The organism is Nostoc sp. (genome assembly GCF_036916575.1).
Lineage (GTDB): Bacteria > Cyanobacteriota > Cyanobacteriia > Cyanobacteriales > Nostocaceae > Nostoc.
The window spans coordinates 1-57,671 of record NZ_JBALGC010000016.1 but is presented as its reverse complement, the minus strand read 5'-3'; the positions used below and the strand labels follow the sequence as shown (position 1 = coordinate 57,671).

Annotated in this window: 40 protein-coding genes and 3 pseudogenes (1 of these 43 running past the window's edge); 16 read left to right on the top strand and 27 right to left on the bottom strand. The window is 42.6% G+C overall.

Annotation, left to right across the window (positions count from 1 at the left end; translation table 11 throughout):
- On the bottom strand, positions 1-243 hold the start of the coding sequence (locus V7L29_RS05165; protein WP_334693976.1) for a 2OG-Fe(II) oxygenase. 543 nt of this gene lie to the left of the window's left edge; 243 of the gene's 786 nt are visible here — the first part of the coding sequence; the start codon lies at positions 241-243; the stop codon falls past the left edge of the window.
- 194 nt (positions 244-437) lie between these two features.
- Between V7L29_RS05165 and V7L29_RS05160 the strand changes: the two genes are divergently transcribed.
- The gene (locus tag V7L29_RS05160; RefSeq protein ID WP_334693977.1) at positions 438-1,631 is read left to right on the top strand and encodes a Coenzyme F420 hydrogenase/dehydrogenase, beta subunit C-terminal domain; all 1,194 of its coding nucleotides are present in this window, start codon (positions 438-440) and stop codon (positions 1,629-1,631) included.
- Between the two features lie 334 nt (positions 1,632-1,965).
- On the opposite strand, the gene V7L29_RS05155 is transcribed toward V7L29_RS05160, so the two are convergent.
- A complete protein-coding gene (locus tag V7L29_RS05155; RefSeq protein ID WP_334734748.1) occupies positions 1,966-3,921 on the bottom strand; it encodes an ABC transporter ATP-binding protein in 1,956 nt (651 codons plus the stop codon).
- Positions 3,922-3,977: 56 nt separating this feature from the next.
- Here V7L29_RS05155 and V7L29_RS05150 point away from each other — a divergent pair, with 56 nt between their 5' ends.
- The gene (locus V7L29_RS05150; RefSeq protein ID WP_334734747.1) at positions 3,978-4,235 is read left to right on the top strand and encodes a DUF5615 family PIN-like protein; all 258 of its coding nucleotides are present in this window, start codon (positions 3,978-3,980) and stop codon (positions 4,233-4,235) included.
- A gap of 250 nt (positions 4,236-4,485) precedes the next feature.
- The gene (locus V7L29_RS35410; protein ID WP_442944135.1) at positions 4,486-4,716 is read left to right on the top strand and encodes a transposase; all 231 of its coding nucleotides are present in this window, start codon (positions 4,486-4,488) and stop codon (positions 4,714-4,716) included.
- Positions 4,717-4,740: 24 nt separating this feature from the next.
- Here the strand turns inward: V7L29_RS35410 and V7L29_RS05145 are convergent, their stop codons facing one another.
- From V7L29_RS05145 to V7L29_RS05135, 3 genes are all read right to left on the bottom strand, one after another.
- Positions 4,741-4,863, bottom strand: coding sequence for a hypothetical protein (locus V7L29_RS05145; RefSeq protein ID WP_334734746.1), 123 nt, complete (start codon positions 4,861-4,863; stop codon positions 4,741-4,743).
- A gap of 114 nt (positions 4,864-4,977) precedes the next feature.
- The gene (locus V7L29_RS05140; protein ID WP_334734745.1) at positions 4,978-6,237 is read right to left on the bottom strand and encodes a calcium-binding protein; all 1,260 of its coding nucleotides are present in this window, start codon (positions 6,235-6,237) and stop codon (positions 4,978-4,980) included.
- A gap of 132 nt (positions 6,238-6,369) precedes the next feature.
- Positions 6,370-6,750: a DUF4214 domain-containing protein gene (locus V7L29_RS05135; RefSeq protein ID WP_334734744.1), complete on the bottom strand. Its 381-nt coding sequence runs from the start codon at positions 6,748-6,750 to the stop codon at positions 6,370-6,372.
- Positions 6,751-6,940: 190 nt separating this feature from the next.
- Between V7L29_RS05135 and V7L29_RS05130 the strand changes: the two genes are divergently transcribed.
- Positions 6,941-7,123 carry a hypothetical protein gene (locus V7L29_RS05130; RefSeq protein ID WP_334734743.1) on the top strand — a complete coding sequence of 61 codons (183 nt, stop codon included), beginning with the start codon at positions 6,941-6,943 and terminating at the stop codon, positions 7,121-7,123.
- 3 nt (positions 7,124-7,126) lie between these two features.
- On the opposite strand, the gene V7L29_RS05125 is transcribed toward V7L29_RS05130, so the two are convergent.
- The 5 genes from V7L29_RS05125 to lepB form a co-directional block, all read right to left on the bottom strand.
- Positions 7,127-8,506 (bottom strand): glycerophosphodiester phosphodiesterase, encoded by a 1,380-nt coding sequence (locus V7L29_RS05125; RefSeq protein ID WP_334734742.1) that lies wholly within the window; start codon positions 8,504-8,506, stop codon positions 7,127-7,129.
- 180 nt (positions 8,507-8,686) lie between these two features.
- Entirely contained in the window at positions 8,687-10,420 is a 1,734-nt protein-coding gene (locus V7L29_RS05120) for a R3H domain-containing nucleic acid-binding protein (protein ID WP_334734741.1), read from the bottom strand.
- Between the two features lie 85 nt (positions 10,421-10,505).
- Positions 10,506-11,675 (bottom strand): circadian clock protein LdpA, encoded by a 1,170-nt coding sequence (ldpA, locus tag V7L29_RS05115; protein WP_334734740.1) that lies wholly within the window; start codon positions 11,673-11,675, stop codon positions 10,506-10,508.
- Between the two features lie 546 nt (positions 11,676-12,221).
- The gene (locus V7L29_RS05110; RefSeq protein WP_334734788.1) at positions 12,222-13,013 is read right to left on the bottom strand and encodes an MOSC domain-containing protein; all 792 of its coding nucleotides are present in this window, start codon (positions 13,011-13,013) and stop codon (positions 12,222-12,224) included.
- Between the two features lie 189 nt (positions 13,014-13,202).
- Positions 13,203-13,844: a signal peptidase I gene (gene lepB, locus V7L29_RS05105; protein ID WP_334688140.1), complete on the bottom strand. Its 642-nt coding sequence runs from the start codon at positions 13,842-13,844 to the stop codon at positions 13,203-13,205.
- Between the two features lie 503 nt (positions 13,845-14,347).
- Here lepB and V7L29_RS05100 point away from each other — a divergent pair.
- Positions 14,348-15,667: a dihydroorotase gene (locus tag V7L29_RS05100; RefSeq protein WP_334734739.1), complete on the top strand. Its 1,320-nt coding sequence runs from the start codon at positions 14,348-14,350 to the stop codon at positions 15,665-15,667.
- A 458-nt stretch (positions 15,668-16,125) separates the two neighbouring features.
- A complete protein-coding gene (locus V7L29_RS05095; protein WP_334734738.1) occupies positions 16,126-17,301 on the top strand; it encodes a patatin-like phospholipase family protein in 1,176 nt (391 codons plus the stop codon).
- Positions 17,302-18,180: 879 nt separating this feature from the next.
- Here the strand turns inward: V7L29_RS05095 and tsaE are convergent.
- The 3 genes and pseudogenes from tsaE to V7L29_RS05085 form a co-directional block, all read right to left on the bottom strand.
- A complete protein-coding gene (gene tsaE / locus V7L29_RS05090; protein WP_334688146.1) occupies positions 18,181-18,648 on the bottom strand; it encodes a tRNA (adenosine(37)-N6)-threonylcarbamoyltransferase complex ATPase subunit type 1 TsaE in 468 nt (155 codons plus the stop codon).
- A gap of 31 nt (positions 18,649-18,679) precedes the next feature.
- Positions 18,680-18,966, bottom strand: a pseudogene (locus tag V7L29_RS35405) (IS1634 family transposase); the annotation flags it as partial.
- The gene (locus V7L29_RS05085; RefSeq protein ID WP_334688137.1) at positions 18,875-19,351 is read right to left on the bottom strand and encodes an alpha/beta fold hydrolase; all 477 of its coding nucleotides are present in this window, start codon (positions 19,349-19,351) and stop codon (positions 18,875-18,877) included. The gene V7L29_RS05085 and the pseudogene V7L29_RS35405, both read right to left, overlap by 92 nt.
- Positions 19,352-20,863: 1,512 nt before the next feature.
- Here V7L29_RS05085 and V7L29_RS05080 point away from each other — a divergent pair.
- Positions 20,864-24,196: a two-partner secretion domain-containing protein gene (locus V7L29_RS05080; RefSeq protein ID WP_334688135.1), complete on the top strand. Its 3,333-nt coding sequence runs from the start codon at positions 20,864-20,866 to the stop codon at positions 24,194-24,196.
- 165 nt (positions 24,197-24,361) lie between these two features.
- Here V7L29_RS05080 and modA read toward each other — a convergent pair whose 3' ends face one another.
- From modA to V7L29_RS05025, 11 genes and pseudogenes are all read right to left on the bottom strand, one after another.
- Positions 24,362-25,270 carry a molybdate ABC transporter substrate-binding protein gene (gene modA, locus V7L29_RS05075; protein WP_334688134.1) on the bottom strand — a complete coding sequence of 303 codons (909 nt, stop codon included), beginning with the start codon at positions 25,268-25,270 and terminating at the stop codon, positions 24,362-24,364.
- 948 nt (positions 25,271-26,218) lie between these two features.
- Positions 26,219-27,832: an iron uptake porin gene (locus tag V7L29_RS05070; protein WP_334734737.1), complete on the bottom strand. Its 1,614-nt coding sequence runs from the start codon at positions 27,830-27,832 to the stop codon at positions 26,219-26,221.
- 128 nt (positions 27,833-27,960) lie between these two features.
- Positions 27,961-28,839: pseudogene (locus V7L29_RS05065) on the bottom strand (Gfo/Idh/MocA family oxidoreductase).
- 465 nt (positions 28,840-29,304) lie between these two features.
- Complete coding sequence (locus tag V7L29_RS05060) at positions 29,305-30,705, bottom strand: sugar porter family MFS transporter (RefSeq protein WP_334688131.1); 1,401 nt, start codon at positions 30,703-30,705, stop codon at positions 29,305-29,307.
- A gap of 313 nt (positions 30,706-31,018) precedes the next feature.
- Complete coding sequence (locus V7L29_RS05055; RefSeq protein ID WP_334734736.1) at positions 31,019-32,017, bottom strand: ABC transporter permease subunit; 999 nt, start codon at positions 32,015-32,017, stop codon at positions 31,019-31,021.
- On the bottom strand, positions 32,014-33,567 hold the full coding sequence (locus V7L29_RS05050; protein ID WP_334734735.1) for a sugar ABC transporter ATP-binding protein: 1,554 nt from the start codon (positions 33,565-33,567) through the stop codon (positions 32,014-32,016). The genes V7L29_RS05055 and V7L29_RS05050 overlap by 4 nt, the downstream gene beginning before the upstream one ends.
- Before the next feature lie 717 nt (positions 33,568-34,284).
- The gene (locus V7L29_RS05045) at positions 34,285-35,337 is read right to left on the bottom strand and encodes an ABC transporter substrate-binding protein (protein WP_334734734.1); all 1,053 of its coding nucleotides are present in this window, start codon (positions 35,335-35,337) and stop codon (positions 34,285-34,287) included.
- Positions 35,338-35,474: 137 nt separating this feature from the next.
- Positions 35,475-36,488, bottom strand: coding sequence for an ABC transporter substrate-binding protein (locus V7L29_RS05040; RefSeq protein WP_334734733.1), 1,014 nt, complete (start codon positions 36,486-36,488; stop codon positions 35,475-35,477).
- A gap of 1,087 nt (positions 36,489-37,575) precedes the next feature.
- Entirely contained in the window at positions 37,576-38,472 is an 897-nt protein-coding gene (locus V7L29_RS05035) for an inositol oxygenase family protein (RefSeq protein ID WP_334734732.1), read from the bottom strand.
- A 543-nt stretch (positions 38,473-39,015) separates the two neighbouring features.
- Entirely contained in the window at positions 39,016-39,354 is a 339-nt protein-coding gene (locus tag V7L29_RS05030; protein WP_334734731.1) for a DUF1815 family protein, read from the bottom strand.
- Positions 39,355-39,491: 137 nt separating this feature from the next.
- Positions 39,492-39,977, bottom strand: coding sequence for a gluconokinase (locus V7L29_RS05025; protein WP_334688124.1), 486 nt, complete (start codon positions 39,975-39,977; stop codon positions 39,492-39,494).
- Between the two features lie 184 nt (positions 39,978-40,161).
- Here V7L29_RS05025 and V7L29_RS05020 point away from each other — a divergent pair, with 184 nt between their 5' ends.
- The 3 genes from V7L29_RS05020 (at position 40,162) to V7L29_RS05010 (ending at position 44,701) form a co-directional block, all read left to right on the top strand.
- Positions 40,162-41,190 carry a LacI family DNA-binding transcriptional regulator gene (locus tag V7L29_RS05020; RefSeq protein WP_334734730.1) on the top strand — a complete coding sequence of 343 codons (1,029 nt, stop codon included), beginning with the start codon at positions 40,162-40,164 and terminating at the stop codon, positions 41,188-41,190.
- Between the two features lie 201 nt (positions 41,191-41,391).
- On the top strand, positions 41,392-42,810 hold the full coding sequence (uxaC, locus tag V7L29_RS05015; protein ID WP_334734729.1) for a glucuronate isomerase: 1,419 nt from the start codon (positions 41,392-41,394) through the stop codon (positions 42,808-42,810).
- Between the two features lie 586 nt (positions 42,811-43,396).
- Positions 43,397-44,701: an MFS transporter gene (locus tag V7L29_RS05010; protein WP_334734728.1), complete on the top strand. Its 1,305-nt coding sequence runs from the start codon at positions 43,397-43,399 to the stop codon at positions 44,699-44,701.
- A gap of 362 nt (positions 44,702-45,063) precedes the next feature.
- On the opposite strand, the gene V7L29_RS05005 is transcribed toward V7L29_RS05010, so the two are convergent.
- Positions 45,064-46,317, bottom strand: coding sequence for a DUF4336 domain-containing protein (locus V7L29_RS05005; RefSeq protein WP_334734787.1), 1,254 nt, complete (start codon positions 46,315-46,317; stop codon positions 45,064-45,066).
- 294 nt (positions 46,318-46,611) lie between these two features.
- On the opposite strand from V7L29_RS05005, the gene V7L29_RS05000 reads away from it, so the two are divergent.
- The 6 genes and pseudogenes from V7L29_RS05000 to V7L29_RS04980 all read left to right on the top strand — a co-directional run bounded on the left by V7L29_RS05000 (position 46,612) and on the right by V7L29_RS04980 (position 55,679).
- A complete protein-coding gene (locus tag V7L29_RS05000) occupies positions 46,612-47,448 on the top strand; it encodes an SDR family oxidoreductase (protein WP_334734727.1) in 837 nt (278 codons plus the stop codon).
- 19 nt (positions 47,449-47,467) lie between these two features.
- On the top strand, positions 47,468-48,733 hold the full coding sequence (locus V7L29_RS04995; protein ID WP_334734726.1) for a lactate racemase domain-containing protein: 1,266 nt from the start codon (positions 47,468-47,470) through the stop codon (positions 48,731-48,733).
- Positions 48,734-48,945: 212 nt separating this feature from the next.
- On the top strand, positions 48,946-49,185 hold the full coding sequence (locus V7L29_RS04990) for a hypothetical protein (RefSeq protein WP_334734725.1): 240 nt from the start codon (positions 48,946-48,948) through the stop codon (positions 49,183-49,185).
- A 683-nt stretch (positions 49,186-49,868) separates the two neighbouring features.
- Positions 49,869-49,982: pseudogene (locus V7L29_RS35400) on the top strand (fasciclin domain-containing protein); the annotation flags it as partial.
- A 5-nt stretch (positions 49,983-49,987) separates the two neighbouring features.
- Positions 49,988-50,428, top strand: a complete 441-nt coding sequence (locus V7L29_RS04985) for a response regulator (protein WP_334734786.1) — start codon at positions 49,988-49,990, stop codon at positions 50,426-50,428.
- Between the two features lie 1,018 nt (positions 50,429-51,446).
- Positions 51,447-55,679 (top strand): chemotaxis protein CheB, encoded by a 4,233-nt coding sequence (locus V7L29_RS04980; RefSeq protein WP_334734724.1) that lies wholly within the window; start codon positions 51,447-51,449, stop codon positions 55,677-55,679.
- A gap of 151 nt (positions 55,680-55,830) precedes the next feature.
- On the opposite strand, the gene V7L29_RS04975 is transcribed toward V7L29_RS04980, so the two are convergent.
- Together V7L29_RS04975 and V7L29_RS35395 are read right to left on the bottom strand one after the other, a co-directional pair.
- Entirely contained in the window at positions 55,831-56,871 is a 1,041-nt protein-coding gene (locus V7L29_RS04975; protein WP_334734723.1) for a chemotaxis protein CheB, read from the bottom strand.
- Positions 56,872-57,512: 641 nt separating this feature from the next.
- Positions 57,513-57,659, bottom strand: a complete 147-nt coding sequence (locus tag V7L29_RS35395) for an NACHT C-terminal helical domain 2-containing protein (RefSeq protein ID WP_442944134.1) — start codon at positions 57,657-57,659, stop codon at positions 57,513-57,515.
- Positions 57,660-57,671 lie beyond the last annotated feature (12 nt).

The window sequence follows — 57,671 nt, the reverse complement described above, 5'->3', positions numbered from 1 at the left end:
GCGGTTGATAGCAGGTTGCAAAGATGGTAACAGCGCCAAGAACTTCTCGATCATGGAGTTAGGGAGAAAGTTCTCTACTACCAACAATTCATTCTGAGCTTGAAACTCAGCTTGAAGTTTTTGGTAATCAACATCTGCTATAGCTTTATAAATTTCAGTTTGGATCTCCATTGATAATTTGAATGCGATCGCATCTACCCAAATATGAAAGTTGTATTTTACCGTTTTTATAGACTCCTTCAATGGATTGCAACATTAGTATTTACTAAATTTGTACTCAGCTTCTTCTCGTGTCTGCCCGTAAGTCAGTACACCAGGAAAATCAATCACTTGTGCTTATTGCGTCCATCCTCCTCTTGTTCAATCTCTATCGTGAAGTTCATAGCCAGTAAAGGTATTGTAATAAAAGCAATTACTGGATAAAACAAAAAATTTATATGACCTCAGTTTCTCCTCACAAAAAAGCCAAAGCTCTCAAACCTACTAGCCGCCGCCCTGCGAAAGAACTCTGTAGTGAGTGCGGACTATGCGATACATACTATATTCACTATGTCAAGGAAGCCTGCGCTTTTATTAATCAGCAAATAGGTGAACTTGAAGAAGAAACGCACAGGCGATCGCGCCATCTCGACAACCCTGATGAACTCTACTTTGGTGTTCACCAAGACATGATGGCGGCGCAAAAACAGCAGCCCATTGAAGGCGCACAATGGACGGGTATTGTTAGTAGCATTGCCATTGAAATGCTCAATCACGGCATAGTTGAAGGTGTCGTCTGCGTGCAAAATACCAAAGAAGACCGTTTTCAACCCATGCCCGTCATCGCTCGAACTCCAGAAGAAATACTAGCAGCGCGGGTAAATAAACCAACACTTTCCCCTAACCTTTCCGTGTTGGAACAGATAGAAAAATCGGGGATGAAGCGGTTATTGGTAATTGGTGTTGGTTGCCAAATCCAGGCGCTACGAGCCGTGGAAAAACAACTTGGCTTAGAAAAGCTGTATGTTTTGGGTACGCCCTGCGTAGATAATGTTAACCGCGCCGGACTGCAAAAATTCTTAGAAACCACCAGCCGATCGCCTGATACAGTTGTGCATTACGAATTTATGCAAGACTTCCGAGTTCACTTCAAACATGAAGATGGCTCATCAGAAACAGTGCCTTTCTTTGGCTTGAAAACCAACCAACTTAAAGATGTCTTTGCCCCATCCTGTATGAGTTGCTTTGATTACGTCAACTCTTTAGCAGATTTAGTTGTTGGCTACATGGGCGCACCCTTCGGCTGGCAATGGATTGTAGTTAGAAATGACACAGGTAAGGAAATGCTGGATTTGGTGAAAGACCAGTTAGACACCCAACCAGTCATGTCTAAAGGCAACCGGAAGGAAGCTGTACAGCAAAGTATTCCCGCTTACGATAAAGGCGTTACCCTCCCCATGTGGGCAGCAAAACTGATGGGTGTGGTCATCGAAAAAATCGGCCCCAAGGGTTTAGAATATGCGCGGTTTTCCATTGATTCTCACTTTACTCGGAATTATTTGTATGTGAAGCGAAATCATCCAGAAAAATTAGAAGCCCACGTTCCAGAGTTTGCCAAGCGTATTGTTGGGCAATATAAGTTACCAGAATAAAAGAGAATCTGGGCATTGGGCACTTGTACTGAGCGACTTGTGCCGAGCAAAGCCGAGGTAAGGGACTTCCAACTAAAAAAATATCCTATCGCTGTGTAGGCAGGGGGGCAGGGAGCAGGGCGCAGGGGGAGAAAGAAAAATATTATCTGAGTAAATTGGATAATTTATTTTCTAGAAGTCCCTAAACCGTAAAGCCTGCGGCATAGATCCGCTTAGGGCGCAGCCCAAGGTAGAGAAGTATTGGGCATGGGGTATTGGAAGCTTTGAGGTTTCAAGGTGGATGAATCCAGTTCCAAAGTGGATGAATCTAGTTCTAACTCTCCCCATTCCCAACTCAGTTGTAACTACTAGCTTGACGAGTAAACATCAAGTGATACTGTCCGCCTAGTGCGATGAGTTCGTCATGAGTGCCTACCTCGATAATTTGACCGTGTTCTAGTACTACTACTCGGTCTGCTAGTTTTGCCAAGGCGAGGCGATGGCTGACTACAACGGCTATTCTCCCCTTCGCCAGGGTACGCAAAATGTTATAAATCTCATGTTCTGTTTTCGGGTCAAGGTTCGCTGTTGGCTCGTCAAAGATGAGTAGTTCGGCTGGAGACAGTCGCAACAAAGCACGAGCGATCGCTAATCTTTGCCATTGTCCCCCTGATAGATCAATACCGCCTTCTAGTTGTTTGCCTAAGAGAGTTTCCAAACCGTGATCAAGGTTTTGAATTACTCCAGCCAAACCAGCCTTAGTGATCGCTTCAGTGATAGCGTCGTCATCCTGCATTTTAGGTAAATCCCCAAAGGCAACATTCTCCCGCACGGTAGTCGGAAAACGAGCGTAATCTTGCATGACTACATCAATCCGCGATCGCAAATCTTCTAACCGGAGCGATCGCAAATCCTGGCCATTCCAAATAATCGCACCTTGGCTGGGGTCATAGAGGCGACACAATAGCTTTGCTAATGTGGTCTTGCCAGCACCATTCTCACCCACTAGTACAATCATCTCGTTGGGGTGAATCGTTAGGTTGATGTTTTTTAGGATTGGGCGTGGTTTACCGCTGTAGGCATCGCTATTGGGATAAGTAAAGGACAGATTTTTGATGTAAATACCTGTCTGTGATGCTTGATACTCAGTTGTATTTAGTCCTGATAAAGCTTGCCGATGATTCCCATTTCTTTGAAAGTTCCGATTGTTAACAGCCGATTCCCTGACTTCTTTCCATGCCTTTGTTACTGACTTTGATTGCAACTCTGAATGAGAACGGGATAATTGCGGCTCTAATTCCAAAAGTTGGAAAATGGGCGTTGTTGCCAGTGCAATATTATATAACTCTGACCCGCTAGATATCAGATTCTCTAAACTTCGACGCACTTCCAAAATTACCCCAGTGTAAAGTGCCAAATCTCCTAAAGTATGGGTTCGACCTAGCACTCCCTGAACTACATACATGTAGGGCAACGCCAAGCCTAACCCACTCAATAAAGACCAACTAATAACCGCTGTTGTCCCCCGACGGCGGATTTGTTCCATTGCTCTAAAAATGGTACGGTAAAGTCTGTGCCAGCGTTCTAGCAGTAAGGGTTGTAAGCTAAATAAGCGTAATTCCTTGGCGTATGTATCGCCAGTTAAAACCGTGTTGTATAAGTTCATTTCACGAAGAACACACGTTTGGGTTCTTTCTATCTTCCAAGTTTGCTTACGGTATTTCATCTCTACATACATAGCAGGGGTAACGCAGCTAAACAAAATTAGTGGTACCCACCAAGCAAGGGACACTGAAAGCAGTATGGTTGGAATGAAGATAAAAATTCCCTCTAACATCGTTAAAAGGCTGAAACAAAGGTCTGGAAGTAGTTGTACTCCCTTTTCGGTCAACTGTACCAAATTGAGCAAATCAGGTGTTTCAAACAGGGCAATATCTTCAAAAGTGGCAACCTTCTCAATCACTTGTCCTTGGACAAAGCCTAGAATGCGATCGCGCACGGAAGTATATACAAAGTCATTAATGCTAGCGATCGCATCACTCACCAAATTTATCAGCAGTGAACCTGCAATACTGGAGAGTAGCAGCGGTTGAGAAAGTATTAGGGCGATAGCATTCTGCGTTGTCCCGATGCTCAATAAGCGAGTAATTTCATCAATGATCACCTTGTTGAACCAAATGGCGATCGTTGGGCTTGAACCACTCAGTAATGTCAAAATTATCACGTAGCGTAGTTCCTTTGGAACTACCTGTATTACCGTTGCCACACTGCGGCGAAATGCTTGAAATGGAGAAATTTCAATTATTTGCATATAGTTTAAAGTAGCAAATAATCGCAAAATTTCCAGACTTTGTGATCTCAATTTCAATGAGTAGCAAATGCGATCGCACTGATATCAAGCTACTAGCAGATATGAACATTTCACCTCAGACTGTAGCTGCGTTGCAAGGGGAAGGATGGGATATTATTCGAGTCTCTGATGTTTTGCCTGCAACTACATCCGATTTGGAAATCTTAGAATTTGCCCGCAGGGAAGTATATACAAAGTTATTGATGTTAGCGATCGCATCACTCACCAAATTCGCCAGCAGTGAACCTGCAATACTGGAAAGTAGCAGCGGTTGAGTGATTACGGCTCGTGGCGTAAAACCCATAGTCAGCGTGCAGTAGCCACGAGGAGCATTCTGGCTGCATGGGGTAGTTGAACCATTGGCAGGATGCCATTTTTGTCAGGAATATCTTCATCTTAACAGTGAGAACTTTCAGAAATTCCTTAATGCCCTATCCCAAGAACTAGGTGATGATATGGCACTGATGCTTCAGGAATCAAGCATCCGCACATCAAGCTTTGGCGCTGTTTTGACCTAAAAATCTCATCCCGATTTTTCAACCTGCTCATAGCCCTCAACTCAATCCAATTGAACGATTATGGCAGTTTATTAAACACCAGTTCAAGGGTGAGAGTTTCTCTAATTTACACGAACTGCGCCAACGGGTTGAACACGAGTTAGCTCAAATGTCTTCTCTCGTAATCTCCTCTTTGAGAAGTTATGATTTTATACTTGAAGCTTTATTCTATGAAGCTTTATTCTATGCATTTTCATAGAGAATTGGTATTAGCCCTCTTTTGTCACTTTCGGCAGAGAATAATCTGTAACCCTTGCCCAGATAGGATTTTATCTATAGAGCTTTGTTTGGAGGTTTCTATTAGTTTGCGATCGCTAATCTTCTGACCAAATCTGAGTTTGCTCATTTCGCCTCGATTTTTATTTCCCCAGAGTGACAAAAGAGGGATTAGTACAGGAAAGCCAAAAAAAAGACTAACCATAAGAGGCCAGTCTTTTCTTTATGAAAACAAGAGAGATAACTAGGCGCTAAAGTTCGCGGCAGTCAGCGTGTGCAGACCTGTGAGTTCAATAACTAGATCAGTAGCATTTATAGCGGCAGTAGCATCATTACCAAAGACATAAGTAGTACCTGAGTACTGGAATACACCAAAGTGAGAAGCTGCAATTTGCGTAGCAGCAGCGGCAAGCGCATTGCCTAAGTTTGCAGGAGCAGCAGCATTTACGGCTGCCTGCACATTCGTTTGAGCAATAAGGTTGGCGGCAGCAAATCCAGTTATTTTGAGGATATCATCTACTCCCGTGAAATCACTAATAGTATCAAAACCGATAAGTGTAGTTATATTTGTTACACTAGAATCAGTGAATGCGTTATAAAAGAAGTTGTCAGCACCAGCACCGCCAGTTAATATGTCAGCACCATCACCGCCAAATAATATGTCATCACCAGCACTGGCACTTAATATATCAGCACCATCACCGCCACTTAATAGGTCAACACCACTACCGCCAGTTAATGTGTTAACACCAGCACCAGCTATCACGTTAATACCACCTGTGTTTGCGCTGGCATCAATCGTTGATACTGTCATCGGGGTAGTAGTACCTAAATCTAGTGTGCCGACACCAGTAATTTTCAGGGATGTCGTGGCCATTGGTAGTATTAATGCCCCAATTGAATTGCTCCCTAAACCATCAGCGTCAATGTTAAGGGTAGTGAGTGCAGTGTTGATAGTGCCTGTGTTTAAATCAGCTGTAGTCACTACCGCATCTTTGATGGACAAGTTTGCACTTGTGGTCGTAGAACCAAAATCAGCCGTGAGCAACGTGACAATTGTGGTAGGGGTGACACCTTCAACACCAAGGGTAATACCACTAAGTCCCTTGGCAGTAAAAGCGTTTAGATTGGCATTAGCAAGACCTTTAATGGTGACTTGTTGAAGACCTGTAGTTTTGCCAGTGAAGTCAATTACAGTATCAGTAGTAGGATTTAAAAGTTCTACTTTTTCAACATTTAATAGAGTTGGGACATCAGCAGTACCAGAAGCACCAATGTATTGGAAGGTATCAGTGCCTAGACCACCATCTATCTCGTCAGTGGCTTGGACTTGATTATCTACTGGTTTAACAGCGTTATTAATGCCTATGATCGTGTCATTATCCGCTGTAGCTGTTAAGTTGTCAACAATGGAGGTTGTCAGAGCAATTGCACCACTTGGGATTACAATGCCTGTATCTGCTGTCCCTTTTGATATGTTATTAGTGATAACTGGATTAATCAACGATTGACCTGCTGTAACTGATACTGTAGTCGCGTTAATCCTATCGAGGATATTTGTTGAATCTGCAAATATCTCTGAGGTGGGGGATTTAATATTATTACTGAGCAGTCCATTGGTAAATTGTGTGGCAATCTATACTTTATTTTGCAAAGCTATCTTGTCATCATTCAAAGCGCTTTGGGTTAATGTGAAGATAAAGGTCGGAGCTATACTCGATCCTTGAGTCTGCAACTGATTAACCCAATAGTCCAATCCTGCCTGCTCTGCGTTCTGACCGAAAGCATTTAAGTAAATTAAGTTGACGAATGCAGTCGGATCGGAGGTATTAGGAAAGGCCAAATAAGAATATTTATTTTTGGCCTCTTGTGTTTCACCAAAATCAGCGGCAATGGTTTCAAGAGATATGCCTTGATTGGCTTGGCCTAGCCAATAATTCAGACCAGAGGGATCAGGGGCACGATTGAGGTAGGTCACATAAAGCTGAGTAATTGAATTAATGTCTGCTGTAGTCATGGTTGTATTTCACTCTTAATTAATTAATGTCAAGACTGTTTTCAGTGCTCTGCTGCTTGTCCTAGAAACCCCCATTCCCTACAAGAGAATGGGGGTAGGAGGGTTAGGTTTGGGAGCTTTTGGTGTTAGCAATATAGCGGTTCCGACCTGGTGAGGAACATTTTCAAAGCTACTAAGCGGCGTTGCAAAAATGCGGGATGAATTAGCGGCTAAAACCATTGAAAACTCGTTCCAAATTAAGCGAAGTCATCCCATAATTCAGCAACGCCCTACTAAGCTTGTTAAACAAGATTTGGGTGTACCTCAGTTGCTTAAAAAACGCTATAATACTTTTCAAACATCATCTCAGTCATTTGCCGTAGTTGAGGTGTAAACGTTACTGTGGGTTAGTTGATTTTTGGAAGTTTCCATATTCTAATTCCTTAAGGTTCACGGGACGATGTATCGCTTCTTGCTTGGCAACGTATCCAAAATTAGCAAAGTCAGTAAAATAGCCATCTATTCCTAACTTAATAAACTGTTCATACTCACGAAGTGGTTGCCCGTGGTAGTCAGGGGACAGAAAATATGAATCGCTGCGGAAGGTGTAAGGATGGAGTAGCAAGCCAGCATTATGAGCATCACTAACTAAAGAAGTTGGCTTTCCGAGGAACTTATCAGCATCGCTAATTTGCCCATCTCCATTAATATCAATCGGTTGACCTTGCTTATTCAATCGTGCAGAGGCAGGCACAATTAGCCGTTTGTCAGGGCCAATTCCGGTTGCGTAAGTTTTAACTTGGGTCAACCCTTTAGGAGTGATCAGATCAGCGTAGGTTTGAGGAACCTTGTGGTAAATAAAGTCATAAGGAGCGCCACTGCTATCAATTAACTGAATCAGAGGAATATCGACTCCAGCAGCTGACATGATCTTATTTTTTAATTCTTTAAGATTAGAAACTTCAAAAGATTGAATAAAAATGCGATCGCGATTGGTGTAGCCGTTCGCAACCAACTGATTAATCAGAAGTTGTGAAGTATTGACATGGATCGGAGTGCCATCTAAATATTTACCAGCTTCAGCAAAATATGTTGGGTGCTTGGTTTCAGGATAGATACCAATTTTCCGACCAGTTTTTGCTTCGCTACGTTTGGCAAGGTTGATAACTTCATCAAAAGTAGGGATTTGGAATACACCATTATATTGAGTATTCTGAGGGCGAATCTTGGGGAGGCGCTCGATTGCCCGCAGTTTCTTAATCTCAGCTAAAGTAAAGTCTTCTGCAAACCAACCTGTAACACGATTCCCGTCAAGGACTTTGGTTGTTAAACGTTTAGCAAATTCTGAAACATCGGCAACGTTTGTTGTGGCTTCTTGGACAGTAGGTTTCCCATGAGCATTATAAACAATATTGCCATTGTTATCTGTTTTCACTGTTGCCAACAGAGGTTCGTGGCGAACAATCAGGACTCCATCTTTGGTTACTACCAAATCAGGTTCAATGTAGTCTGCACCAAATTCGATTCCTAAGTTGTGAGAACCAATCAGCTCGTGGCCAAAATCTCCCACCGTATGTTCTGGACGATAACCAGTTCCACCGCCGCGATGACCGATTACTATCGGAGGTTGTCCGTACAGAGTATTTAGCTTGGGAAGGTTTGGGTTGTGGCTGTCCAAGTCAGTAGCGTGAACAAAATTGATACTGCCTATAATTACTGAAACAGATAATGCTAGAAAAAAGCAGAGAAATAATACATAATCTTTGAGCCGAAGCATATTTTCAAACCTCGCAAATCTATAACTTTATAGTTTGAGAGTTCAAGGTTAAAATAGGATTTACCAGAGTTTAAACTCTGCAATCGGCTGTCTTCTGCGGGATAAGTCGTATTTCTTGATTCCTCTCTCCGCTATGCATAACGGCAGGCTAACGCCAACGGAGAGAGGTTGAGGGTGAGGTTATGCTGGATAAATCCGCAATCTTCTATTTGGTTCTTCGCCAAAACTATGCGACTTGAGGCGATAATGCTCTACCAACTCATGTTGCATTTTGCGGACTTGGGGAGAACGCGGCAATAACTCGACTGGCTGTCCTTTAGGAATCACAATTTGCTCAACAGCAAGTCTGGCTTCTTCAAGAGCATCCATTTCATCATCGCTACCACTGTGCAAAAACAGTTGCAATTCTAGGTCATCGGCCATCTCTGGGTCATCCATATTCAGCAACCGCCGCAAACCACGGGTAATTTGGGGAATGGTGCTGGATTTAATCATGTGGATGGGCACATGACGGGCTTTGGCCATTTGGCGTAATTTGGCGTGGTTTTTGACGTGCGATCGCAGTGCTAAAATTGCATCAGCACTATCTATATCTTTTGTCAATACTACAGGCAAAGTTAGTACGCTAATTACCTGTTCCAGTTGGTGGCGGCTAACGCCATAGGGGTAAACGTGCAGTGGCAAATCTTCGCCATTAGGCCCTGGCTGTCTGGTAGCAGCATCCAAATCAATGCTTTCAGAATAATTGAATGATTCATCCAGCAAACGATCAAATTCACTGCGTCCTGTCACCCGCTCTACAGGTAATTGCGGCAGTGCTACCATTTGTCCAGATGAACGCCAGCCATTAGACTGTCGCGCCGATGGGAAAGATTCCTCGACTGTCCCTAGCTGTCCACCGCGACCATTAACAACAGCTAACTGCCTTGTAACAGCGATTTTGCCGTGGTCATCAACGGTTCTCGTTTGTGGGGTAGGCTGACGTCCCCGTAGCAGATTATCTACTGTGTCAGCAACACTTTCGTGTACTGTCCAGCGTTGGCGTTCCAACATTTCTACAGCAATCTCGAAGGTAGGAGGGGCTTTACGCTCCAAAACAGTTTTTTGAGAGCCTCGGCGTCTGGCTTCGTCGTCTCCCAGTGTCACAGCTTGGATACCCCCAACTAAATCAGCCAGGGTGGGGTTTTTAATCAGATTTTCGATCTGATTACCGTGGGCAGTACCTACCAACTGTACACCTCGTTCCGCAATGGTACGAGCCGCTAAAGCTTCCAGTTCTGTGCCAATTTCATCAATGACGATGACTTCTGGCATATGATTTTCCACTGCCTCAATCATCACCTGATGCTGTTGTTCTGGATGAGCCACTTGCATCCGCCGAGCGCGACCAATGGCGGGATGGGCAACATCACCATCCCCAGCGATTTCGTTGGAGGTGTCAATAATCACTACTCGCTTATGCAGATCATCCGCTAAAACACGGGCAATTTCCCTTAAAGCAGTAGTTTTGCCCACGCCTGGACGCCCCAGCATGAGAATCGATTTACCAGTTTCTACCAAATCGCGGATCATGCCAATGGTTCCGAATACCGCTCGACCAACGCGACAGGTCAAGCCAATAATCTTGCCGGTGCGGTTGCGGATGGCGCTAATCCGATGCAAAGTTTGCTCAATTCCTGCCCGATTATCTCCGCCAAAGATTCCGACTCGTTGAATGCAATCATTTATCTGTTCTTGAGTAACGGGTACTTCGCTCAGATACTCCGCTTGATTGGGAAAGCGAGCCTCTGGGCGACGACCCAAATCCAAGACCACTTCTACTAAACTATCTCGTTTGGGATGACTCTCTAGTACTTGTCGCAGGTCTTGGGGCAAAATGTCTAATAACTTTTGGAGATCGTCTGTAATCGTCATGCTTTCTATGGTGACGTTTTTAGAGATAGCGAGGACACTTGCGTGCAGGAGAAGCCGCTTTGGGAAATTTTCAAAGAACCAGCGATTAGCGCTCCTGCTGTGACTTGATCTGGGAAACGAGAGAATGGGCAAGTCCTACAGCTTGCCAAAGTAATGTATCATCTTCTTCTAGGCAAATAGTCGCCTTCACATTAGTGTTACTTACCTCCTTATTCTCTAACTGTTCGAGAATCGGTGACAGCAGTACACGGGCGTAGCTACCGTAGGCGACTCCGGCGATGGAGGCAGAGGGGCACAAGGGTACAGGGGCAGAGGAGAAAAGTTCTTCTCTGTCCCCTGCTCCCTTGCTCCTCTGCTCCCCTGCCTTCTTAAGCAGTCCCATTGCTTTTAACTTAGCAACGGTATAGCTATTAGTGCCGCCTGCTAACTGCACATATCCCGGTAACTTAGCTGCCAAAACTTTTTGCCCTAATTTCACCGCGGCTATTGTAGTGCCATCGCCAATATCACCACTCATGGGACGACCGTCGGTTTGCCAGATTAAAGCACTCTTGAGTGGAGCAATCAGGTCATATACTGCTTTCAGGTAGTCAGTCATCCCCTCGCCATCGGGACAACTGATGGCTAGTAACTTTAGTTGATCGGCCCACGGTGAAATTGCCTGCCATAATTGCTCAAATTCTGCTAACCGCCCGACTTTTGTATGGATTTCTACGGCATCTACTCCCGTTGACATTACCAATGGCGCGATCGCTCCCGGCGTTGACATATATGAACTTGTATAAATTATATCATATGGACAAGCTGGTATACAACGACCGCAGCCATAACACTTTTGTGATAATACTCCCGAAAAGTCTTCTTTTATACTGTTAAACACGATTGCTTGTGCCGGACAAATCCGTTCACAGGGTCTAGGGCAGTCCGTAGGACACTTAGTAGAATTAAACTCTGCTTTGCGAAAATGGGGATCTTCTCCATCGTTCAAGCTGATCATCAAAAAGGGTGAGTTGCCTTTGTAGCCAAAGCCTCGCTTTTGGGCATCCCTAGCAAGAGTTCTAGCTACTTGTAGCGCTGCTTGCGCCGCTGCAATCACCGCTGGATCAGCTGCGACATCTATACAGTCAGCGCCCGCCAAAGTATAGGCTAACGTTAAACTTCTGACTGCCGGCAAATGCTGGAAGCTGGCTCCGCAGATAAGCTTGAACCAGTCACCTTGTTTGAGAGATTGTAAAGGGACGAACAGATCAGTCACATTTACTATTATGCGTTTATGCGACTAAAAATAGTAGTCTGTAATCAATAAAAAGTCCGGATTTCCTAATTAAGGGACTTCCAAGTAAAAAAATATCCAACTATTTTTTGTGCGTTGGGCTAGAAGCCGAGTCAGTTTATCGGATGAGTGAGACGCTTTGAAATTCTGATGCCTTCTGGTGCGTCCGCTATGCCTAAGCAGGGGTACGGCTCGGCGCTCATACTTCTCTCCATACCACAAGATTGGATAATTTATTTGTTGAAAATCCCTTACCGCAAACCTGGGTTAAATTTGATTACTTTTCCCAAAAGAGCATGCTGAAAGATTGCAAAGAGGAGCCAGGGCTATTGGCGTCTGCGATCGCAAAGTGGACGCACCAGAAGCACCTACATAGTTAGGACTTATGCAAAAACCCTCTCAAACTCTCATTCCTCCGTGACCTCTGCGTCCTCTGTGGTTCGTTTTCCGTTACTTGTGCGTAAGTCCTATAGTAAAAACAAAAAAATCCCAAAAAATTTACTTTGGATTTTTTATTTTAAATAAATGTTAATTTTGTTGTGTAAGTATGTCAACCTCATCGCCGATTTGTAAAATTTTTCCGGCTGACGATGGGGGTAATTGGGTATTGACACTCAATCTGTAAAAGTGATTAAAAGGCGATGAAGCAACCCAATTTGGCAGAGTTGCTTGGCGTTGGGTTGCAAAGATTTTTTGAAAGTTTGGGTAAGCTTCCCCTAAGTAAGAATTGCGCGTTGGGACTATACAACGCTGACATGGGTTAACCCCAAAAAAATGCACATTTCCTACTCGAAATGAAACTAAATCACCTTGTTCACTGAATAGCTGATCTTCCCAAAATGCTGGTACACCATCAATCTCGATGTTGGCACGCATCCGACGACGCATTTCATCTAGACTTAAACCGGGAAACCAAGAAGCTACTTCTGCTAAGGTTGCTGTACTAATTACCGTTGGACCAGGTGAAGATGTATCGTCAGGAAAGCCCATCAAAGAGTTTTGTCCCAATATGACAGCAAAGTCAAAAAAATCACTCAGAGTTGCTTCTAATCCTTGCCGTTCCTCATCCAGATGAAAAATTTGTTGTAAGTCGCCGCCTGGGATTTGCAATGAAATAGTTCTATTTAAGAGTGCAAATTGCGCTCTTAGTAAATGGATTTTAGCATGACGCTTGGCATTGACAAATCTACCCTGTTCGTCAAAAATGGCAAACTCACGGTCATGCTGTAGTGCTCCACTGTCTTGAACTCTAGCATTCTCAACTTCAACACTATCAAGTGACTTAACTGGATAGAGTAAAATTTTGGCTAGGTAAGGCATCATAGCAATTTTGGATTTGAGATTTTGAGAAAAGTTGTAAAAAGGGTCTCCAACGCAGTGGCTCTTCCGTGATAAACTTTTCAAAACGGATTTTGGATTAAAGATTGGTGATTTAGCACTCACCAATCTTTAATCTAAAATTCTTTTGTTACTTATCGACCTTACTAATACCTTACTAATATTGTTAATTTATGGATATAGTGGCGATTTATCTATTCCTCCAATATGATTTAGAGGCCAGAAGCGAACTACAGCACGTCCAATAATATTCTGGCGCGGGACAACACCCCAGCAGCGGCCATCATAACTGTTGTTACGATTGTCACCTAGTACTAAATATGAATCGGCTGGTATAGTCTGAGGTTTCGCCAAAAAAGGTGGCTGTGGTGCTGATTGGCAAACATCAATTACTGTACTCTGCCCAGAACTTAGGTAATTGGCTTCTGGGAGGGGTTTATTGTTGACATAAACTTTGCCATCCTTAAGTTGTATTTTTTCTCCAGGTAAGCCAATTACACGTTTAATAAAAGCATCTTGGTATTGTTCTTTTTGTAGCTCTTTTGTAGGTGAAAATACTACAATATCTCCCCGCTGCGGGTCAGCAAATTTATACTTTAACTTATCGACAATGATTTTGTCTGCCTCCCACTGGTTTGGCGTACCATGCAGAGTCGGTTCCATCGATCCAGAAGGAATCCAGCGTGCTTCAGCAACAAAGGTACGAATTCCCAGAGCTAGAACAATGCTTAACACAATTGTTCTACCTAGCTCTGCGATCCAGGAATTATCGGGTTGTTGACTAGAATTGTTATCAGACACTTGATTTTGCATGAAATTACTTAACTGAAGAAAAGATGTAGGTAATTAACTCGCCTAGTGAGATTTTATCTGTTAATCTTAGCGGGAAAACTTTAATTTCCTAATCATGTTCGCATCTTGACTACCAATTTTAGATTGTGGATTTGAGATTTTGGATTGCGGGTGTTTATTCTAGGTCATGACTTGCCTTTGATGGGCAAAACCAATCTTAAATCCCCAAGCTGCATCCCTTCTAGGATACAGTTAATCCCAAAGACGTTCGCGGACTCGGTTTAGCTACGCTATCGTAAATCTAAAATCCAAAATTGATTGACGGGGTTCTTCATAAATTAAAAATAAACTTTTTTTTAACGCGCGGCAAAAATTGGTTACTTTGATTGCGACTCAGTTTAACCTAAAAGCATAGTTCTCTGTAATACATAAGCTGCCCTTGCTTTAATTTATATTGAGTCGATAACCAGGATGCTTGCCAAGATTGCATTTCCTCATTTTAAATTTTGAATTTTGAATTCCCTATGTTATCTCCACAAATTTTACTGATTCGCCGCGCTCGCATAATCTTACCCAATGGTGAACTAATGATTGGGGATGTGTTGACGCGCGATCGCCAAATAGTCGAAGTTGCGTCAGAAATTTCCCAAACGGCATTAGCCACTGAAATTGACGCAGAAGGGTTAACTTTGTTGCCAGGAGTTATTGATCCGCAGGTACATTTCCGGGAACCTGGACTAGAACACAAGGAAGATTTATTCACCGCCAGTTGTGCCTGTGCTAAAGGCGGAGTCACTTCCTTTTTGGAAATGCCCAATACGCGCCCCCTGACAACTACACAGCAGGCTTTAAACGACAAGCTAGAACGTGCCTCACACAAGTGCTTGGTTAATTATGGCTTTTTCATTGGGGCTACAACAGAGAATCTACCAGATTTGCTTTTGGCAAAGCCAACACCGGGAATTAAGATTTTCATGGGGTCGATGCATGGTCAGTTGCTGGTTGATGGAGAAACAGCACTCTCTGCGATATTTGCTAAAGGCGATCGCTTGATTGCCGTTCATGCCGAAGACCAAGCTAGAATCAACCAACGACGCCAAGAATTTGTCAATATTCACGATCCAGCCATTCACTCCCAAATTCAAGATAATCAAGCGGCAATGCTTGCAACCCAACTGGCATTAAAACTTTCTCAAAAATATCAACGTCGTCTGCATATTCTGCACATGTCAACGGCTGAAGAAGCAGATTTGCTGCGTCAGGGTAAACCTAGTTGGGTAACAGCAGAGGTAACGCCACAGCATTTATTGTTAAATACTAGTGCCTATGAGAAGATTGGTACTTTGGCACAGATGAATCCACCTTTGCGATCGCCCCACGATAACGAAGTTCTCTGGCAAGCTTTGCGCGATGGCGTGATTGATTTCATCGCTACAGATCATGCGCCGCACACCTTAGAAGAAAAAGCTCAACAATACCCTAATAGTCCTTCGGGAATGCCTGGGGTAGAAACTTCCCTAGCTTTGATGTTAACTGCGGCGATGCAGGGACAGTGTACTGTGGCTCAAGTTGTTAACTGGATGTCCAAAGCTGTAGCTGTGGCTTATGGTATTCCTAATAAAGGAGCGATCGCACCTGGCTATGATGCCGATTTAGTGCTTGTAGATTTAAATACATACCGTCCAGTTCGGCGTGAGGAACTTTTAACCAAATGCCGTTGGAGTCCCTTTGAAGGCTGGAACCTCACTGGCTGGGCTGTAACCACCATTGTTGGCGGTGAAATAGTTTATGACAAAGGCCAGGTAAATACGCAAGTGCGGGGTCAAGCTTTAACTTTCTTATAGCAAATATTTATTTACAGCTATTTTCAGGTAAATAGACCACGTGGTAGGGGCACAGCAATGCTCATAAGTGTCAACTTAAACCAAAACCCCTTTAAAACCTCGTTTCTAGCCTCTGGCTAGAAATGCTCGTCATTGCGGCTCTGCCGCAAGTAAGAGGCGGAGCCTCTCATTAGGCATTCCCAGTCTCTGACTGGGAACGAGGCAATCTCTAAAAGCTGGTTCTAGACTGGCTTTCACCTTAAGTTGACACCAATGAGCAATGCTGTGCCCCTACAACAGATGTGGTTCAAATACATGAAAACTTCTGTCAGCTTACGTAGTAGTCAAATCTTCAATAACTACTTCCTTCCCGCTATCAGATTACCTATTTATTCTTCTTTTCCCTACTTGACATCCTTGGCACAGTAGTTGCTACAACGGAAGGAACCTAACCATAGAAATAATCAAGGAGAATTGCTATGTCCTTCAAAATTTTGGCTTTAGATGGTGGCGGTATTCGTGGAGTCGTTGCAGCACGAATACTTCAAGAAGTAGAACAAGAAATTAGAAATCAGGGGAAAGGAAACTTTTTACACGAATACTTTGACCTGATTGCTGGCACTTCTACTGGTTCAATATTAGCAGGAGGGATTGCTGTAGAAAAGGAGAGTGATGAACTCATTAAACTGTATATAGATAGAGGTAAAGATATATTCCCGCTGGATAGAAAAGAGCGCTATAAAAACTTCCCATCCATCATTAAACCAATTCTTGATGTATTTTCAGTGCCTAAATATTCTCATGATGGAATTATTAGCGTCCTCAAAGATGCGTATAAATCCACAAGAATAAAGGATATTGAAAAACCCATTATCTTGATTCTTGCTTACGATACGCTATATCGTAATACAACCTTTTTTACAAATTGTCATCCCGATCTAGGAGACAGATGGTACGATGACTGTTATTTATGGCAGATATGTACCGCTTCTGCCTCAGCACCTACTTTTTTCCCACCATATAAATTAGAACCTGTAGATAAAGAAAAATTTGGTGATTGGGAATTTCCACACATTGATGGAGGAGTTTCTGCGAATAATCCCTCTCTTGCAGCTTTGAGTCTAGTTATGAGGATCAGTCAGTCTTCAGTCTCTTCAACAATCAAGCAAAAGTATAAACTTGATAATCTGCGATTGGAAGATATTTCTATCCTTTCTATTGGCACAGGTCAAACTGGTGAACCATATCAATATGAGCAAATAAGCAAATGGAGAGGCTTTAACTGGGCACAACATCTTACTAATATCTTTATGGAACCTACATCTGAGATTGGTAGTACCATTTGCCGACAAATCATGGGTGGATATGATTCTAAACGTTACTTACGTCTCCAATATGACTTAAATGAGACATTTAAACCCAAGCCAAAAGAGACTTATAAAGATCCTCGGATTGTATTACCTCCAGAAGAACGAAAAAACCGATTTACAGGAGAAAAAGTCACTGAAGAAATAGATAACACTAATTCCGAGATTCTTCAGGAATTAATAGATACTACCTCGGCATTCATTGATCGAGGTCTTACGTATTATACCAGAGACGATTCCGGTTATCCGATAAAAAAGGCGATCGCTTCTTTCATTAGAGATAACTAGTACGTCACGGTCTAAATAGATTAACCATTTAAAAACTCTAAAAATCCCATTCCATAATACTTTTGAATGAGTGACTTTTACTTCTCTACCTTGGGCTGCGCCCTAAGCGTAGCTATGCCGCAGGCTTTACGACTACGCTCAGGACAAGCGAGCATACAAGTGGCTTTTGACTTTTGCCTTGCGGTACTAGTGCATATACGCAGGAAATTAATTGTCATATATAATACTTCATATTTCTCGTATTCCTACATAAAATATCGTATAAATACGAGATGTTTTATTTAAAGGTTGATTAATATCAGTGTTAATTACAGATGTAAATAGAATAGTTTATTGCTACTTAAAATTATTTAAATTAATTTTAAAATATTTGCTAAATCAGTATTTATCTGTATATATTCTAACTTTAAGTTGGGTATATTAAGTATAAGGAAAAGTTAGACGACTTCCACAGAAGTTGATGTTGTTTAACTTTTTTCTATCGGCTTTGGCTGTTAAAGAAACCAAATTTGTTCTCTTAATTACACTAGAGAGCCAATTGGGTTAAATCAAGCTGACTAAGTTCTGTGAAAACTCTGATTTTACACAACAACAGTTTACATTTGCTTGATTCATACACCAAGTAAATCAGTTTTTTAACTGATTCTTGCAGCAATCAAGCTGCTGTTGAATAATTTTTTCATTTATTTGGGGTTGAGATAACAATGTTAATGATTTACAATGGTGAGCGTGGTAGTGGCAGATAGAACGAGTGTGGAGTTCTCCCTCGACTATTTGCAAAAATTTTCTCATGTTATGTTCAATAAAGTCAAATCTCTCGTACTTCAGTCGAGAGATAAGCTTAAATAGCATCGAAGTATTCGTAATTGTAACTTATAATTACGAATTAGTAATTATTTGGTCAATGACTTCGCTAATGGCACAATTAAATGGTATGAGTTCGACTTGACGAGTGCCCCCGTGCCCATAAGTCAAACTCACACTTAGATAACTATCTGGCTTGTAGGGTAATCGTTCAGCCCATTCAACTGCCACAATTCCTGGCATGACTTCAACACCTTCCCAGTAACTTTCTAAATTCAAGGCTGCAACTTCTTGTGGTTCTAAGCGATATAAATCCAAGTGGTAAAGGGGGAAGCGTGCTTCCGTGTACTCATTAATCAGCGTGAAAGTTGGACTTACAATGGGTTCAGCGATTCCCAAACCCTTGCCAATACCTTGAACTAGGGTAGTTTTACCAGCACCTAAATCACCTTCTAGTAAAATTACACTGCCAGGGGTTAGGGATTCACCAAGAGTAATACCTAAGCGTAGCGTCGCCTCTGTATCTGCAAGAAAAATTTTCATCATTACTCACCGTTCGCGTAATAGAATTTGACTAAGAGGAATTATCCACAAGATTGCTATAAATATTGGGTGAAAGACCAAGCAAACTAATAATTCTTGCTGTAGAGGGTTTAAAGGAGGAACATAACCAAAACGCTCACCTCGGACTTCAATAATTGTCAAAGTGAGATTAGAAAAAGCACGTAACAACCGTTCAGCAGTAGGTTGAGCAGTCAGTTTTTTCGGATTATCGGGGTACAGCCCAGCAAGAGAGTTGACTTGTGCAATCAGTTGCCGCCTGACAACAAACTTGATGATTGTCAGCAAGCGTAGAGCTAAACACCGTCATCGCAGCATCAATCAAAATTTGGGCGACTTCGGGGAGAAACATATCTAATTGCGAAGCACCATTTGGCAAGATAAAGGCATTGTGAAAAACGAGATGAGCAATCTTTTTGGCTGCTCTGGGTGCAACTGCTTGCAGAAGAAAACCTGCACTGGAATGACCGACGAGAATAACAGGTTGTTGTTGTTGCTCTAGCACAGCCGCGATCGCGTTTAGATAGTCAGCAAACGTTACCGATGCCAAGTCATCATCAGGATTGTTTCCAGGGAGCGTTGGAGCAACCGCCGTGTGACCTGCATTTTCGAGTTCTCGAATCACGCCGTCCCAACACCAACCGCCATGCCATGCACCATGAATGAGGACGAAATGTTGACTCATATATTTCTCGTGTTGTGTAAATTTCAGATTGCCGTATATTTAATACAGTTCGGTTAAAATCCCCCCGCCTGCGGCGACCCCCGATAAATTGGGGGTAAAAGAAATTCATCAGCAAGCCTTTTTTAAGGGGAGCCACTGCGGTCTTCTCCTTACAACCCTTCTCTACGAGACGCTCCGCGAAAGGGCATCCTACGGCGGGCGTTAGCCTCTCCCAAAGGGAGCTATTCATTACCCGGATCTTTCTTAACATTTGTGAGAGTATTCACTCACGTTTTTTCTAACCCTTATGATTCGTCTTTAATTGTCAATAAAAACGTAGTTTTATCGAGAATAATAAGGGTACATTTGTCAAGTATGCCTAAGACATCAGTATCTAAGATGGTTATCAAACCAGGGTTTCAAGATTGTTAAGAAAGATGTGACTAGTGCATAGCTTTGGGAGAAGGGGAAACGCTTTAGCGCATAGCGTAGCGTAAAGCCTTCTCTTCGAGAGGCTACACCAACGCTTAGAGCGAGTCCGCGTTCGCGCAGCGTCTCGTAGAGAGCGTCTAGGGTCTCCCCAAGTGGAGTAAGTGGCGTGGGTTGGGGGAATACTTAAAAATCTGGAATTGGAACTGGGATCGCCCTTGGGTCTGCGCCCTCTGTGGAGACAATCACTGGCTTAAAATTAAATGGGGTTGAGAGCAACAGATAAATTTCAATATAGCTACCTCAAGCTAGACTGCCTCCTGCTTTCTTCACTAATAACTGATTACCCGGACTTGATATTAGGAACTGACAAAAAATAAATTATCCAAAATGATTTGTACATTTGTCAAGGCGCAAGGCCTTGCGCCCCGGAGATGGGATGTTTTTTTTAACTGCAAGTCCCTTAAACAATCGAGCTATGCTTATGTATCACGGGTTACTTTGCACAGTCGCCGCCTGTTCGATTAGTTTGACAACCTCCTTCGGATGAGAGATAAAAGCCACATGGCTCTATTTAATCTCGGTGGTTTGGGCATTGATTCGTTTGGCCATGAATCGCTCAAGCTCAGGGTTGATGGCCCGATCTTCAACCATAGCTGCTATAACCTCTGTGATATTTTGCTCAAAAATCAAATCGGAGTCCTATATCAGTTTATAGAATGGGCATCTTGCCATTGGTGTCAAGTTAAGAAAAATAGAAACTTGTCAAGTGGGTAAAACTCAATGGTTAAACTGAACACAATGGTGTTGATTTTAGCCCCTAACATCCGTCGAACTCACGTTAACTTGACACCAATGGCGAGACGCCCATCCCACAATAAATAGTTGGATATTAGCTTGATCTAAGTATCTCTTAAGAAAAGTTATTCCTTTTCAATACTCTTAGGAGAATAAAATCAGGCGAAAGGATTGAAGTGATGCTTTCTCTACGAGACCTGCGCGTAGCTTGCTTTGCCGTAGGGGTACGGCGCTCTACGAGACGCTCCGCGAACGCTAACGCCAAAGCGATCACACAGCCGTAAAATACCCATCATCACAACTACTATGCAAACTCACTTTGATTCAACAACTGCTGTTTCTGTGGGAATGGGAATTGCGATCGCTTTTTGGGCAAATTGTGCTTCTGCCCAAATTACCCCTGATAAAACTCTACCCAATAATTCTCGTGTCACATTGCAGGACAATATTAGAATCATTCAAGGTGGCACCCAAGCGGGAAGTAACTTATTCCATAGTTTTGAAGAGTTTTCAGTACCCATTGAGAGTACGGCTTACTTCAACAATGCTTCAAATATTCAGAATATTATTAGTCGAGTAACAGGTAAATCAGTATCGAATATTGATGGATTAATCCGCGCTAATGGTACAGCTAAACTGTTTCTGATGAATCCTAACGGGATTATTTTTGGCAAAAATGCCAGCCTGAATATTGGAGGTTCATTTGTAGCAACTACCGCAAATGCTATTGGGTTTGGCAATCAAGGTTTTTTTAGTGCTTCAAATCTGAATACTCCTCCACTGTTGACGCTCAATCCTTCAGCTTTGCTATTTAATCAAATTAACCAAAATGCAGCGATTCAAAATAACTCAGTTGCACCAGCAGGAAAAGACCCAGCAGGTTTTGACGCATTTGGTTTACGAGTAGCACAAGGTAAGAGTTTGCTGCTGGTGGGTGGTAATGTCAGCATGGATGGCGGGCAATTAAATGCCTTTGGTGGGAGAGTTGAGTTAGGAGGGTTAGCGACACCTGGAAATCTAAATCTTGTTTTAGATGGAGATAATTTGAGGTTAGGATTTCCTGAGAATGTAAATCGTGCTTCGGTAGTGCTTACCAATCAAGCACGTATATATGTGGAAGGGGCTGGTGGAGGTAATATTGCAATAAATGCCCATAACTTAAAGATTTTGGAAGGAAGTTTGCTTTCCGCTGGTATAGGGGAAGGCTTAGGGACACCTGAGACTGTTGCAGGGGATATTACGCTGAATGCTACCGGAGAAATTAAAGTTTCTTCGCTGGGAAAAGATGCTGTTTCCTTTACAGGTATTGCTGGCATCTTCAGTACGGTGAAAGCAGGAGGTGTGGGTAAGGGTGGCAATATCGACATCAATGCTGCTTCACTGTCATTAACTGATGGTGCTCAAATTCTTGCCTCAACTTATGGACAGGGGAATGCGGGGAATGTGACAGTGCGTGCAAAAAATGCTGTTGATATTGCTGGGGAGAAAAATGGTTTTATCAGTGCGATTTTCAGCGACGCGGGAGCTGGGACAGTCGGCAATGGGGGTAATATAACCATCGACTCTGGTTCCTTTTCATTACGAGATGGCGCTCAAATTGCTGCCTCAACTTTTGGACAGGGCAATGGGGGAAATGTAACAGTGCGTGTAAAGAATGCTGTTTCTTTTGTAGGTAATTCTGGTATCCTCAGCACGGTGGAAGCAGGAGGTGTGGGTAAGGGTGGCAATATCGACATCAATGCAGCAAACCTGTCACTCATTGATGGCGCTGAACTGCAAACCTTGACTCGTTCTGCATCTGCTACCCAGCCAGCAGGAGCAGGGGATGCAGGCACTGTCAATATTAAAGTGACTGGGGAAGTTGATATTTCTGGCGAGAAAAATGGTTTCCCCAGTGGGATTCTTAGCGATGCTGGCGGGACAATTGGCAATGGGGGTAATATTACCATCGATTCTGATGACTTGTCATTACGAGATGGCGCTCTACTTAATGCCTCAACTTATGGACAGGGGAATGGGGGGAATGTGACAGTGCGTGCAAAAGATACTGTTTCCCTTGCGAATGCTGACATTTTCAGCACGGTGGAAGCAGGAGGTGTGGGTAAGGGTGGCAATATCGATATCAATGCTACAACACTGTCACTCACTGATGGTGCTGAACTACTAACCCTTATTGGTGAAGCATCTGCTACCCGACCAGCAGGACGGGGAGATGCAGGCAATGTCAATATTAAAGTGACTGGAGAAGTTGATATTTCTGGTGAGAAAAATGGTTTTGGGAGTGGGATTTTCAACTCAGTGGAAATGGGAACACTAGGTAATGGGGGTAACATTACCATCGATTCTGCTTCCTTCTCATTACGAGATGGCGCTCAACTCCTAACCTTCACTGGTGGACAGGGGAATGCGGGGAATATTCGCATCAATGCAAAAGATGCGGTAACTGTTTCTGGAACTAGTCAAGAGAGTGGATTTTCTAGTGGTTTATTTTCGGATACACTTAAAAGTTCCACTGGCGAAGGTGGCGATATTACCGTAAATACCAATATATTTCACATCTCGGACGGCGGTTTGTTAGATGCACACACTAGAAATGATCAAAAGGGTGGCGACATTACGGTGAATGCCAATATTTTTGAAGCACTCAATGGTGGACAACTCACCACCACTACCTTAAGGAATGGACGTGCTGGTAAAATTACAGTCAATGCTACTGATAAAGTGATTATTAGCGGTAGTGACCCTAATTACAATGACCGGATTGCTAAATTTCCTGATCGCGTAGGAAATATTGGTGCTAACAGTGGCTTCTTCGTCAGTGCTTCTGGTTTAGGAATCACAGGCAACATCGAAATCAACTCACCCAAAATCACCTTAGATAACCAAGGCAGACTCAACGCTGAATCTATATCCGGTAACGGTGGTAAGATCAACGTCAACAGCGATTTACTCTTACTCCGTCACAACAGTCAAATCTCCACTAACGCAGGTACTGAGCAAAAAGGTGGTGATGGTGGTAACATCAATATTGACTCAAAATTCATTGTTGCTGTTCCAAGCGAAGATAGCAACATCAGCGCCAATGCCTTTACTGGTAAGGGTGGTAATGTTGACATCACAGTCAAAGGTCTCTTTGGGATTCAATCTCGCTCACGCCCAACTTCCCTGAGTGATATCACTGCTAGTTCTGAACGTGGGGTGGCTGGGACTGTAGAACTAAACACACCCGATGTAGACCCTAGTCGTGGCTTAATTCAATTACCCTCTAACCTCGTCGATGCATCCCAACAAATTGCTCAAGGCTGCACACCCAGAAGAGGACAAACCGCTAGTCGGTTTATCGCCACAGGACGCGGTGGATTACCTCTTAGTCCTAACGAGCCTCTGCGGGGACGAGCAGTGATTACAGGTTGGGTAGATTTGCCCCCACAAACAACCGAGAGAGTAAGGGATAAATTATCTATGGAAATTACAGATAAAAACCCTACTACATCTGTTACCACATCTACTAATCAGATTGTGGAGGCTCAAGGATGGATTGTGGATGCTAATAGAGATATCCAGCTAGTGGCTCAAGCACCTAATGTTAGCCCATATAGCCCTTGGCAAACAAATATTTCCTGCACTGCATCTCAATAAACAGAGATGGAAAGAATATTTGGTGATTTTTATCAAAATGAATTGCAACTATTGATTCAGGATAATCTGACTTTCCACATTCCGTGAAAAGTCAGGGTTATACCTGGGTTGATTCCTATTTGCAGTTGTGAGTTCAATTTTGATTGAGAATACAGCCAAAAACCTTTAATTCACTGCTGCTTTAGCTTTGGCTTTTGCCTTTACCTTTCGCTTCATCATAAGACCGACTATACCTACTGCTATTGAGCCAGCAGTAGTCATGGGTTCGGGGATAGGCGTGAATCCAGATACCTGAAACACAGATAATGCTTGAGGGCTGCGCAGAAAGGAGTTGAAGTCCTTAGCTGCATCTAGGTTTTGAGTTTGTCTGAGTACAGCAGAGCCATAAACAATCGGAGAGTAAAGGTTGATAGGCGGAGTGTATGCAATTTTGACTTTATCAAGTGCTGTTAGAGCGTCTGTGGTGTAAACAATCCCCGCATCTATACTATCATTAGTGTCGCTTGACACTTTATTTAGTACATCACGCACATCCGTGCCCAAGACAAGTTTGGGTTGGATTGCCTGCGATATCCCGGAATTGGCAAATAATTGCTGGGCGAATACTCCTGCTGGAACAGTCGCAGGATTACCAATAGCCACTTGACGCACCTGTGGCTGTAATAGGTCTTGAACACTTGATATAGATATAGTTGAATTTATCGGCGTGATTATAGCCAAGGTGTTGTTTAGTATGTCTTGCCTGGTTCCTTCTATTAGTAGGTTGGCAGCTTGCAGATTATCTAACGGTGCTTGGGATACTGAGAAGAAGATATCTACTGGCTTTGGATTTGTTCCCGCTATGATTTGATTAGCGAGACCAATAGAACCCCCAAAGGTATTCATAAAGGTGACGTTGGGGTTGCTTTGCTGGTAAAGTGTCTCAACCTGGCGTAGGGTGTCGGTCAAGCTGGCAGCAGCATAGATGTTAATCGGACCACTAAATGTGGCAGCTTGTGCTGGTTTAGCTTGGATTGCACCAAAACCCAAAGCAATGCTAGCGGTAGCCAGTGCTAATTTGTACCTTTTCTTCATGAAATATTTACGGTAAATTAATGTGCAAGTTACTACAATTTTTGAAACTCCAAATTTTGCACCCAGCATTGAAAGTTTGCTTTTTACTCCAGCCATAAAATAGGGTAATAAGAAGTCGTAGCTGGGAAGCAATATTTGGTAGTTCAGTATTTATAAGGTACTTAAATGTCCAATAAATTACAACTATTTACCAACCATCTTTATGTAATAAATACAGTATTATATGTACTTATACTGCCATGAAATCGCTTCAAATACCAGGAAAGTAGGTTAATGCATCAGTACTATAGAAAAAATTTTGTATAAAGTTATTTTAAAAATCCAATTTTTCGATTTAAACGAAGTATATGGGTCTGACTTTTCACGGCAACTCTTCAAAAGTGATCGCTCTAAAAATTCTAGATAAAGTACATCACTGATAGTACAGTAGGTGAAATCGGGTGTTTAAGGAAAAAAACAATGTCAGACTGGTGGTCAAAATATTTTTAGGACTTACGCAACGCCGATATTGTCATTGCGACCGAAACGGAGTGTAGGGAAGCAATAAGAGCGTCAGGGGGGATTACTTCTCTACGAGACGCTCCGCGAACGCTATGGCTCGTAATGACGAAATTACGTTATTTTTGCGTAAGTCCTGATTTTGCTTTGTGTCAACTGAGCGATCGCAGCTTACGACGCAGCGGTAGCAACACTTCAGTCTGTTTGCAACGATTTAGGTATTCCTGAAAAACCAGCTAGACGTTATTGCGATCGCATCCACTGCTGTGAATATTTACTTATGTACCTCTGTCCCCAGTTAGACCTCTGGCTTACCTGCCCCAATATTACTGAAACAATTTTGAGGAAGTGCAATATTCAATGATTGGAGTATTTATGATCGATTGCAGATTGCATCAAGAGTGCTGAGTACTCAGCACTCTGTTGGTTAAGCAAACGATTCACATTCAGTTAAAAATCGAAGGTTGTGCGAATCACACCCACATACTGGGTATCATTTCTGCTGTCGTTTTCCGGGTTGAGAATCACCCAAAAACCAGGAGTCACTGAGATATTATCGTTCAGTCGGTAACGATAGAATGCTTCGATATGGTAAGCGTTGTCTCGGTCTCGACGGACATCACTGTTAGAAACACGCGGTGGTATACCAAAGAGAATTCCCGGCAAATTACCCCTACCCCCCACATCAGGAAACGACATACCAATCGCCCCAAACCAGACATTGGCATTGTCACCATTGTTTACAAACAGAGAATCTGTTCCACCCCTACCATTGGAAATATCACTCAAACCAGAGTTCTTGGCATTTGCCCAGATATATCCACCCCAAGCGTGGATTTGGAAATTCGGGGAGAAGCGATAGAATCCCTGTGTGCCTACAATATCGTTGGAAGTAGCAATGTTGTTGCCAAAGGGAGCGTTTGACAGGACGCTACCCGTCCCAGCTGCGAGATCGACTGCTCCACCAGGGCTATAGCCATGAGAGTAGGCAATACCGATCGCTCCTTGCTTACCATAATAGGCTAAGTGCGCCAAGGCGTTGTAGCCGCCATCAAATAACCCGCTGCTAGCCGATGGGACATTGGGACTGTTTGCTAAATAGCCCAAGGTGAGAACGAAGTCTTTGCTAATGTTCCAGTTAGCGGCTGCACCGCCGCCACCTCGCCGGAATAAGGGACTGTATGACCCAAATAGTGAAGGAACCCCATTGCCGTCGTCAGCGATTGTGGCGGGAGTGACGGTGGTTGAAATGTCGGTGTAACCAATGCCTGTGGGCCCAACAACGAAGTTAAGAGAATCACTGACTTGGAAGTAGTAACGGATGTGGGGAACAAAAAGTGTATCGTTGCTGTCATAATCGAAGTTCAGGCGTGTCATCCCTGTGCCTGTGGCTGCGGCAATTTGGCTTGCACCATTGGAATTTGCAAAGTTGCCAAACTCCAACCGGACTCGCAACAAATCTTTTCCGGTGAAACTGCTTTCAAAGTTGAGACGACTCCGGTTTGCAAAGTAGAGTTGGGATTCATCGTGATCGCCACCTACCCTATTTCCAAAGGTATCACTAACGGCGGTAATAATTTGAGCATTTAGCTTAGTAGTGGTGGAAAATTGCTGTTTCTCCAGCGTTGCTGTATGTGCCTCCAGCGTATCTACCCGCCCCCGGAGAGTTGTCAATTCTGCTGCAAACTCTGTTTGCAATTTTTGCAGCACTACCAAATCTTCTTTCTTGACTAAATCATTGGTACCCGCAGCAATTAATTGATTCACCCGGTCTAAGCAGGCATTTAAACCAGCTGCAAACTCGTAACGACTTAAAGCACGATTACCGCGATAGGTTGCGTCAGGATAACCTGCAATACAACCATAACGTTCAACCAGTGATTGCAGTGCTTGGAATGCCCAATCACTCGGTTTAATATCAGAAAACTGGGAAACAGAATTGACTTGTCCTTCCAAATTCCTATTAGCATCTACTGCATTAGAACTATCTTCTGGAGGTGCTGCCCAAACGGCTGGAACTGCAAAAAATAGAATAAAAATGCTATGAACAAAAATTTTGAGCATTGACTTATTATTTGAAAATGGTTTAATTATGACTTTGTAACTAAAGAGATTACACTCGAACTCAAGCTTCCAGGTTATAAGCTAACCAGGATGAAAGTTACATATTTTGAGTTTAAGTTTTAGGTTACTTAAAGCAACCCTATGACTTTTTGCTCATTGCTGCTTTTAATAGCCGCTTCTATAATCCGCATTACATGAATTCCGTCTTCGGCAGTAACAGCAATTGGCTGATTATCAACAATTGATTTGTAGATTGCATCGTAATAACTTAAATAACTGCCCTGTGAACTTTTGACTCTTTCCCGAATTACTTTTGTGTCTTTTTATGTATGAAGCAAGCCATATTCACTTTCCGGCTCTGTATACCAATCAAGTGTATTAGGCTTCATACCCGCTACTAAATACTCTTCTTGTTTATCGGCTCTGCTTTTGAAAAAAGAACCTTTAGTGCCATGTATAATATAAGCAGGTGCAGGCTCACGCACAAGGAAACTTGCTTTTAATTTGACGCGCAGTTTGTCGTAGTATAATATCAACTCAAAATAATCATCTACCTGCGATCGCTGCCTGGTTACGCGGATGTCTGCAAAAATAGCATCAGGCATCCCAAATAAATGCAAAGCCTGGTCTATTAAGTGCGGGCCTAAATTGTTTAATGTTCCTGCACCCGGACTTGGAACTAATTCTTTCAGGTTTTTGGCTTCTACTACCGTTGTAGTGAATGCTTTTTCTACTACTACATGTTTATTTGCAAGCAAAGCCTGTTTAGTATAATCGTAATGGGTATATGTGGGTGTATTTACCACCACTAATATTACTTGCTCATCTGCTAACAATGCTTCTAAAGAAGGATAGCTTTTTACTCCCGGATAATTTTCCTGTATTAGCTTTTTGCTTCTTTCCCAGGAGCCTGCTAATTTAAATCCGGGATGCAAATCAATGAACGGCGCATGAAATACCCTACCGGACACACCATAAGAACAAAGAGCCGTATTGATAATTTCCATCTTTTTAGTAATTTACTGAAGTGAGGGTTTGTATTTAGTTGTGAAGAAGGGAGAAGGTTGGAATTTATCTGTTGCTCTCAACCCCATCTAATTCTAAGCCTAATCTTTGTGAAACTTTAGAAAATCAAGCTTGGTGAGACAAGGGGCTTAAGCCCTTGTTCTATGCAACTTTACAGGTAATCTGTATAAGGCTAAAACTATAGCGGTTTTCACTTGGGTACAGTACACTTTGACCTCTCTCCAAACCTCTCTCCTAAAAGGAGAGAGGCTTTGAATCTTACTCCCCAACGATGGTAGGGAAGGGGCTGTTATTGTTCAGTCTGTATCGCACTTAACCCAGAAGCGCTATATTTGTCAAAGTCATTTTTTTTGGCGTAGACACGTAGCGGCTTGCTGTAGGCTACCGCAGAGGCACAGAGGACACAGAGATATGAATTATGCCTAGCGGTACTAGATGAATGCCAATTACATATCTTCTAACTCAATTCCTTTGGTTTCTCTAATAAAAAAGAGAATGAAAAAGAATGAGGTAGCCGCCGCAATTGTATAGAGTCCATAGGCAGAACCTAGACCGAAATATTGCAGTATGGGAGGAAATGTTGTGGAAATGAGGAAATTCGCAACCCACTGCATTGCAGCAGCAATTGAAAGTGCAGCGGCTCGAATTTTGTTATTAAACATTTCTCCCAACAGCACCCAAACCACTGGCCCCCAGGAGAAACCGAAGCAAAATACATAGAGGTTGGCTGCAATCAGAGCCACAGTCCCTGCGCTTCCGGCAAGAGTGGGGTTTCCAGCAGCATCCAAGGGAGCGCTGCCAAAAATAGAAGCCATCGTTCCCAAGGTCAAGGTCATGCCAATCGACCCTAGTATCAGCAAGGGCTTGCGACCAAATTTATCCACGAAGGCGATCGCAATCAGTGTGGTAATAATATTTACGGCTCCTGTAATCACCGTAATTGTTAGGGAATCTTTTTCGGAAAATCCGACTGCCCGCCACAAAACGCTGCTGTAATAGAAGATTACATTAATACCAACAAATTGCTGTAATACAGATAAGCCTATTCCTATCCAAACAATGGGGAGGAGTCCACCACTTCTACCTAACAAGTCAGAAAACTTAGGCTGGCGTTCTTGAAGCACTGTCTGCCGAATTTCTTCAATTTTTGGCAGCACATCACCCCCCAAAATCTTCGTCAGAACGTTAGCAGCTTCTGGCTCTCGTCCTTTAGCAACTAAGTAACGGGGGGATTCAGGAATTGTTAAAGCCACCATCCCATAGAATACCGCTGGCGGGACTGCTGTCCAAAACATCCAGCGCCAAGCTGCAACCCCAAACAAAAACGGCAAGTCTGCTGAACCTGCTGACACAGCGATAAAGTAGTCGCTCAATAAGGCGACGAAAATTCCTACAACAATCGCTAATTGTTGCAGAGATCCTAACCTTCCCCGCAAATGGGTGGGAGAACATTCCGCAATGTAAGCTGGGGCGATGACACTAGCAACGCCGATTCCAATCCCACCTAATAGTCGCCAAAAGATAAAATCCCAGATACTGAAGGCAAGCCCAGAGCCAATGGCACTGATAGTAAATAATGCCGAAGCGACCACCATTGCCTTGACTCGACCATAACGGTCTGCAATCTGTCCGGCAAAGAAGGCTCCTACGGCAGATCCCAGCAACGCTAGGGACACTGCCAGCCCAGTCAGCCAACTACTGGTGTTAAAAGCTTTTGATAGAGATAAAACTGCGCCGTTGATTACAGCAGTATCAAAACCGAACAGAAAGCCGCCGAGGGCAGCAGCACCAGCAATCAAAATGACATAAAACGTGTTGGCTTTACGACGAACAGTAGTAGAAGACATAGTTATAAGTAGTGGGGAGTGGAGAGAGACGCGATTAATTGCGTCTGTACTAGGGAGCAGGGGGGTAGGAGAATAGAGAGCAAAGACTCATTAATGGAGTTCAAAGGCTCATTAATGGAGTTCAAAGGCTCATTAATGGAGTTCAAAGGCTCATTAATGAAGTTTAAAGACTCATTAATGGAGTTCAAAGACTCATTAATGAAGTTCAAAGACTCATTAATGGAGTTCAAAGACTCATTAATGGAGTTCAAAGACTCATTAATGGAGTTCAAAGGCTCATTCCTTATTCTCAATGCCCAAAAACTTTGATTATTTAGCGTCTGGAACGTCTACGGAGTCGATCAATCATTACCGCTAAAATAATTACTAGTCCTTTGACGACTAGTTGCCAAAAGTAAGATAGGTTCAACAGGGTTAAACCATTGTTGAGAATAGCAATGATCAATGCACCCAGAAGGGTACCGCCAATGGTGCCAATACCGCCTGTAAAGCTGGTTCCACCAAGAATAACAGCAGCGATCGCATCTAATTCGTAACCCTGACCTAATAAGCCACTAGCACTATAAAGACGGCTAGCACTCATGATGCCTGCTAAACCTGCCAGTAATCCACTAATACCATAGACAAATAGCAAGACACGATTAACTTTAATTCCAGTTAATCGGGCTGCCCGCTCGTTACCACCGACGGCATATATCTGCACTCCTAAAACAGTTTGTCGCAGCACAAACCAGCTAGCGATTACCGTCAGTAGCGCAATGATTACTAGCCAAGGAAGCGGGCCGACATAACTATTACCCACCCAAGCAAAATCGATGTCCCGGTTAATCAGCGTTGTACCTTTGGCAATTAAGTAGGCCACACCCCGCAAGGCAGTCAGTGAACCCAACGTCACAATAAAAGGTGGCACATCCAAAAAGGTGATCAGAGCGCCGTTGAGTAAACCTAAAAATAATCCTGCCAGCAATGCAGCAGGCACAGCCGCCCAACCTAAAGCTGGTAATAGCGATACCAGCAACGCAACTACGGCAGAAACAGCTAAGATTGACCCGACTGAAAGGTCAATACCTCCGGTAAGAATCACAAAGGTCATTCCCGTCGCCAGCACAATATTGATTGATGCCTGACGCAAGATATTAACGATGTTACCGCCTGTAAGGAAGTTGGGAGAAAGGAATGCAAATAAGATGCAGATAATTACTAGGATTGGCAAAATACCCGCAACTTCCAGTAGAGTACTAATTGATTTCTGGTTGCGGGATACGGGATTGTTGGCTGATTTATTGGCAGGCGGTCTGACTGTCTGACTCATGATGCTAATACCTCCGATGCTCCAGTTGCATAGTGCATAATCTTTTCTTGGGTGATTTCTTTACCAAGACTGCCATCCAGTTCGCCTACCATCTGGCCTTCTCGCATCACCAAGACGCGATCGCTCATGCCGACAATTTCTGGTAGTTCGCTGGAAACCATCAAAACAGCAACACCTTGTGCTGCCAACTCGCTGATAATTCGGTAAATTTCGCTTTTGGCACCGATATCTACGCCGCGTGTCGGCTCATCTAGCATTATTACTCTCGGCTTAATGGCTAACCAACGGGCTAGCAGTAGCTTCTGCTGATTGCCACCAGAAAGATCCACCGCTCTGATTTCCAGATTAGCCAGCCGAATATTAAAGCTTTCAACTGCTTGTGTTGCCAACAGATTGACTGAACCCCAATTAACAATGCCAGCCTTTGCATCCTGCTTGAGTGTGTTGATGGCAATATTCTTACGGGAACTCATTTCTAGAAATAGACCCTGGTCTTTACGGTCTTCCGGAACGTAGCCAATGCCGGCAGTAATAGCATCACTGGGCGTATTAATATTAAGTTTCATTCCATTCAGAAATACTTCACCACTTGCCTTGCGGTCAGCACCAAAAATCAGCCGAGATACCTCTGTGCGTCCTGCACCAACCAGCCCCGCTAGACCAACAATTTCTCCAGCGCGAATTTGAAAACTAGTTGGGGTAATTTTGCGTCCGTCACTGATATTTTTGACTTCCAGCACCACCGGCCCAGGATTGGTTTGCCGTTGATGTTCATAAAAGTCTTGCATGGAACGACCGACCATCATCTGCACTAATCGCTGTGCAGAAATTTCATCCCGTGTGAGACTGCCAATGTATTGACCATCCCGCAGTACGCTAATCCGGTCAGCTAGGGCATATATTTCTTCCATGCGGTGGCTGATGTAGATAATAGCAATGCCGTCGTCTCGTAGTCTGCGAATTACCTCAAATAAATGCTGAGTCTCACGGTCAGACAGTGCTGCTGTTGGCTCATCCATCACCAAAACGCGGCTTTTGTCCTTCAAGGCTCGTGCAATTTCTACTTGCTGTTGTTCGGCGATCGACAAAGTGCCAACTATAGTCTGGGCTGTAAAATTGGCTCCCAAGCTTTGCAGCACTTGCTCTGCTTCCAGGTGCATAGCTTGGCGGTCTAAAAACTGACCTCGCCGCAACTCGCTACCCATAAACATATTTTCGGTAACGGTTAAATTAGGTGCAACATTCAGTTCTTGATAAATGAGATTAATACCCGCCTTGCGTGCTGTCGCCGGATCGGTAATTTTCAAAGGTTGGCCATTGATGCGAATTTCTCCTTCATCGGCAATGTAAGCCCCAGCCAGGATTTTCATCAATGTGCTTTTGCCTGCTCCGTTTTCACCCATGAGGGCATGAACCTCTCCTGGATAAATCGTCAGATTAACATTTTGGAGCGCAGATACACCATGAAATCGTTTGGTAATCCCTTGCATTTCTAATACAGGGGTGGTAGTTGGTGCATCAGGAAATGAGGTTTCAATATTTGTTGTCATGGACATCTCCTGTAAAAACAATTTAAAAATTGCGCTCGTGAGTTAGGAATTAATAAATTCATACCTAATCACAAAATCATGTTTTAAAAGCTGACTACTAGTTTGAAAATAGGGACTAGTACCGCAAGACAGAAGTCAAAAGTCAAAAGTCAAAAGAATTGTATTTTGGGCTTTTGCGCTATTTTAAATGGTCTGTTTATTTACGCCATGCTGTAATAGGGAAGAGATATTTTCATACTTTGTTGTTAACGTTAGTTGATGGAGACTGTCTAGGAAAGTCTAAGTGCTATAAATCAATACGCTTGGGTTAAGAATTTCTTCCTTCTCTTTGCGTCCTTTGCGTCCTTGGCGGTAGCCTGCGGCAAGCCGCTCCGCGTCTACGTTAAAAAAATTAACTTGAAGAAAGAGTTTTAGCCTTAACTGAACCGTATTGTGCTATAAATGGGCACTCAGACTTTCCGCTGATGCACATACATAGCGATTCTCGGTTGCATCATATAGAGTTTTGACCTCACTTCCATTCCTCTCCCCTAAAAGATGAGAGGCTTTGAATCTTACTCCCTTTCCCTACAAGGTAAGGGGCTGTTATTATTAGGTTTTGTATTTAAATTAAGTGAAAACCGCCGTAGATTATTGGTATGGGCAAAAACTTTACAAATGCATCAAAAGATTTACATTAGACATAATTTTCAATTGCAAATTCACAATTTTTATTACTTACCAGCCTTTTTCTGTGCTGACGTTATCTTTTGTGATCAACTTAACTGGAATCAAAATGTTAGGTGACTCAGGTTTTTTACCATTTAAGATGTCATTGCCAACTTGAACTGCTTTTTGGGCCATTCCTCGCGGATTTTGAGTAGCAGTCGCCGCATATAAACTATCTTTAGCAGCGATCGCACTGATTGCTTCTGGCGCACCATCAACCCCAACAATAAAGAAATCTTTACGTTGTGCTTGATTAGCTGCTAGTTCTGCACCAACTCCACTCGGATCATTGATGGCAAAAACAGCATCAATTTTCGGAAAAGTTGTGAGCAAATCACTCATAACTCTGAGTCCTCCATCCCGACTACCCTCTGCATTCTGATTTTTGGAGAGTATTTTGATATCAAGATATTTAGACAATACATTCTCGCAGCCACTAACTCGCTGAATCACTGAGTCCACTGGTGGGCCATTAACTATTACTACATTGCCTTTGCCTTTGAGGCGGTCAGCAATATATTTGCAACCAACTTCTCCAGCTTGGACATTATTAGTAGTAATGGTGGCATCCACACCTCCTTCAGCACCTGTATCCACCGCAATCACAATTCTACCGGCTTGTTTTGCTTTTTCAACTGCTGGTTTAATGCCACTTTTATCAGCAGCATTCAGAATAATGATATCAGTATTTGCATCTGTAAAATTTTCCAGTTGATTGGCTTGTTGGTTGAGATCATAGGCACTGGAAACTACGGTAACGTTGACATCCTTACCGCCAATTCTTTTCGCTTCTGTCTCAGTTGCTTGCCCCATCAGGACGAAGAAAGGGTTACTTAAATCACCAACGGTAAAGGCAACTGATCGTAATTTTCCATTTCCAGTGGTGGTTTTAGTTTCTGCACTAGTATTGGTAGCAGTTTTGGTTTCAGTGTTAGTAGCAGTGTTGCGATCGGGAGAACCATTTGTACAGCCGACAAGACTACCACTGATAATACCTAATATGCTAGCTGCGATTACGCGAAGCGCAACACTAGAGGTGAACGCAATTCTTTTCATATTCATATATCTCCTAGAAGTCATTCTTCCTTACACCAAATTTGGAAACGATATATTGTTTAAAAAACAGCGAGAAGTATTGTAACCCTCATGTATCAAGCCTTTTTCTGTGTGTTGTAATTACGAATTACAAATTAGTAGTATTACCAGCCTTTGTAGCTGCTGAGGTTGTCTCTAGTAACCAAGTTGACTGGAATCAGAATGTCAGGTGACTCAGGTTTTTTACCCTGGATGATATCGTTGCCAATCTCAACCGCTTCTTGCGCCATCTCTGCGGGATTTTGAGCCGCAGTTGCAGCAAATACACCATCTTTATCCTCCATTGCTTTTGTTGCATCTGGCGATCCGTCAACTCCAACAATAAAAAATTCTTTACGTCTTGCTTGTCTAGCTGCTAAATCTGCGCCCACACCACTTTGATCGTTAGTGGCAAAAACGGCGTCAATTTTCGGAAAGGTTGTGAGCAAATCGCTCATGACTCTCAGTCCTCCATCCCTAGTCCCTTCGGCGTTTTGGTCTTTAGAGATGAGTTTGATATTAGGATATTTGGACAATGACTTCTCGCAGCCACTGACTCGCTGATTGATTGAGTCCATCGGAGTCCCGTTGAGGATGACTACACTACCTTGACCTTTGAGGCGATCGGCAATATATTGACAAGCAATCTCACCAGCTTGAGTATTGTTAGAGCTAATCATCGCATCCACATCTGCATCAACGGCTGAATCTACTGCAATCACAACCTTACCTGCGAGCCTTGCTTGGTTAATTACCGGTTTAACTCCTTTTTTGTCAACAGCGCTAAGGATAATTAAGTCAGTATTCGCAGCAGTGAAATTTTCGATTTGGTTAACTTGTTGGTTCAAGTCAAAAGCACTGGAAACCGCATTAACTCTGATATTACCCCCGATTTTCTTAGCTTCTGTCTCAGCCCCCTTCTGCACTGCATTATAGAAGGGATTGCCCAAGTCACCCAAAGCAACGCCGATTGTTTGCAATTTTCTATTTGCAGCACTAGTCTGACTCTCTGCACTTATATTGGTAGCAATGTTAGTACCAGTATTAGTAGCAGTGTTGTCATTTGGAGCGCCATTTTTGCAACCAACAACAGCGAAACCTAATATGCCAACTATGAACGAAATTCTCTTGATATTCATCTATTTCTAACAACGGATTTAAATTTGAAAAATGTCAGTAAAATATAAATTTGCAAATTTATCAGAATATGAGCTAGGTCTGAACAATTCAGACATAACTTAGCAATACTGCTGGCTTTGGGAATTTAAACTCCTTTCAAAAGTTTTAGAATGTGACCTGATTCGAGTTAGCGCTATTAATTGCCCTCAATTAGATGTTTTGTTTGTTCAACCAAAACTATGAGCATCATACTACGTCAAAAAATCACATGTTTTTGTGAAACTACATTTGTTAATGCGGGTGTTAAAAATAGCTTTTAACTAAAATTAGTAGAACCTGATGTAATCAGAGTTGCAAATTTCTCTTTTCTTTGAGATTATTTTAGTTTAACCTGCATTTTTACAAATATGATACACGTTTATCGAACTTTACAAAGTAAACAAAACTATTTCATATCTATGTATTCTCAAGTTTTCCTACTGGAGCATTTGCGAAAATTAAGTAATTTTTAGCATCGGGATAGTTTAGAAAACTTAACATTTTTTATTCAAGTGGAATTGATAAAAGTTAATACTTTAGGAGGGAAATGTTTGCTTCTAAATCCGTCTTTTAGGGGTAGAAAGTGATAGACTATCACCATATATAAAAATCCTGTTGCCTTATTTTCAGAATTGCTCAAATATGCATGTCAAGTGCGCTTATTTGTTATACTAAATTGCCAGAGTTAGTCTAGTTATATCTCGATCAGAATAACTCTTAGGATAGAGGGAAAAAGAACCCTAAAAAAGTTATTCTCACCCCATTACCGCCGTTGTCAAAATGTGAAAGAACAGACGCGATAAATAGTTCGCGCCTGTTTAATCAGTGTGCGAATTAAAGAAAAGTCGAGCCAGTGGCTATAAACCTTAGGACATCTACACAGATGTTTTATATTTTTATAAGTGGCAATGTACTATTATTTATCGGAAAACATTGCACTCCTTTTAGCCTTGCTGAAGAATTGTTATTCATCATTAGGGAAAAATAATTTTAATCTCCACAAGCCCAATCAGTTATAATGTCTGTAGGGTATTTTTTAAATTCTTTGCCTTTGCTACTAGCGGAGATTTAGAGTTTTAAGGTTGTGGATAAGTATTTAGCCACTAAATCTTCATAGTAAGGCTTTAATTTTTGCCAATCCGGAGGATTAGGGTTTTTTGAATATAAATCATAGGCATTGAATAATTTCACCCATTTAAACATTTCTTTATCGTGTCTATCCATCAAATGCTCGTAAGCATTTTCGCGATGTTGAGGATAAAAGGAGTGATAGCGGAGGATGTACAATGCAGATTCAGGCAAATAGTTTTTCATCATGTAATATACATACTCATCATGTCCCCATGACATGTGTACATTACTCAAGCCACAATTCGGCTCGTAAACACCATATATAGTGTTATATATAGGGTTGTTAAAATCAGGGTTTTCTTTGAAAAATTCCGAGAAAACAATTTTATCAGAAAATGCACAACCCACAGGATAGGTATCACCTACTGTGGCCCATTGGGGTTCACCAAATAAGCAAAGTACCTTCCCCATATCGTGAAACAAGCCAGTAAGTACCATCCAGTCTGGGTGACCATCAGTGCGAATGGCTTCTGATGTTTGCAATAGGTGCTGTAACTGATCTAAGTCTGTGTCAGGATCTGAATCATCAACCAATTGATTCAAAAATTCCAATGCATCCCAGACAGACATTTCTTTCTTATCTAACTTCCAAAAGTGTTCTTTTTTCTCTAATACAAAATCATACGTCTGATTGATATGATTTAACCGATAGAACTCTTTCACCGTGTCTCTAGTAGGCGTTTGGTAATTCCTGTACTCTTCGGTGCTTTTACCTTCTTTAACTATGCTGTCCGGATCGGGATAGCGATTAAGTAAGTCTTCTTCCCATTCTTCTAAGGAATGTAAGGGGTTGTTTTGAGCTTGGTCAATGACATTATTTAAAGTTTGAGACATATCTTTTCAGTTGTCGATATTGATTTGTTAAATGCTACTTTCGCACTCCATCTTATGCACAGGTGTGCAAAGCCTGTACTGTACTTATTATTTATTTTTGCACACGTGTGCAAAAACTGATGTTAAGTTTCTTTTCGTCTTTGGATACCTGTGGATGATTTACTTCCTCAAGTGTTTTATCCGATCAGAATCAATTGGGAATTAGGCAAAACATTGACAAATTAGATAAAATGTGATTAAGAGTTAGATGAAGCATTTATGCGATCGCTAATTTTCAGAGATTTTGATGCCTCTAATTGACTTTTGAATGAGTGACTTTTGCGTACTCCTAGGTCGAAGCAAGCTACGCGTAGCGGACGCACCAGAAGGGGTTGACCCATGCTTCTAAAGCTTGATTGCTAGCTCACCATTACAGCAGATATGTCTTCTTTGTTAATTCGTTAAATGGTACTTTGATTATTTATGCACACGTGTGCATAAATAATCAGTAGAGCTTTTGTTTTACACATGTGTGCCAAATCTATGTTAACTTTTTTATTGAACTCAGCTAAGTAAGTGACAATTTGTCAATTCTATGGTATAAGAATACTTGACAATATTAGCCAACTCTTGTAGCTGGTTTATCGCTTCTCCACCCTCCAACTTCATTAATTCGCGATCGTCCCACAATTCCAGCCAAGTAATCCCGTAATCAGATACTAAAAACCGAATCAGGTGCTTTTCTCCCAAGCTAACCATAAATGAAGCACTGTTCATTTGGTCGCCGCATGTATAACAATAGGCAGTATAACCACGCCGCTGAAGTATAATTGTCAAGGCTTGCAGGTTCATTACTAAGTCTTGGATGAATTCCTGATGTTGTTGCGCTAATCTTAGAAACACTAGTTTTCTCCCACTACTCCAGTTATGTGGTTGCTTTGATATTTCTTTAGACTGACATCTGATGTAATTTAGTTGCCAAAAGTTCGTGTTTTTTTAGAGACGTGATTAATCTTAATCTTGCGGTTGTCACCAATAAGCTAAATACCCAAAGCCGTTCTAATGTTTTGGACAATTACCTGGGGTGGCTGTGCAACATCCATAGATATGGTATCTAATGGCTCTTCAAGAGTATAAAACTGGCTGTTGAGCAGTTTGTCGCTCATGTAATGATTATGACGCTCTTGCAACCGCTTTTGAATCAACTCATAAGACCCTTTGAGGTAAACTAGCTTGATGCGATCGCTATCCAATAGCAGAAATTGCCGATAGCTGTCTTTTAGAGCCGAACACGCCAGCACCACATTTTTATTTTCTTGCAGCCAATGTTTTATGGCTGTTTGCAAATCTTGCAACCAAGGCGTCCTGTCAGCTTCACTCAGAGGGATACCGCGTCGCATTTTTTCAACATTCTCTGGCGAGTGGAAAGCATCAGCGTCGCGAAACTCCCATTCTAACGAGTCTGCTAGCAGTTTTCCTATGGTGGTTTTGCCAGATCCAGATACACCCATTAGCAAAATAATCATCGACTGCTTAATCATATTTTACTTAAGAAAAGTTAAGTTATTCAAATGGAGATAGAAATCAGGACTCCTGACTCCTTTTTGTGCAAAATGTGAGTTGTATTAAAATCTCTTGACAAATAACGATTATTTTCTTCTATAATTAATACATATGCACACGTGTGCAGTAATTTAAAAGTATAAAAAAATGAATAAACGAAGAATTTCAATTGAAGATATTGCTCAAAGAGCAGGCGTTTCTCATTCCACAGTTTCACGCGCTTTGCAAGATAACGCTTTAATTAGCCCTAAAGTGCGAGAAGAAATTAAGCGGCTGGCGCAGGAGATGAGCTATGTGCCGAATGCTATTGCCCAAAGCTTGCAAAATAAACGCACTAATACCATTGGTGTAGTAGTAACTTCAATCGCAGATCCCTTTTTTGCTGAAGTAGTAGAGGGAATTGAGAAAATAGCCAGACCGGCAGGCTTGAGTGTTTTGTTGAGTGCTTCACACCGAAATTTTGAGCAGGAAATAGCAGCTATTGATACTTTTCATCGCCGCCGAGTGGACGGGATCTTAGTAGCCGACTCACGAATTAGTAAACAGCATACCAAACAACTAACGCAATTTGCTGTGCCAACAGTTCTGATTAACAGCCAGACCGAAGATGAATGCGAAATATTTCACTCAGTGGCAATAGACGATCGCTTAGGTGCTAGATTAGCCACAGAGCATCTAATAAGTCTAGGACACACCGCTATTGGTTATCTGGGTGTAGGCGATCACAGCAGGTCGAACCAGCAGCGCTTAGAAGGGTATCAAATGGCTCTTGCTGAAGCTGGTCTACCACAAAATACTGGTTGGGTTGCAATTAGTGATAAAGATGATACTAGAGCAAGCGATGTTAATACTGGACAACAGATGCTATCTAAACTATTGGTGGCTGAGGTGACAGGCATCTTTTGTTACAACGATATGGTGGCAATTGGCGCTCTACTGGCCTGCCAAGAACTAGGTATTTTAGTACCGCGAAATTTAAGTCTGGTTGGATTTGATGGTATTGCTTTGGGGCGTTACGTTAAGCCTGCACTCACGACGGTCAGCCAGCCAATGTTAGAAATTGGTGGTTATGCCATGCAAATGTTACTCGATTTATTAGAGGAAAAAACTGTAGAAAACCGAGTTTTATCTCCTTTTTTAGTACAGCGTGGTAGTAGTGCAGCATTAAGAAAATAATTTTAAAGGGTGTTTATCTTGAAAATTGTAGTTTTTTTGTAATCAGAGTAAAGCTCATCTTCAAGCCATAACCGAAAATATCCTCTCATTAAAAACTCCAGGTTTCAAAATGGACGGGGTTTATCTGCGTCTGGGCGTTTGGGCGTGAGGTAAATTCTTATTTTCACGTAGCAACACTAAAAATTTTAACTAAATAAAAATATGTTAACCAAAAAACCGAGTTTATCTCCCGATCGCTGCTTTTCTCCAGAACCAGTGCAAAGACGACTAGCCCATCAATTTTTTGATAGCATATCTGCGTTACCTCTGGTCTGCCCACACGGTCACGTAGAGCCAGACTTGTTAGCGAATCCCGCCGCCCGTTTTGGTACACCAACCGAATTATTTATTATCCCTGACCACTACCTTTTGCGGATGCTCTACAGTCGAGGCGTACCTCTACAAGCTTTGGGCATACCTACTAGTGATGCACCAGCAGAAACCGACCACCGCAAAATCTGGCAATTGTTCGCCGAACATTTTTATCTATTCCAGGGTACTCCGTCCGGGTTATGGCTGAAAGAGGAACTAACTAACGTCTTTGGCGTAGATGAACCTTTAAATTCTCGCAATGCCGGACATATCTATGATTACCTAGAAGGTCTGTTAGCCTTGCCTGAGTTTTCCCCTCGTGCTTTATTCAAACGCTTTCACATTGAAGTGCTTTGTACAACCGATGCAGCCAGTGATACCCTAGAGAATCAGCGATCGCTCCACCAACAAGGTTTTACTCAAATCAGACCAACTTTTCGACCAGATGCAGTAGTTAACCTGGATGCTTTTGGTTGGCGGGAAAATCTTACCAAATTGGAAAGCACTGTCGGTAGAGAAATTAACACTTACGCTACTTTTGTGCAAGCTCTAGAAGAACGTCGGGCTTTCTTTAAAAAAATGGGCGCGACAGCTACCGATCAAGGTGCAGCTACACCTTATACCACACGCCTTTCTGACCAGGAAGCAGAAGCTATCTTTGCTAGAGCATTAGCCGGCAAGCTGAATCCAGGTGATGTAGAACAGTTTACCGGTCATATGTTCATGGAAATGGCGCGGATGAGTGTGGAAGATGGCTTGGTGATGCAAATGCATTGTGGTGTTATGCGTAACCATAACCCTATTTTATTTGAGAGATTTGGAGCTGATAAAGGTGCTGATATTCCGCTAAAAATAGAATGGACTCAAAATCTACGCCCGTTGTTATCAGCCTACGGTAATGATCAGCGCTTTTGCTTAATTATTTTTGGCATGGATGAAAGCACCCTGAGCCGAGAGATGGCTCCGCTAGCCGGTCATTATCCCACTATATTGCTCGGGCCGCCTTGGTGGTTTCACGACAGCGTAAATGGCATGGAGCGCTATTTCAATCAGGTAATGGAAACTGCCGGAATTTATAATACTGCTGGGTTTAATGATGATACCCGCGCTTTCGTTTCTATTCCGGCTCGTCACAATATCTGGCGGCGAGTAGCTTGTAACTGGTTAGCCGGATTAGTAACACGGGGATTGGTTGAGGAAGAGGAAGGGTATGATATGGCCCGTGCTTTGGCTTACGACCTGGCTAAGGTTGCTTACAAGTTGGATTAATATCAATTCTCCAAAATCAAGCTATTAGGACTAGTACCGCAAGGCGGAAGTTAAAAGTCACTCATTCAAAAGTCAAAAAAATTATATTTCTTGCTCTTGCGCCATTTTAAATGATTGGTTTAAGTAGCTGGGCGAAATTAAATATAAAATGTCATTGTGGGAACGCAGTGGAGTGAAGCAATCCCTAAGACTGAGATTGCTTCACTTCGTTCGCAAAAACAAAGTATCTTATATTTATTTAGAACCATCTACTTATTTACGCGCCATTCGTAACAGTTTAAGATTAAATCGGTTTTGTCAATAGTAATAACGCTGCTAATTAAGCCAGAACGTGAGTATTAAATAAAATACTATACGGAGGATTGAGAGTAAGAATGAGTGGTAATTTTTTTAATGACGCGTAGGCGTAACCCGCCGTAGGCATCGCAAGCCAAAAAAAGATATTTAACCGATATAAATAAGCACATATTTTAATACATACTTAAAACATGGACAATATCTATCAACCCCAAGAATCGCTAGGTCTACGTGCGATCGCTTGGCTTTGAAACAATAGCAACTGCTTGGATAAAATGGGACAACTTAGATGACATCAGATGAAGCCCTCAAACGAAAGGTATTAAACAAGGTAACTCGGCGGCTGATTCCCTTGTTGTTAGTACTTTATATAATTGCTTATTTGGATCGGGTTAATGTCGGGTTTGCAGCCCTGCAAATGAATCATGATTTGGGCTTTAGTTCCACAATTTACGGTTTCGGATCGGGGGTCTTTTTCCTGGGCTACTTTTTGTTTGAAATTCCCAGTAACCTCATTTTAGAAAGAATTGGTGCTAGGGTTTGGATTGCCCGCATTAGCATAACTTGGGGAGTAATTGCCGCAGGAATGATGTTTGTCAAAAGCCCTTTTAGCTTTTACTTATTGCGTTTTTTCTTAGGAATTGCAGAAGCTGGATTTTTTCCTGGGATTATTCTTTACCTCACATATTGGTTCCCAACAATTCAACGCGCGAAAACCATAGCTTCATTTATGACAGCAACTGCGATAGCTGGGGTTGTGGGAGGACCCCTTTCTGGTCTGCTGCTGACTCTGCATGGAATTGCAGGATTAGCGGGTTGGCAGTGGTTATTTCTAGTAGAGGGTTTACCCGCGATCGTTATGGGTTTTGTGGTGCTGAATTATCTGTGCGAACGTCCAGAGCAAGCTGAATGGTTGGAAGTAGAGGAGCGTTTCTGGCTGCAAGAGAGATTGCAGCTAGAATCCGAACACAAACAACGCCACAACAGCTACACTTTACTCCAAGCTCTTGTCAATCCTAAAGTTTGGTTACTGAGCCTGATTTATTTCACTCTAGTAATTGGTATTTATGGTATAAGTTTCTGGCTACCACAAATTATTAAAGGTTTTTCTGGATTAAGTGATTTATGGGTGGGATGTTTGTCAGTTATTCCCTATCTAGTAGGTGCGATTGGAATGGTCTTTGTTGGTAGCCACTCAGACCAGACTAGAGAACGCCGCGCTCATGTTGCAATTCCAGCTTTTATTGGGGCATTTGGTCTAGTTTTGAGTGCTTACTCTCATCAGCCTGTGACTGCTCTAGCATCCCTTTCGTTGGCAGCATTAGGAATTTGGGGGGCTTTAGGACCATTTTGGACTTTACCCACTGGCTTTTTAAGCGGTACAGCCGCAGCAGGCTCCTTAGCGTTGATTAATTCTGTGGGCAACTTGGGAGGATTTGTTGCTCCCTACATTATTGGCTTAATTAAGGATGCAACTAATAGTTTTACCGGAGGGCTGCTTGTAATGGCAGCAGGACTGTTAGTTGGTGGGATTCTCACTCTGGTAATGCATCATGACTCTTTTCTAGAGGAACTGGATACTATCCGAAGCTGACTCTACCAGACACAGGGAAAGATTATCTGGTGCGATTTAACACAGAATATCTACTAACATTAATTTCATTGAGACAGCTTTGCTGGTAATTGCTGGACTTGTTCTAGTGTTAATCTTGTGACTCAAGTAAATTGTTTCAACAGTCATACCCTGGCGCAATAAATTCACCGCTACTTTTTCCAAAGCTTTTTGGGCACCTTCCTGTTGCCAACTTGTTACAATTTCCAGATTTCCTTGTGAAAGACCTGTTTGTCAGTATGTCGAGCCGTAATACGTATCAACTCTTCCCCAGAAATCAATTGCATCCTTGCTGGATCAATTTTAACGTTGCCAGCCACCGCAAGCAGTGGTAGAATCCCATATTACACCTTCTCTTTAGCTGGCGTTGCAATACCGCGCTTAACTAGACTAGCTTCAAGTTCCTTAATGAATCTTAAGTCTTCCTCCAATAGAGGCTGGCTTTCGCTAGAAGAAAAGTCCTTACTTACAGAAGGATTTTTTTCAAGGAAAGCAAATGCTTGCCGAAATTGACACGGATTTGCATTAATTTGCGAGTCAAAGTGACAGGGAATAATCTGCTGAAAATCCCAATTTGCAACTGTATCAGCCCAATTGAGGACTTGTCTTGGTGCTTGGGGAAGAATCAGGATTTGCAAAATCGGTGCGACAAATGGTCGTCCCTGACCTCGTAGAGCATCGAATGCCTGCTTCCAAGTTTCTTGCCAGCGAAAAGGAAATAAACCAAAGTACGTTTTTAGGGTTCGCTGTGGTGCTTTGAGAGCATCACGAAACATCTGTGCGATTGGAGTAACTTCCAGCACACTTGGACGGAAGTAAAGCGCAAACAATGAAATGCGTTGCCATCCCTTGCGACGGTTGTCTTCATTGTCTTCGATCGCCTCCAAAGCATTGTCTCTTGCATGAAACAGTAAGGGATAAGGATCTAATTGGAGGATTTGTGGTGGGTCAACTGGAACAGAAACTATAGAATCAGTTACAAGCAGAGTGCGCGATCGCTTGTGAAACACTGCAACTTCTGCAAAAGATCCTCGTCCCAAATTGATGTCCAAGATTGCATAGTCAAACTCATAAGCAAAGGGAGCAAGGCTTGAGTCTTCTGGAAGTTCTTGAGTTCGTTTTTGGGGAAAGCCTAGCCAACTAAGCGGTAGGTTGAAGGGGAAACTCCATTGGTGCGGGGCAACAAAGACTTGTGCTTGAGGAAAGCGGCAAGAAAATGGCCCAACAAAGACTTTATGCTCCAGACCAGAACTGGTTGGCAGTATGATGTACTTAACTTCACCATACTTTGCTACCAACTCATTAACCAAGCGGACACACTCAGTTGTTGGAGCAACGGGTGCATAGACCAGAAGACCTCCGGCAGCGAGTTTGACAACAGTCATGCGAATCGGCACAATGGCGTAGAGAATGCCGTGAAGCTGATCGAATGTCCAGATAGTCTCAAAAACTATTTCCTTGCGAAGTGTCCGCCGCCTGCCGTAGGGGTAGAGTGGGACAGCAGGCCAGAATGGCCATGACCAATCTTTTGGGTGGCTCAAAGGATACATCCCTTGCTCTTGTAGTTCTACCCTCGACTTAGATCCTTGTGAGTTCATCGTCGTTCCATTGTCTTGGCGTGGGCCAGTTGTGAGAGTGCTGTAGTTGCTACAAGATTTATATAGCACGCTTGTCGGGCGAGGGCAACTGGCTAGAATTACAACTAGAACGCATCTTACGTAAGGGTTTATAACTAAAATCTCAAGACCAATTAGAACAGGGATGAGTTAAATATTGACTTTTTTAATGACGTTAGCAAGTTCGCGTACTCCTGTGGAGAAGCAAGCTAGCAAGAGCGTCTCGTAGAGAGCGTCATTAAAAATTCTAAATTAAAATAAGCAGGGGAATTATTGATGCCAGACTTGATTTTAAATAAACTTTTTAGCCTGAAAGAACAGGTAGCAGTAGTCACAGGCGGTTCTGGTGTGCTTGGTGGGGCTATGGCAAAGGGTTTGGCCCTTGCTGGAGCGCAAGTCGCGGTTTTGGGTCGCAATGAAGCACGAGCGAGTGCGGTAGTGGCTGAAATTACCGCTAACGGTGGAGAAAGCATAGCTGTAATCGCAGATGTTAGCGATTACTCCCAATTAGAAATAGCCAGGGGTCTTATTATACAGCGCTGGGGTCAGATAGACATCTTGGTAAACATGGCTGGTGGTAATATTCCGGCTGCCACAATTACCCCTGATGCGACTATTTTTGATATGCCAAACGCAGCTTTTGAGGAAGTAGTTAGCCTAAACTTAGTTGGTACTCTACTCCCCAGCCAAGTTTTTGGTCAAGCAATGGTGGAAAAAAATCAGCCCCACGGTTGTATTGTGAATATTTCTTCTATGTCTGCCATTCGGGTGATTAGCCGTGTGGTTGGCTACTCAGCCGCTAAAGCCGGGATAGATAACTTTACTCGCTGGCTAGCGGTAGAACTCGCTCAAAAGTATGGAGATGGAATGCGAGTAAATGCGATCGCACCAGGTTTTTTTATTGGAGAACAAAATCGAGATTTACTGTTAAATCCAGATGGAAGCTTGACCATACGCGGGCAAAAAATCATTGAGCATACCCCCGCCGGACGTTTCGGAAAACCAGATGAATTACTCAGTACCTTGATTTGGTTATGCAGTTCTGGTTCTAGTTTCGTCAACGGAGTAGTCGTACCTGTAGACGGTGGGTTTAGTATCTACAGTGGAGTTTAATCAATGGAGTTTAATAAAAATGTATTCACTAGCCGTAACTAACGGAACACTTTTGGATGAGCAGGTTTCCGAACTGGTTCATCAAGCTTTAGCAGACCCTAAGTTGGATGGACAGCGCATCCTAGTATTAATTCCAGATGGAACCCGCACTGCTCCCATACCTCAAATGTTTCGATTGCTTCATAATGAGTTGGGTAAAAGAGTAGCGGCTCTAGATTTTTTAATTGCTCTGGGTACACATAATCCCATGAGCCAGGAACAAATCAATCATTTAGTGGGAGTAACACACCAGGAGCGAAAGACAACTTTTAAAAAAGTTCGCATCTTTAACCACCTTTGGAATCAGCCGGATACTTTTATTTCTTGTGGAGTAATTTCAGCAGATGAAATAGCAGAAATCAGCCGGGGAATGCTACATCAATCAGTTGAAGTCCGTGTTAACAAGCTGGTAACAGAGTATGATTTTATCATGATTTGCGGCCCGGTCTTTCCCCACGAAGTTGTCGGTTTCTCTGGTGGAAATAAATACTTTTTTCCTGGCATTGGTGGTCAGGAAGTAATTGATCTATCACACTGGTTAGGTGCTTTAATCACCAGTTATGAAATTATTGGTACACCGGGAATAACACCAGTTCGACGTTTGATTAACCGAGCCGCTAGCCTGATTTCTACCCAGAAGCTTTGTTTGGCGATGGTGGTTGCACCAAAAACGAATCAGCTAGCTGGACTTTATATAGATAAACCAGAGTCAGTCTGGGAAGAAGCTGCAAAATTATCAGCCAAACTGCATATTAAATATGTAGATCAGCCCTTTAAACAAGTGCTTTCAATCATGCCCCAAATGTATGACGACATTTGGACAGCGGCTAAAGGAATGTACAAGCTAGAGCCAGTAGTGGCAGACGGAGGCGAAGTAATTATATATGCCCCTCACATTACCGAATTTAGCTATACACATGGCGAAATCCTAGCCCAAATTGGTTATCATGTGCGGGATTACTTCCTCAAACAGTGGGATAAATTCCAAGCCTACCCCGGTGGAGTGCTAGCTCATAGTACTCACTTAAAAGGGATGGGTACATTTAATCCTATAAAAGGGGAACAAGCACGAATTCGCGTCACTTTAGCTACAGGTATTTCTGCTGAACGCTGTGCTGCTCATAACTTGAACTATCGTGACCCCGCTACCATTCGACCTACTGAATGGGCTAACCGTGAGGATGAAGGTATCTTGCTTGTACCAAAGGCTGGCGAGATACTATACCGTCTAACCAGTGATAAGTAATATCAAGTCTGGCTAAAGACTTATCATTAAGACCGCAGGGGGGCAGGGGGAAAGAGGGTTTTCTGGTTTTTGCACAGATGCGCGAATTATAACTCAATACAGTTCAGTTAAGGCTAAAACTCTTTGCCAAAGTCAATTTTTTTAACGTAGACGCGGAGCGGCTTGCCGCAGGCTACCGCCAAGGACGCAAAGGACGCAAAGAGAAGAAAGAAATGCTTAACCCAAGCGTATTGCTATATAAGCAACAGATACCTCGAAGTCATGTTGAAGTACTTGAAAGTCGTGTTGAGGTACTCCAAAGTCGTGTTGAGGTACTTGAAAGTCGTGTTGAGGTACTTGAAAGTCGTGTTGAGGTACTTGAAAGTCGTGTTGAGGTACTCCAAAGTCGTGTTGAGGTACTCCAAAGTCGTGTTGAAGTACTTGAAAATCGTGTTGGAGTACTTCAAACTTGATCGCACCGCGATCAAGTAAGTAAGTTGGTGCAATAAAACCAAACTGTGTGAATAAAAGTAAATAAGGCTCAAACTCTTTCTCCTGCCGCCCCCTGCTTTCAGCAAGAACTGCCTTATCTTAACAATAATTATTTACGCCAACCTACTTACACAGGTGCGTAGGCGTAGCCTACACTTGACTTTTAAAACAGTCGCTACAATTATCCTTAACCCAAGCGTATTGGTCTTTAAGCCGTTCCAAGGATGAATTATTTAGAGGTTCGATATCATCCTCGAAAGCGAAGTCGCAGGTGCAAATTTTACCAGAGGGTCTGCACTCATTTAAATAAACCAAATATTTATTGTTAAAAATAATTTTATCTACTACTGAAGGGTAGAAAAATTCTACTTACTTAGACATAATATTGTTATTATTAATTATTGACTATAGGAATAATTTAAATGTTTTTTAGATAATCGTTATTGGTAATTTTATACAAATTATACAAATTATACGCTATTAAAACATTTATTAGGACATGAGCTTTAACAAGAGGATGTTATAGTAAAAACTGTTAATAAAAATTATTTTTTAGTTGCCCAAATAAATAGTTAAGCTTGGCGATACTGCAATGAAATAATATCTTTAGTATTTTAGTTGCTGCAATCAAAGCTGCTAAAAGAGTAGATATCTTCAAAAGAATAGCTTATTCACCGTTTTTGTACCTACTGATGAGATGTTTATTGAACTGAAAGCAAGCACAATAGATGTACTGCTTAAGAAAATTTCAAAGCTCAATCAAATCTCAATTTTGTAACTGTGATGTATTTAAATAATAGATTTTCTACTAATCATTCATTTCTTCAAGGGTTACGAGTACTGCTTGTAGATAATGATGTCAATTTTTGCAATTCGTTCACATCGATGTTGCAATCCTATGGTATGAAAGTGCAAGCGGCATTTTTAGGAGAGCAAGCTCTAAAAATATTTGTGCAATGGCAACCTGATATCCTCTTGAGTGATATTTCCTCGCCAAAGGAGGATGGCTATGCTCTAATTCACAAAGTGAGAACACTTCAGGGAGAACGAGGCAAAGTAGTACCAGCGATCGCTCTGACAAGTGTTGTAACTGAAGATATCTATGAACATGCTCTTTTAGTTGGGTTTAATTTATGCTTTGCTAAACCTGTAGTTATTGATGATTTCGTTGCTGTACTTGGCATTTTAGCAATTACTAATAATCTTCATTCGCACTCATGCTAACTAGCTCTAATTAATATCTTAGATATAGTATTTTAAGTTTTGAGAAGTAATGATATGGGTTATTTCTTGGTGGGGATGATTAGTTTTGAAATGCTAATAATGAACTTCATAAACGATAGGATTAATTTGAGGAGTTATCAAATGCCTGTTTTAACTCAATTAGTTTTGCTTTTGAGTAGCGGAATTATTGGTATTGGATTTATTCTAGCTTCTTATTTATTGGCAATAACTTGGATTTAAAAATGTTACAAAGTTCAGATGCCTGTCTTGAAAAGTGACGCTCCTCTGTTACAAAGTGACGCTCCTGCGTCGCTCTAAGCGTACCCCTACGGGGAAGCAAGCTACGCGTTAGCGTCTTGTAGAGAAGCTATGCCGTAGGCTTTACGGCGGGAACCGCCGCTGTGACGCCAGAAGATTTCGACGCAAGGCGACAATAACGCACTGGTTCAATTTTGCGCTAAATTGATTTATGGGATTCTTAATCTTAATTTTGAATGAGTGACTTTTGAATGAGTGACTTTTGAATAAGTGACTTTCCCGTACTTTTACGGAGAAGCCAGCTATGCGTAGCGGATGCACCAAAAGGTGCTGACCCTTATAAGAGTTTATGCTAGAATCTGAATTCTTTGGCAATATCTCAGCTAATCTATTGCATTTCCCCAACTTGGGCTGAGAGAGTAAAAACAAAGTGTAGAAATAAAATATAATACTTATGTTGTAGAAAGTTTGCTAGTTTCTCTAATTGCTTGATACTTTACAAATAAACGACCTGTGTTTTCCAAGTTGATTATCTTACCACTTTGTTAATGCGTTAGCCTAAAAATTTAATATTGATCAGGCTTATTTTAAGGCGAAAATGAAAACTATCCGTGATGTGAGAGCTTAATTCCGCGAATGAGCCTTAATTTATGGAATTTATACTCAAACTCTAAACTCTTATAAATACAAGGTAAGTAAGTAAACTGACCTAAAATATCAACCTTAGCTGCCAAAGCATTCCAGTATAAAACTTCATCCTATGACCTATGATCAACCCTCTGAGCAACCTGTATCTGAATCTGCCGCTAATGAAGCGTTCGACGTAAAGCAGCAGGACACTGGAGATGCTTTATTTCCCATTGTTGGCATTGCCGCCTCTGCGGGTGGATTAGAGGCATTTACGCAGTTACTCAAATATTTGCATACCGATACAGGGATGGCATTTGTGCTGATTCAGCATTTAGATCCTAACCACAAGAGTCTGTTGAGGGAGATTCTGGCAACAAAAACTCAAATGCCCGTCAATGAAGTGCAAGACGGCATGACTGTAGAACCAAACCAAGTTTACGTTATTCCGCCTAACACTAAGATGATCTTGTCTGGTGAGGTGTTGCAACTCACAGCGCGAGAGAAAATTCAAGGGAAATATATGCCTGCTGATGCGTTCTTTAGTTCATTAGCAGCAGAACGAGGGCACAAAGCGATCGCAGTGATTTTATCTGGAACGGATGGAGACGGTTCACTGGGGCTGAAGGCAATCAAGGCAGCCGGAGGCGTGACTTTTGCTCAGTGTGAAGACACGGCAAGATTTGATGGTATGCCCAATACCGCAGTTGCTACAGGGAATGTCGATTTTGTGCTGCCGCCTCAACAAATTGCCGAGGAACTGGCAAATCTCAGTCACAATCCTTTGATTTCTGACTCAGTGCCGCTGATCACGGCTGAGAAATTGCCCGAACAAGGAAATGCCCTGGCGACAATTTTTGGGTTATTGCGATCGGCAACTGGCGTTGACTTCAGCCACTACAAGCCCAACACCCTTGATCGCCGAATTCAGCGGCGAATGGTGTTGTACAAACTAGAACGGTTAGAGGATTATGCCCAGTATTTGCAAGAGAATTCGAGTGAAGTCAAGGCACTCTATGAAGAAATTCTGATCCACGTCACCTATTTTTTCCGCGACCTCGAAGCATTTGAACTGTTGAAACAACGAGTCTTTCCCAAGATTACGCAAAACAAGTCGGCAAAGTTTCCAATTCGGATTTGGGTGGCAGGGTGTTCGACAGGCGAAGAAGTCTATTCGATCGCCATCTCCTTGCTGGAGTTTTTGTCGGATAAATTAATCCCACCGCCGATCCAGATTTTTGCCACAGACATCAGCGAGATGGCAATTGACAAAGCCAGATCCGGCATTTATGCAGAAAATCAAATGGTGGAAGTGTCAGCAGAGCGCCGCCGCAGATTTTTTAATGCGATTGAGGGCGGTGGATATCAAATTAACAAAGTTGTCCGCGAACTATGTGTGTTTGCCCGACAAGACTTGGGCAGTGACCCCCCTTTTTCCAACTTAGATTTTATTAGCTGTCGAAATGTACTGATTTACTTGGACGAAACGTTGCAAAAACGGATACTGCCCATCTTTCACTACAGTCTCAACCCACCTGGCTTTCTGCTGCTAGGGACTTCAGAAAGCACAGGTAAATATTCGGACTTGTTTACTGAGATTGACAAAAAGTATAAAATCTATGCCAAGAAGCTAACCGCAAATCGTCCAATGCTTTCGTTCGTTACTAGTAATTATCCGATCTCAAAACTGGACGAACCTAAGCAGATCAATTCAAATTCATCGAATGAGTTTGACTTAGAGAAAAAAACTGACCAACTGATTTTGAATCGCTATGCCCCAATAGGTGTAGTGATCAACCACAAGATGGAGGTGCTGCAATTTCGGGGAGAAGTCGATCTCTACCTCAAACTTGCACCTGGGAAACCGAGTCTCAACTTATTCCAAATGGTGCGCTCCGGTTTGCTCGTCGAGCTACGCACCACAATTTATCAGGCACAACGGCAAAAAGTTCTAGTTAAAAAGGAAGGGTTACGGGTTGAATCCGGCGATTTTTCAAGATTCGTCAATCTTGAGGTAATTCCATTCGATGGTGTGACTAAGGAAGAACTCTACTTTCTGATTTTATTTGAAGAAGCTCTACCCACGGTTAGTAACCTTAGCTCTTCTAATCCTGAAAGCTCAGAGTCGAGAGACTTAGAGCGTGAGATTGTTCGATTCAAGCAGGAACTCGCAACCGCCAAGCAAGAGCAGGCTGCAACACAAGAGTATCTGCAAGCGGTGATTCAAGAGCAGGAACATATCAATCAAGACCTGAAAGTTGCCAATGAAGAAATCCTCTCTAGTAATGAGGAGTTGCAAAGCACCAATGAAGAGCTAGAAACTGCCAAAGAAGAAATTCAGGCAACCAATGAAGAACTCAACACAACTAATGAAGAACTTCGCTCTCGAAATTTGGAACTACACCAAGTTAACAACGATCTCACGAATTTGCTTGCCAGTATCAATATCCCCATTTTGATGTTGACTTCGGATTTACGCATTCGCCGTTTCACGCCAATGGCGAAGCGGCTTTTCAATTTCATTGCTGCTGATGCTGGACGACCTTTGAGCGATATCAGAACAAATCTCGATATTCCTGACTTAGAATCTCTAATTTCGGAGGTGCTTGACACACTTAGCATCAAAGAATTAGAAGTCCAAACCCAAGGGGGACATTGGTACAACCTCCGTATCCGTCCATATCGCACCATAGAAAACCAGATTGACGGTGTAGTGTTGGTGTTAATAGATATTGATGGTCTCAAACGCAGTGCAGTCACGTTAGAACAAGCCCGGAATTACGCTGAAGCAATTGTAGAGACGGTACAAGTGCCATTAATCTTGCTTGATTCTGATTTCCGGGTGAACAAAGCCAATCGCTCGTTTTATGAAACATTTCAGGTTTTACCATCACAGACAACGCAATCTGTAATTTTTGAGTTAGAGAACGGTCAGTGGAATCTGCCCGGACTCCAACCGCTTCTAGAAGACATTCTCGCCAACGATACCAGTATTCAAAACTTGGACGTGGAGCATCGTTTTGAGCAAATTGGGCAGAAAACCATGCTGCTCAATGGTTGGAAAATTATTCAACAGGGAGATGCTCAAATGATTTTGCTGGCGATTGAAGATATCACCGAGCGCAAGCAATTTGAGTTAGAGCGATCCGAGCTATTAGCACAAGAGCAGTCAGCCCGTCAACAGGCCCAAATCGCCAACCAAGTTAAAGATGAATTCCTGTCGAACCTCTCCCATGAACTTCGTAACCCGCTCAATACTATACTGGGTTGGGCGCAACTCTATCGCACCCGTGATTTAGATCAAGCTGCACTCACTCGTGCCTGGGAAGTGGTGGAGCGGAGTGCTAGGGTGCAAGCTCAGTTAATTGATGATATGCTCGATGTCTCACGGATTACGAATGGAAAGCTTTATTTAAACACTCGTCTAATTGATCTAGTTGCAGTAGTAAATGCCGCGATTGAGTCTGTCCAATTATCCGCAGAGGCGAAAAGCATTCAAATTATTTCACACTTGAACTCGACGACGGTTATCGGAGATGAAAAGCGCTTACAGCAAGTTCTGTGGAATTTATTTTCTAACGCAATTAAGTTTACTCCATCCGGTGGGCAAATCGAAATCACCCTCGAAGCCCTTGATAATCACGCCCAGATTCAAGTTAGTGACACAGGAATTGGCATCTCGGCAGACTTGCTGCCATATGTATTTGAGCGCTTCCGCCAAGGAAATTCCAGCAGCAGCAAAACGAGTCAGGGGCTTGGATTGGGCTTGTCAATTGTCCGTCATCTTGTAGAACTTCACGGTGGAACAGTTGAAGCACAAAGTCCAGGCGAGGGACAAGGAACCACGCTCACCGTCAGGCTGCCTCTGCGCTCAATGCCGATGGAGATTACTCCACCAACTTATTTACAGCCGAGCGTTTTGTCAGAGACTCTGAATACATTAGATGGTAAAAATCCATCCCTTACCCTAGAAGGGCTGTGTATCTTGACTGTAGATGATCAAAAGGATAGCCGCGATTTAATCAAGTGGATCTTAGAAGACTTCGGGGCTGAAGTAGTGGCTGTTACATCGGCAAGGTCAGCGATCGCAGCCTTAACTGAATCTCCTGGCAGATATGATCTACTTCTAGCAGATATTGGGATGCCAGAGGAAGATGGTTACTCTCTGATTCGTCAGGTGAGAGGGCTTGAGGCTCTTGCTGAAAGACAAATTCCGGCAGCCGCAATTACTGCCTATGTCAGCGAGCAAGAGCAGCAAAGGGCAATTGATGCTGGGTTCCAAATGAATATAGCTAAACCGATTGACTCTACTCAATTGGTATTGATGATTGCAAACTTGAGTGGACGAGTCACAGATAATTCGTAATACTCGCCTTCTCTACGAGACGCTACGCGAACGGCGAGAAGCAAGCTATGTAATTCGTAATTCGTAATTGAAATCTAGCCTGCTTGCTCTCTAGTATTTTTCCTAAGAGAGCGATCGCTGTGGCCATGTCTGCGACAAGCCGCTCCTACAGCTACTCCGGCTGATCTTCCTCGATTGCGGCAATAGTTTGTTTTGTCGCAAAGCTGTTGAGAATGATATCTCGAATTAAGGACACCTCTTTATCCAAATTCATTGCATGATCTTCATATTTTGTCGCGCTACTAGTTAAATTGTAATTTCTCATCCGTTCTGCCATTTGACGGCTGAATATAACCTTTTCCTCCATTATTCGCACAGCCGACCATAGCGCTTTTTCGAGATTGTGAGTTTGTTGTGCCTCGAACGCATTAGCTGTAAAGGAATGCCCCGTGTGACAGCGAAACCGTAGCGGCTCTTTTTTGCCAATTTGCCAGATGCTGCCGTTGCATTCAGGGCAGGTGTAAGTCGTTCGAGTCCCGATTGCTTCTACACTCTCCAAAAACTCTTGGGTATTCATCTGCTGTTCAGCAATTCTGGATTCAATTTCGATTTCTTCAGTCACGGGATATGCCTCCTCTTTGGCGGCTGGTTCCTTTGACAACTGCACTAGCAGGTCTGGGATTTCTACAAGCGGCAGGCAGTAATCGACTTTCACATACCGCAAGGCGCTCTTTGCCATGCTGGGGTATTCTGCTTCGTTCGGGTCTTGAATGATCGCCACTCCGCCCCGTTTCTTGATTGCCTGCAACCCCACCGTACCATCATCAAGATAGCCAGTGAGTACCACACCTACCACCCTTGTACCATAAGCGCGGGCGGCTGAACGAAATAACGTATCGATCGCAGGTCGAAAGCGGTTTTCTTCAGGGCCGCGCACGACACGCATTGAGCCTTGATTGACCATTAGGTGATAATCGGGCGGTGCGACATAGATTCGCCTGGTTTGAATTAGCTCTTTATCTGCCGGGTGAGATACTGGCAAAGAGCTTACATCTGCAAGAATTTGGGGGATAATGCTGGGCTGATCCGCTGCGACGTGCTGAACAATGAAGAGGACGGCATCAATATCAGCAGGCAGAGCACCCAAGATCGCACCCAGTGCTTTGAGTCCACCTGCCGAAGTGCCAATAACAATAATATCGTGTCCAAGCATAAATAACTTTATCTTAGTGAATAAAAGCAGACCTATGTTATCTATGTCTTTTGAATAATTAAACATCTTTGGTATGAAGATGCGTTACAGCAGTTTTCATGTATTTGAATCACATCTGTCGTAGGGGCACAGCAATGCTGTGCCCTTACCGCGTGGTCTATTTACCTGAAAATAGCTGTAATACCAATTCACTAAAATAATGAAACAAATGTAAACCCTCAAAGCCTTGCTGCATCTAAGTTGTTGAATTGCGTTAGCACAGCGTAAAGCCTTCTGTTCTCTTTGAGAGACGAAGACAGCGAACGAGAGGCTTGTCTGCGACACGCTGTTCGCGAACGCCAACGGCATAGCTTCTCTACGAGACGCTAACGCGAACGCTTAGAGCGAGTCCGCGAGCGTAATTGCGAATTGCGAATTGTGAATTGGTATAAACCATATTTATAGATAGAAAAGGGTTTGGCGCAGCCTCACTAACAAATGGTATAAGTCTCATTAATAAATATCAAAGGCTCATTAATGGAGTTCAAAGACTCATTGTTGCATTCTAAAATATATCTCCTCTCCCTCCACAGGGGGAAAGGCTTTGAAACCCAGTTTTAGTTTTTCTCTGCTTGTATGAAACCACCCTGCCCCCTGCCTGATCACAATCCCTGCCATTCTGGCTGGGAAAGTTCTGTTATCGGCAACAACAAACTGGCTTCAATCTCCTGGCGCACAACGTCTGTTAGCTGACAGTTGCTATTGAGGCAATCAATAAGCAACTGATTGGCATAGTAATATTGTTGCAATACTTGCTGTTG

Bases quoted from the DNA above. Each gene is read 5' to 3' on its own strand.
- V7L29_RS05160 (WP_334693977.1), top strand. From the start codon at position 438: ATGACCTCAGTTTCTCCTCACAAAAAAGCCAAAGCTCTCAAACCTACT.
- V7L29_RS05155 (WP_334734748.1), bottom strand. From the start codon at position 3,921: ATGCAAATAATTGAAATTTCTCCATTTCAAGCATTTCGCCGCAGTGTG.
- V7L29_RS05150 (WP_334734747.1), top strand. From the start codon at position 3,978: ATGAGTAGCAAATGCGATCGCACTGATATCAAGCTACTAGCAGATATG.
- V7L29_RS05145 (WP_334734746.1), bottom strand. From the start codon at position 4,863: ATGAGCAAACTCAGATTTGGTCAGAAGATTAGCGATCGCAAACTAATA.
- V7L29_RS05135 (WP_334734744.1), bottom strand. From the start codon at position 6,750: ATGACTACAGCAGACATTAATTCAATTACTCAGCTTTATGTGACCTAC.
- V7L29_RS05130 (WP_334734743.1), top strand. From the start codon at position 6,941: ATGCGGGATGAATTAGCGGCTAAAACCATTGAAAACTCGTTCCAAATT.
- V7L29_RS05125 (WP_334734742.1), bottom strand. From the start codon at position 8,506: ATGCTTCGGCTCAAAGATTATGTATTATTTCTCTGCTTTTTTCTAGCA.
- V7L29_RS05120 (WP_334734741.1), bottom strand. From the start codon at position 10,420: ATGACGATTACAGACGATCTCCAAAAGTTATTAGACATTTTGCCCCAA.
- V7L29_RS05110 (WP_334734788.1), bottom strand. From the start codon at position 13,013: ATGCCTTACCTAGCCAAAATTTTACTCTATCCAGTTAAGTCACTTGAT.
- lepB (WP_334688140.1), bottom strand. From the start codon at position 13,844: ATGCAAAATCAAGTGTCTGATAACAATTCTAGTCAACAACCCGATAAT.
- V7L29_RS05100 (WP_334734739.1), top strand. From the start codon at position 14,348: ATGTTATCTCCACAAATTTTACTGATTCGCCGCGCTCGCATAATCTTA.
- V7L29_RS05095 (WP_334734738.1), top strand. From the start codon at position 16,126: ATGTCCTTCAAAATTTTGGCTTTAGATGGTGGCGGTATTCGTGGAGTC.
- tsaE (WP_334688146.1), bottom strand. From the start codon at position 18,648: ATGAAAATTTTTCTTGCAGATACAGAGGCGACGCTACGCTTAGGTATT.
- V7L29_RS05085 (WP_334688137.1), bottom strand. From the start codon at position 19,351: ATGAGTCAACATTTCGTCCTCATTCATGGTGCATGGCATGGCGGTTGG.
- V7L29_RS05080 (WP_334688135.1), top strand. From the start codon at position 20,864: ATGCAAACTCACTTTGATTCAACAACTGCTGTTTCTGTGGGAATGGGA.
- modA (WP_334688134.1), bottom strand. From the start codon at position 25,270: ATGAAGAAAAGGTACAAATTAGCACTGGCTACCGCTAGCATTGCTTTG.
- V7L29_RS05070 (WP_334734737.1), bottom strand. From the start codon at position 27,832: ATGCTCAAAATTTTTGTTCATAGCATTTTTATTCTATTTTTTGCAGTT.
- V7L29_RS05060 (WP_334688131.1), bottom strand. From the start codon at position 30,705: ATGTCTTCTACTACTGTTCGTCGTAAAGCCAACACGTTTTATGTCATT.
- V7L29_RS05055 (WP_334734736.1), bottom strand. From the start codon at position 32,017: ATGAGTCAGACAGTCAGACCGCCTGCCAATAAATCAGCCAACAATCCC.
- V7L29_RS05050 (WP_334734735.1), bottom strand. From the start codon at position 33,567: ATGACAACAAATATTGAAACCTCATTTCCTGATGCACCAACTACCACC.
- V7L29_RS05045 (WP_334734734.1), bottom strand. From the start codon at position 35,337: ATGAATATGAAAAGAATTGCGTTCACCTCTAGTGTTGCGCTTCGCGTA.
- V7L29_RS05040 (WP_334734733.1), bottom strand. From the start codon at position 36,488: ATGAATATCAAGAGAATTTCGTTCATAGTTGGCATATTAGGTTTCGCT.
- V7L29_RS05035 (WP_334734732.1), bottom strand. From the start codon at position 38,472: ATGTCTCAAACTTTAAATAATGTCATTGACCAAGCTCAAAACAACCCC.
- V7L29_RS05025 (WP_334688124.1), bottom strand. From the start codon at position 39,977: ATGATTATTTTGCTAATGGGTGTATCTGGATCTGGCAAAACCACCATA.
- V7L29_RS05020 (WP_334734730.1), top strand. From the start codon at position 40,162: ATGAATAAACGAAGAATTTCAATTGAAGATATTGCTCAAAGAGCAGGC.
- uxaC (WP_334734729.1), top strand. From the start codon at position 41,392: ATGTTAACCAAAAAACCGAGTTTATCTCCCGATCGCTGCTTTTCTCCA.
- V7L29_RS05010 (WP_334734728.1), top strand. From the start codon at position 43,397: ATGACATCAGATGAAGCCCTCAAACGAAAGGTATTAAACAAGGTAACT.
- V7L29_RS05005 (WP_334734787.1), bottom strand. From the start codon at position 46,317: ATGAACTCACAAGGATCTAAGTCGAGGGTAGAACTACAAGAGCAAGGG.
- V7L29_RS05000 (WP_334734727.1), top strand. From the start codon at position 46,612: ATGCCAGACTTGATTTTAAATAAACTTTTTAGCCTGAAAGAACAGGTA.
- V7L29_RS04995 (WP_334734726.1), top strand. From the start codon at position 47,468: ATGTATTCACTAGCCGTAACTAACGGAACACTTTTGGATGAGCAGGTT.
- V7L29_RS04990 (WP_334734725.1), top strand. From the start codon at position 48,946: ATGCTTAACCCAAGCGTATTGCTATATAAGCAACAGATACCTCGAAGT.
- V7L29_RS04985 (WP_334734786.1), top strand. From the start codon at position 49,988: ATGTATTTAAATAATAGATTTTCTACTAATCATTCATTTCTTCAAGGG.
- V7L29_RS04980 (WP_334734724.1), top strand. From the start codon at position 51,447: ATGACCTATGATCAACCCTCTGAGCAACCTGTATCTGAATCTGCCGCT.
- V7L29_RS04975 (WP_334734723.1), bottom strand. From the start codon at position 56,871: ATGCTTGGACACGATATTATTGTTATTGGCACTTCGGCAGGTGGACTC.